At 71.1% G+C, this 55,245-nt stretch carries 55 protein-coding genes and 1 tRNA gene; 20 read left to right on the plus strand and 36 right to left on the minus strand.

The window, feature by feature from the left end:
* The 5 genes from odhB to mdh form a co-directional block, all read right to left on the minus strand.
* Complete coding sequence (odhB, locus tag VGO20_RS07130) at positions 1–1,260, minus strand: 2-oxoglutarate dehydrogenase complex dihydrolipoyllysine-residue succinyltransferase (RefSeq protein WP_327501620.1); 1,260 nt, start codon at positions 1,258–1,260, stop codon at positions 1–3.
* A 56-nt stretch (positions 1,261–1,316) separates the two neighbouring features.
* Positions 1,317–4,217, minus strand: a complete 2,901-nt coding sequence (locus VGO20_RS07135) for a 2-oxoglutarate dehydrogenase E1 component (protein ID WP_327501621.1) — start codon at positions 4,215–4,217, stop codon at positions 1,317–1,319.
* A gap of 75 nt (positions 4,218–4,292) precedes the next feature.
* Positions 4,293–5,168, minus strand: coding sequence for a succinate--CoA ligase subunit alpha (sucD, locus tag VGO20_RS07140; protein ID WP_327501622.1), 876 nt, complete (start codon positions 5,166–5,168; stop codon positions 4,293–4,295).
* 1 nt (position 5,169) lies between these two features.
* Positions 5,170–6,366, minus strand: a complete 1,197-nt coding sequence (gene sucC / locus VGO20_RS07145) for an ADP-forming succinate--CoA ligase subunit beta (protein ID WP_327501623.1) — start codon at positions 6,364–6,366, stop codon at positions 5,170–5,172.
* Between the two features lie 149 nt (positions 6,367–6,515).
* A complete protein-coding gene (gene mdh, locus VGO20_RS07150) occupies positions 6,516–7,484 on the minus strand; it encodes a malate dehydrogenase (protein WP_327501624.1) in 969 nt (322 codons plus the stop codon).
* A gap of 221 nt (positions 7,485–7,705) precedes the next feature.
* Between mdh and VGO20_RS07155 the strand changes: the two genes are divergently transcribed.
* A complete protein-coding gene (locus tag VGO20_RS07155) occupies positions 7,706–8,071 on the plus strand; it encodes a hypothetical protein (protein ID WP_327501625.1) in 366 nt (121 codons plus the stop codon).
* Here the strand turns inward: VGO20_RS07155 and VGO20_RS07160 are convergent.
* Positions 8,011–9,708, minus strand: a complete 1,698-nt coding sequence (locus VGO20_RS07160) for a sensor histidine kinase (protein WP_327501626.1) — start codon at positions 9,706–9,708, stop codon at positions 8,011–8,013. The two genes, VGO20_RS07155 and VGO20_RS07160, sit on opposite strands and share 61 nt — an antisense overlap.
* Positions 9,709–9,919: 211 nt before the next feature.
* Between VGO20_RS07160 and VGO20_RS07165 the strand changes: the two genes are divergently transcribed.
* The 5 genes from VGO20_RS07165 to truA all read left to right on the plus strand — a co-directional run bounded on the left by VGO20_RS07165 (position 9,920) and on the right by truA (position 14,589).
* Positions 9,920–11,422 carry a DNA recombination protein RmuC gene (locus VGO20_RS07165; protein ID WP_327501627.1) on the plus strand — a complete coding sequence of 501 codons (1,503 nt, stop codon included), beginning with the start codon at positions 9,920–9,922 and terminating at the stop codon, positions 11,420–11,422.
* Between the two features lie 117 nt (positions 11,423–11,539).
* Positions 11,540–12,052, plus strand: coding sequence for a peptide deformylase (def, locus tag VGO20_RS07170; protein ID WP_327501628.1), 513 nt, complete (start codon positions 11,540–11,542; stop codon positions 12,050–12,052).
* The gene (locus VGO20_RS07175; RefSeq protein ID WP_327501629.1) at positions 12,045–12,881 is read left to right on the plus strand and encodes a class I SAM-dependent methyltransferase; all 837 of its coding nucleotides are present in this window, start codon (positions 12,045–12,047) and stop codon (positions 12,879–12,881) included. Before def ends, VGO20_RS07175 begins: the two co-directional genes overlap by 8 nt.
* Positions 12,882–12,919: 38 nt before the next feature.
* Entirely contained in the window at positions 12,920–13,855 is a 936-nt protein-coding gene (gene fmt / locus VGO20_RS07180; RefSeq protein WP_327501630.1) for a methionyl-tRNA formyltransferase, read from the plus strand.
* Complete coding sequence (truA, locus tag VGO20_RS07185) at positions 13,852–14,589, plus strand: tRNA pseudouridine(38-40) synthase TruA (protein WP_327501631.1); 738 nt, start codon at positions 13,852–13,854, stop codon at positions 14,587–14,589. The genes fmt and truA overlap by 4 nt, the downstream gene beginning before the upstream one ends.
* Positions 14,590–14,613: 24 nt before the next feature.
* On the opposite strand, the gene VGO20_RS07190 is transcribed toward truA, so the two are convergent.
* The 4 genes from VGO20_RS07190 to VGO20_RS07205 all read right to left on the minus strand — a co-directional run bounded on the left by VGO20_RS07190 (position 14,614) and on the right by VGO20_RS07205 (position 18,002).
* A complete protein-coding gene (locus VGO20_RS07190) occupies positions 14,614–15,186 on the minus strand; it encodes a hypothetical protein (protein WP_327501632.1) in 573 nt (190 codons plus the stop codon).
* Positions 15,183–16,346, minus strand: coding sequence for a succinyl-diaminopimelate desuccinylase (dapE, locus tag VGO20_RS07195; RefSeq protein ID WP_327501633.1), 1,164 nt, complete (start codon positions 16,344–16,346; stop codon positions 15,183–15,185). Before dapE ends, VGO20_RS07190 begins: the two co-directional genes overlap by 4 nt.
* 11 nt (positions 16,347–16,357) lie before the next feature.
* A complete protein-coding gene (gene dapD, locus VGO20_RS07200; protein WP_327501634.1) occupies positions 16,358–17,212 on the minus strand; it encodes a 2,3,4,5-tetrahydropyridine-2,6-dicarboxylate N-succinyltransferase in 855 nt (284 codons plus the stop codon).
* Positions 17,213–17,276: 64 nt separating this feature from the next.
* Positions 17,277–18,002, minus strand: coding sequence for a pyrimidine 5'-nucleotidase (locus VGO20_RS07205; RefSeq protein ID WP_327501635.1), 726 nt, complete (start codon positions 18,000–18,002; stop codon positions 17,277–17,279).
* Between the two features lie 130 nt (positions 18,003–18,132).
* On the opposite strand from VGO20_RS07205, the gene VGO20_RS07210 reads away from it, so the two are divergent.
* Positions 18,133–18,768 (plus strand): hypothetical protein, encoded by a 636-nt coding sequence (locus tag VGO20_RS07210; RefSeq protein WP_327501636.1) that lies wholly within the window; start codon positions 18,133–18,135, stop codon positions 18,766–18,768.
* A 31-nt stretch (positions 18,769–18,799) separates the two neighbouring features.
* On the opposite strand, the gene argB is transcribed toward VGO20_RS07210, so the two are convergent.
* The 7 genes from argB to rpmH all read right to left on the minus strand — a co-directional run bounded on the left by argB (position 18,800) and on the right by rpmH (position 25,486).
* A complete protein-coding gene (gene argB / locus VGO20_RS07215) occupies positions 18,800–19,720 on the minus strand; it encodes an acetylglutamate kinase (protein ID WP_327501637.1) in 921 nt (306 codons plus the stop codon).
* Between the two features lie 34 nt (positions 19,721–19,754).
* The gene (locus VGO20_RS07220) at positions 19,755–21,869 is read right to left on the minus strand and encodes a PAS domain-containing protein (protein WP_327501638.1); all 2,115 of its coding nucleotides are present in this window, start codon (positions 21,867–21,869) and stop codon (positions 19,755–19,757) included.
* A 208-nt stretch (positions 21,870–22,077) separates the two neighbouring features.
* The gene (gene yihA, locus VGO20_RS07225) at positions 22,078–22,737 is read right to left on the minus strand and encodes a ribosome biogenesis GTP-binding protein YihA/YsxC (RefSeq protein WP_327501639.1); all 660 of its coding nucleotides are present in this window, start codon (positions 22,735–22,737) and stop codon (positions 22,078–22,080) included.
* A gap of 81 nt (positions 22,738–22,818) precedes the next feature.
* A complete protein-coding gene (gene yidC, locus VGO20_RS07230) occupies positions 22,819–24,549 on the minus strand; it encodes a membrane protein insertase YidC (RefSeq protein ID WP_327501640.1) in 1,731 nt (576 codons plus the stop codon).
* A gap of 110 nt (positions 24,550–24,659) precedes the next feature.
* A complete protein-coding gene (gene yidD, locus VGO20_RS07235) occupies positions 24,660–24,953 on the minus strand; it encodes a membrane protein insertion efficiency factor YidD (RefSeq protein WP_327501641.1) in 294 nt (97 codons plus the stop codon).
* Positions 24,950–25,336, minus strand: coding sequence for a ribonuclease P protein component (rnpA, locus tag VGO20_RS07240; RefSeq protein WP_327501642.1), 387 nt, complete (start codon positions 25,334–25,336; stop codon positions 24,950–24,952). The genes yidD and rnpA overlap by 4 nt, the downstream gene beginning before the upstream one ends.
* A gap of 15 nt (positions 25,337–25,351) precedes the next feature.
* Positions 25,352–25,486 (minus strand): 50S ribosomal protein L34, encoded by a 135-nt coding sequence (rpmH, locus tag VGO20_RS07245; protein ID WP_327501643.1) that lies wholly within the window; start codon positions 25,484–25,486, stop codon positions 25,352–25,354.
* A gap of 204 nt (positions 25,487–25,690) precedes the next feature.
* On the opposite strand from rpmH, the gene VGO20_RS07250 reads away from it, so the two are divergent.
* The 3 genes from VGO20_RS07250 (at position 25,691) to VGO20_RS07260 (ending at position 28,178) form a co-directional block, all read left to right on the plus strand.
* The gene (locus VGO20_RS07250) at positions 25,691–26,437 is read left to right on the plus strand and encodes a TVP38/TMEM64 family protein (RefSeq protein ID WP_327501644.1); all 747 of its coding nucleotides are present in this window, start codon (positions 25,691–25,693) and stop codon (positions 26,435–26,437) included.
* Positions 26,430–27,854 (plus strand): dihydrolipoyl dehydrogenase family protein, encoded by a 1,425-nt coding sequence (locus tag VGO20_RS07255; RefSeq protein WP_327501645.1) that lies wholly within the window; start codon positions 26,430–26,432, stop codon positions 27,852–27,854. Before VGO20_RS07250 ends, VGO20_RS07255 begins: the two co-directional genes overlap by 8 nt.
* Positions 27,855–27,962: 108 nt before the next feature.
* Positions 27,963–28,178 carry a hypothetical protein gene (locus VGO20_RS07260; RefSeq protein WP_327501646.1) on the plus strand — a complete coding sequence of 72 codons (216 nt, stop codon included), beginning with the start codon at positions 27,963–27,965 and terminating at the stop codon, positions 28,176–28,178.
* Between the two features lie 28 nt (positions 28,179–28,206).
* On the opposite strand, the gene VGO20_RS07265 is transcribed toward VGO20_RS07260, so the two are convergent.
* Positions 28,207–29,745 (minus strand): CYTH and CHAD domain-containing protein, encoded by a 1,539-nt coding sequence (locus VGO20_RS07265; RefSeq protein ID WP_327501647.1) that lies wholly within the window; start codon positions 29,743–29,745, stop codon positions 28,207–28,209.
* A gap of 86 nt (positions 29,746–29,831) precedes the next feature.
* Positions 29,832–30,878: a class I SAM-dependent methyltransferase gene (locus VGO20_RS07270; protein WP_327501648.1), complete on the minus strand. Its 1,047-nt coding sequence runs from the start codon at positions 30,876–30,878 to the stop codon at positions 29,832–29,834.
* Positions 30,879–31,088: 210 nt separating this feature from the next.
* Here VGO20_RS07270 and VGO20_RS07275 point away from each other — a divergent pair, with 210 nt between their 5' ends.
* Positions 31,089–32,285, plus strand: a complete 1,197-nt coding sequence (locus VGO20_RS07275) for a phosphoglycerate kinase (RefSeq protein WP_327501649.1) — start codon at positions 31,089–31,091, stop codon at positions 32,283–32,285.
* Between the two features lie 4 nt (positions 32,286–32,289).
* On the opposite strand, the gene VGO20_RS07280 is transcribed toward VGO20_RS07275, so the two are convergent.
* Together VGO20_RS07280 and VGO20_RS07285 are read right to left on the minus strand one after the other, a co-directional pair.
* Positions 32,290–33,309, minus strand: a complete 1,020-nt coding sequence (locus VGO20_RS07280; RefSeq protein WP_327501650.1) for a DUF2336 domain-containing protein — start codon at positions 33,307–33,309, stop codon at positions 32,290–32,292.
* A 247-nt stretch (positions 33,310–33,556) separates the two neighbouring features.
* Positions 33,557–34,384 (minus strand): hypothetical protein, encoded by an 828-nt coding sequence (locus VGO20_RS07285; protein ID WP_327501651.1) that lies wholly within the window; start codon positions 34,382–34,384, stop codon positions 33,557–33,559.
* Between the two features lie 122 nt (positions 34,385–34,506).
* On the opposite strand from VGO20_RS07285, the gene VGO20_RS07290 reads away from it, so the two are divergent.
* Both VGO20_RS07290 and VGO20_RS07295 read left to right on the plus strand, forming a co-directional pair.
* Positions 34,507–35,034, plus strand: a complete 528-nt coding sequence (locus VGO20_RS07290) for an NUDIX hydrolase (RefSeq protein WP_327501652.1) — start codon at positions 34,507–34,509, stop codon at positions 35,032–35,034.
* Positions 35,031–36,293: a DUF2336 domain-containing protein gene (locus VGO20_RS07295; protein ID WP_327501653.1), complete on the plus strand. Its 1,263-nt coding sequence runs from the start codon at positions 35,031–35,033 to the stop codon at positions 36,291–36,293. The genes VGO20_RS07290 and VGO20_RS07295 overlap by 4 nt, the downstream gene beginning before the upstream one ends.
* Before the next feature lie 87 nt (positions 36,294–36,380).
* Here the strand turns inward: VGO20_RS07295 and infC are convergent, their stop codons facing one another.
* The 5 genes from infC to VGO20_RS07320 form a co-directional block, all read right to left on the minus strand.
* Positions 36,381–36,917 (minus strand): translation initiation factor IF-3, encoded by a 537-nt coding sequence (gene infC, locus VGO20_RS07300; protein ID WP_327501700.1) that lies wholly within the window; start codon positions 36,915–36,917, stop codon positions 36,381–36,383.
* A 70-nt stretch (positions 36,918–36,987) separates the two neighbouring features.
* Positions 36,988–38,937, minus strand: a complete 1,950-nt coding sequence (thrS, locus tag VGO20_RS07305) for a threonine--tRNA ligase (RefSeq protein WP_327501654.1) — start codon at positions 38,935–38,937, stop codon at positions 36,988–36,990.
* Positions 38,938–39,109: 172 nt separating this feature from the next.
* Positions 39,110–39,529 (minus strand): type II toxin-antitoxin system VapC family toxin, encoded by a 420-nt coding sequence (locus VGO20_RS07310; protein WP_327501655.1) that lies wholly within the window; start codon positions 39,527–39,529, stop codon positions 39,110–39,112.
* Entirely contained in the window at positions 39,526–39,774 is a 249-nt protein-coding gene (locus VGO20_RS07315) for a FitA-like ribbon-helix-helix domain-containing protein (protein WP_327501656.1), read from the minus strand. Before VGO20_RS07315 ends, VGO20_RS07310 begins: the two co-directional genes overlap by 4 nt.
* An 85-nt stretch (positions 39,775–39,859) precedes the next feature.
* Complete coding sequence (locus tag VGO20_RS07320) at positions 39,860–41,101, minus strand: glycosyltransferase family 4 protein (protein WP_327501657.1); 1,242 nt, start codon at positions 41,099–41,101, stop codon at positions 39,860–39,862.
* 46 nt (positions 41,102–41,147) lie between these two features.
* On the opposite strand from VGO20_RS07320, the gene VGO20_RS07325 reads away from it, so the two are divergent.
* Together VGO20_RS07325 and VGO20_RS07330 are read left to right on the plus strand one after the other, a co-directional pair.
* Positions 41,148–41,909, plus strand: coding sequence for an alpha/beta hydrolase (locus VGO20_RS07325; RefSeq protein ID WP_327501658.1), 762 nt, complete (start codon positions 41,148–41,150; stop codon positions 41,907–41,909).
* A complete protein-coding gene (locus VGO20_RS07330) occupies positions 41,906–42,322 on the plus strand; it encodes a DUF1489 family protein (RefSeq protein WP_327501659.1) in 417 nt (138 codons plus the stop codon). Before VGO20_RS07325 ends, VGO20_RS07330 begins: the two co-directional genes overlap by 4 nt.
* Positions 42,323–42,352: 30 nt before the next feature.
* Here the strand turns inward: VGO20_RS07330 and VGO20_RS07335 are convergent, their stop codons facing one another.
* Positions 42,353–42,640: a hypothetical protein gene (locus VGO20_RS07335; protein ID WP_327501701.1), complete on the minus strand. Its 288-nt coding sequence runs from the start codon at positions 42,638–42,640 to the stop codon at positions 42,353–42,355.
* 139 nt (positions 42,641–42,779) lie between these two features.
* On the opposite strand from VGO20_RS07335, the gene VGO20_RS07340 reads away from it, so the two are divergent.
* The 4 genes from VGO20_RS07340 (at position 42,780) to VGO20_RS07355 (ending at position 46,925) form a co-directional block, all read left to right on the plus strand.
* Positions 42,780–42,872: transfer RNA gene (locus VGO20_RS07340), tRNA-Ser, on the plus strand.
* Between the two features lie 409 nt (positions 42,873–43,281).
* The gene (locus VGO20_RS07345; protein ID WP_327501660.1) at positions 43,282–44,145 is read left to right on the plus strand and encodes a hypothetical protein; all 864 of its coding nucleotides are present in this window, start codon (positions 43,282–43,284) and stop codon (positions 44,143–44,145) included.
* 96 nt (positions 44,146–44,241) lie between these two features.
* Entirely contained in the window at positions 44,242–45,912 is a 1,671-nt protein-coding gene (locus tag VGO20_RS07350; RefSeq protein ID WP_327501661.1) for an SWIM zinc finger family protein, read from the plus strand.
* A gap of 2 nt (positions 45,913–45,914) precedes the next feature.
* On the plus strand, positions 45,915–46,925 hold the full coding sequence (locus VGO20_RS07355; protein WP_327501662.1) for a GIY-YIG nuclease family protein: 1,011 nt from the start codon (positions 45,915–45,917) through the stop codon (positions 46,923–46,925).
* A gap of 22 nt (positions 46,926–46,947) precedes the next feature.
* On the opposite strand, the gene VGO20_RS07360 is transcribed toward VGO20_RS07355, so the two are convergent.
* The 5 genes from VGO20_RS07360 to modA form a co-directional block, all read right to left on the minus strand.
* Positions 46,948–47,346 (minus strand): fluoride efflux transporter FluC, encoded by a 399-nt coding sequence (locus VGO20_RS07360; protein WP_327501663.1) that lies wholly within the window; start codon positions 47,344–47,346, stop codon positions 46,948–46,950.
* Positions 47,347–47,356: 10 nt separating this feature from the next.
* The gene (gene crcB / locus VGO20_RS07365; RefSeq protein ID WP_327501664.1) at positions 47,357–47,749 is read right to left on the minus strand and encodes a fluoride efflux transporter CrcB; all 393 of its coding nucleotides are present in this window, start codon (positions 47,747–47,749) and stop codon (positions 47,357–47,359) included.
* Between the two features lie 77 nt (positions 47,750–47,826).
* Positions 47,827–48,918, minus strand: coding sequence for an ABC transporter ATP-binding protein (locus VGO20_RS07370; protein ID WP_327501665.1), 1,092 nt, complete (start codon positions 48,916–48,918; stop codon positions 47,827–47,829).
* Positions 48,915–49,592 carry a molybdate ABC transporter permease subunit gene (gene modB / locus VGO20_RS07375; RefSeq protein ID WP_327501666.1) on the minus strand — a complete coding sequence of 226 codons (678 nt, stop codon included), beginning with the start codon at positions 49,590–49,592 and terminating at the stop codon, positions 48,915–48,917. The genes VGO20_RS07370 and modB overlap by 4 nt, the downstream gene beginning before the upstream one ends.
* Before the next feature lie 20 nt (positions 49,593–49,612).
* Entirely contained in the window at positions 49,613–50,407 is a 795-nt protein-coding gene (gene modA / locus VGO20_RS07380) for a molybdate ABC transporter substrate-binding protein (protein ID WP_327501667.1), read from the minus strand.
* Between the two features lie 200 nt (positions 50,408–50,607).
* On the opposite strand from modA, the gene VGO20_RS07385 reads away from it, so the two are divergent.
* Complete coding sequence (locus VGO20_RS07385; protein WP_327501668.1) at positions 50,608–51,930, plus strand: DUF2254 domain-containing protein; 1,323 nt, start codon at positions 50,608–50,610, stop codon at positions 51,928–51,930.
* Positions 51,931–51,977: 47 nt separating this feature from the next.
* Here the strand turns inward: VGO20_RS07385 and VGO20_RS07390 are convergent, their stop codons facing one another.
* From VGO20_RS07390 to VGO20_RS07405, 4 genes are all read right to left on the minus strand, one after another.
* Positions 51,978–52,583, minus strand: coding sequence for a cysteine hydrolase family protein (locus tag VGO20_RS07390; RefSeq protein ID WP_327501669.1), 606 nt, complete (start codon positions 52,581–52,583; stop codon positions 51,978–51,980).
* A gap of 132 nt (positions 52,584–52,715) precedes the next feature.
* A complete protein-coding gene (locus VGO20_RS07395) occupies positions 52,716–53,609 on the minus strand; it encodes a LysR family transcriptional regulator (RefSeq protein ID WP_327501670.1) in 894 nt (297 codons plus the stop codon).
* Between the two features lie 13 nt (positions 53,610–53,622).
* Positions 53,623–54,324, minus strand: a complete 702-nt coding sequence (locus tag VGO20_RS07400; protein WP_327501671.1) for an O-methyltransferase — start codon at positions 54,322–54,324, stop codon at positions 53,623–53,625.
* Complete coding sequence (locus VGO20_RS07405; RefSeq protein ID WP_327501672.1) at positions 54,321–55,100, minus strand: SDR family NAD(P)-dependent oxidoreductase; 780 nt, start codon at positions 55,098–55,100, stop codon at positions 54,321–54,323. The genes VGO20_RS07400 and VGO20_RS07405 overlap by 4 nt, the downstream gene beginning before the upstream one ends.
* Positions 55,101–55,245 lie beyond the last annotated feature (145 nt).

The raw sequence follows: 55,245 nt of genomic DNA on the forward strand, positions 1-55,245 counted from the left end.
TCACATGTCCAGCAGCAGCCGGCGCGGGTCCTCGATGCCTTCCTTGACGCGGACCAGGAAGGTGACCGCCTCGCGGCCGTCGATGATGCGGTGGTCGTAGCTCAGCGCCAGGTACATCATCGGCCGGATCTCGATCTTGCCGTTGACCGCGACCGGACGGTCCTGGGTCTTGTGCATGCCGAGGATGCCGGACTGCGGCGGGTTCAGGATCGGGGTCGACATCAGCGAGCCGTAGACGCCGCCGTTCGAGATCGTGAAGGTGCCGCCGGTCAGCTCGTCCATCGACAGCTTGCCGTCGCGGGCCTTGCGGCCGAGCTCGCCGATCGTCTTCTCGATGTCGGCGAAGCCCATCTGGTCGGCGTCGCGCACGACCGGCACCACCAGCCCCTGCGGCGTGCCGACCGCGACGCCGATGTCGTAGTAGTTCTTGTAGACGAGGTCGGTGCCCTCGATCTCGGCGTTGACAGCCGGGATCTCCTGCAGCGCCTGGATGCACGCCTTCACGAAGAAGCTCATGAAGCCGAGCTTCACGCCGTGCTTCTTCTCGAACGCGTCCTTGTACTCGTTGCGCAGCGCCATGACGTTGGTCATGTCCACCTCGTTGAAGGTGGTCAGCATGGCCGCCGTGTTCTGGGCTTCCTTCAGCCGCTCGGCGATGCGCTGGCGCAGCCGCGTCATGCGCACCCGCTCCTCGCGCTCGGCCCGCTGGCGCGGGCCCGCCGGCTGCGCGGGCTTAGCCGCGGGGGCGGGCGCCGGCTTCGCCTCGGGCGCAGGGGCCGGCTTCGCCTCGGGCGCGGCGGACAGGTGCTTCAGCACGTCTTCCTTGGTCAGGCGCCCGTCCTTGCCGGTCGGGCGGATGGCCGAGGGATCGAGCCCGTTGTCGTCGACCAGCTTGCGCACCGCCGGCGACAGGACCTCGTGCCGCTGCTCGGCCGGCTGGGCCGGCGCCGGTTCGGGTGCCGGCTCGGGCTTGCGCGCCTCGGCCTTGGGACGCGGCGCCTCGCCGACATTGACCTGCGCGGCACCGTCGAAGATGCGGCCCAGCACGGCGCCGACCTCCACGTTCTCCCCCTCCTCGGCCAGGATCTCCGCGAGCGTGCCGGCCGTCGTCGCGTTCACCTCGAGCGTCACCTTGTCGGTCTCGAGCTCGACGAGCGGCTCGTCGACCTTGACGGCCTCGCCCACCTTCTTGAGCCAGCGGGCGATGGTCGCCTCGCTGACCGACTCGCCCAGGGTGGGAACCGTGATTTCCGTAGCCATGCCAGCTTGCCTTCTTCCTTAGATCGCCGGGTGGGGCGCGGGTGTTCTCTCGGGGGTCACTTGACGGTGAGCGCTTCGTCCAGGAGCTTCGCCTGCTCCTGGTTGTGGCGCTTCAGCATCCCGGTCGCGGGCGAGGCGGCCTCGGGCCGCCCGACATAGCGCGGACGCCCGGCCTTGTGCCCGATCTCGGCGAGGCAGTCCTCGATCCGGCGGTCGACGAAGAACCAGTAGCCCATGTTGTAGGGCTCCTCCTGGCACCAGACCACGTCGGCGTTCGGGTAGCGGGACAGTTGCGCGATCAGCGAGTTGCGCGGGAAGGGATAGAGCTGCTCGACCCGCACGATCGCGACGTCGTCGAGCCCGCGGCTCTCGCGCTCCTGGACGAGGTCGTAATAGACCTTGCCCGTGCACAGCACGACGCGCCGGACCGCCTCGTCGGCCGCCAGCCGCCCCGCCTCGGGAAGAACCCGGTGGAACGAGGCGTCGGGCCCGAAATCCGCGAGCGGGGACACGCACAGCTTGTGACGGAGCAGGCTCTTCGGGGTCATGACCACGAGCGGCTTGCGGAAGTTCCTGCGCACCTGGCGGCGCAGCGCGTGGAAGTAGTTCGCCGGCGTCGTGATGTTGCAGACCTGGATGTTGTCCTCGGCCGAGAGCTGCAGGAAGCGCTCCGGCCGGGCCGAGCTGTGCTCCGGCCCCTGCCCCTCGTAGCCGTGGGGCAGCAGCATCACGAGGCCCGACATGCGCAGCCACTTCGATTCGCCCGAGCTGATGAACTGGTCGATGATCACCTGGGCGCCGTTCGTGAAGTCGCCGAACTGCGCCTCCCAGATCGTCAGCATGTGCGGCTCGGCGAGCGAGATGCCGTATTCGAAGCCGAGCACCGCCGCCTCGGACAGCGGGCTGTCGTGCACCTCGTAGGTCGCCTGCTCCTCGCGGATGTGGTTGAGGGGGACCCAGCGCTCCTCGGACTCCTGGTCGATCAGCACCGAGTGGCGCTGCGAGAAGGTGCCCCGGCCGACGTCCTGGCCCGACAGGCGAACGGGCGTGCCCTCGACGCACAGCGTGCCGAAGGCCAGCGCCTCGCCGGTCGCCCAGTCGATGCCCTCCCCGGTCTCGATCATCTGCTGCTTCGCCTTGAGCTGGCGGACGATCTTGGAATTGACCTTGATGTGGCCGGGTGCCCGCGAAAGGGCGAGGCCAGCCTCCTTGAGCGTGTCGAGGGGGACCGCGGTCTTGCCGCGCCGGTCGTCGCCCTTCGCCACCTCCATGCCGGCCCACTTGCCTTCGAGCCAGTCGGCACGGTTCGGCTTGTAGCGCGTCGCCGCCTCGAACTCGCCTTCGAGCTTGCGCTGGAAGTCCGCGACCACCTTCTCCGCCTCGGCGGCGGTGACGACGTCCTCGGAGACGAGCTGCCTGGCGTAGATCTCGCGCGTGGTCGGGTGGTTGCGGATCGCCTTGTACATCAGCGGCTGGGTGAAGCCCGGCTCGTCGCCCTCGTTGTGGCCGTGGCGGCGATAGCAGACGAGGTCGACGACCACGTCCTTCTTGAACTTCTGCCGGAACTCGATCGCGATCCGGGCGACGTGGACGACCGCCTCGGGATCGTCGCCGTTCACGTGGAAGATCGGCGCCTGGACCATCTTCGCGACATCGGACGAATACTGGCCCGAGCGCGAGAAGGCCGGCATCGTCGTGAAGCCGATCTGGTTGTTGATGATGAAATGGATCGTGCCGCCGGTCCGGTAGCCCTTCAGCTCGGACAGCAGCAGCGTCTCGGCGACCAGGCCCTGGCCGGCGAAGGCGGCGTCGCCGTGCAGCAGGATGCCCAGCACCTCCTCCCGGCTCTCGTCGGTCGGCGGCGTCTGGCGGCAGCGCTGGATCTGCTTGGCGCGGACCTTGCCGAGCACGACGGGGTTCACGGCCTCGAGATGCGAGGGGTTCGCGGTCAGCGACAGATGCACGACCCGGTCGTCGAACTCGCGGTCCGATGAGGTGCCGAGATGGTACTTCACGTCGCCCGAGCCCTGGACGTCCTCGGGATGGGCGACGTTGCCCTGGAACTCCGAGAAGATCGCCGAGAACGGCTTGCCGATGAAGTTCGCGAGCACGTTGAGGCGGCCGCGATGCGCCATGCCGAGCACGACGTCGCGCAGGCCGAGCTGGCTGCCGCGCTTGAGGACCTGCTCCATCGCCGGCAGCAGCGCCTCGCCGCCGTCCAGGCCGAAGCGCTTGGTGCCGGTGTACTTCTTGTCGAGGAAGCGCTCGAAGACCTCGGCGGCGGTCAGCCGCTCCAGGATCGCCTTCTTGCCGTTGACCGTGAAGTCGGTGTGGTTGCGCGGCCCTTCGATGCGCTCCTGGATCCAGGCCTTCTGGTCCGGGTCCTGGATGTGCATGAACTCGACGCCGATGTTCCCGCAATAGGTCTTCCTCAGCACGTCCATGATCTGGCGGAGCGTGGCGAACTCCATGCCGAGGACGTGGTTGATGAAGATCGGGCGGTCCCAGTCGGCGTCGGTGAAGCCGTAGGTCTTCGGGTCGAGCTCGGGGTGGTAGGTGCGCTTCTCGAGCCCGAGGGGGTCGATGCTCGCCATCAGGTGCCCGCGCACCCTGAAGACCCGGATCAGCATCAGCGCCCGGATGCTGTCGAGCGTCGCCCGGCGGACCTGCTCCTCGCCCAGCCCGTTCAGGGCCTGGTGGCCGGCGGCGGACCCGTTGCCCCGCGTCGCGGCCGGCATCTCCGCCCCGTCGCCGATCACGTTGGACGTGCTCGGCGCCCAGCTCGCCCCGCGCAGCTCGCCCAGAACGGCGCGGGCGTCGTCGTCGAGTTCGGCGAAGAAATCCGCCCAGCTCGGGTCGACGGAGGCGGGATCTTCGAGGTAGCGGGCGTGGAGTTCGGCGATGAAGGTGGCGTTGGGGCCGAAAAGGAAGGAGGTCCGCTCAGACGTGACTGGCATGATTTCGACGCGGGCGTTGTCGCCCGCGCCCTCTCGGTGCGTATGGGGTTGACGTCCTCAGGTGGAAAGCCGGCATCACCCCTTCAAGGTTTTCAGCATCGTGCTGCCCAGGCTGGCCGGGCTGTCCGCCACGACGATGCCCGCGGCCTTCAGCGCCTCGACCTTGAAGTCGGCGGTGTCGTTGCCGCCCGAGATCACCGCGCCCGCGTGACCCATGCGGCGGCCCGGCGGGGCCGTGCGGCCGGCGATGAAGCCGACGACCGGCTTCTTCGTGCGCGACGCCTTCAGGAACTCCGCCCCGCGCACCTCGGCGTCGCCGCCGATCTCGCCGATCATGATGATGCCCTCGGTCTCGGGGTCGTCGAGGAACATCTCCAGGCAGTCGACGAAGTTGGTGCCGTTGACGGGATCGCCGCCGATGCCGATGCAGGTCGACTGGCCGAGGCCCGCCGCCGTGGTCTGGGCCACGGCCTCATAGGTCAGCGTGCCCGAGCGCGAGACGATGCCGATCTTGCCGCGCCGGTGGATGTGGCCGGGCATGATGCCGATCTTGCACGCGTCCGGCGTGATGACGCCGGGGCAGTTCGGGCCGATCAGCCGCGTGCTCGAACCCAGCAGCGCGCGCCTGACCCGGACCATGTCCAGCACCGGGATGCCCTCGGTGATGCACACCACCAGCGGGATCTCGGCGTCGACCGCCTCCAGGATCGCGTCGGCCGCGAACGGCGGCGGGACGTAGATCACGCTGGCGTCGGCCCCGGTGCGCTCGACCGCCTCGGCGACGGTGTCGAACACCGGCAGGTCGAGATGGGTCGTGCCGCCCTTCCCGGGGGTCACGCCGCCGACCATCTTCGTTCCGTAGGCGATCGCCTGCTCGGAATGGAAGGTCCCCTGGGCGCCCGTGAAGCCCTGGCAGATGACTTTGGTTTCGGAATTGACCAGGACCGCCATTTTACGCCGCCTCCTCGACTGCCTTCACGACCTTCTCCGCCGCATCCGCGAGATTGTCCGCGGACAGGATCGGCAGGCCGGACTCCGCCAGTATCTTCTTGCCGAACTCGACGTTCGTCCCTTCGAGCCGGACGACGAGCGGCACGTGCAGCGACACCTCGCGCGCGGCCGCGACGACGCCCTCGGCGATGACGTCGCACCGCATGATGCCGCCGAAGATGTTGACCAGGATGCCCTCGACGTTCGGATCCGACAGGATCAGCTTGAACGCGGTGGTGACGCGGTCGCGCGTGGCGCCGCCGCCGACGTCGAGGAAGTTGGCGGGCGAGCCGCCGTACAGCTTGATGATGTCCATCGTCGCCATGGCGAGGCCGGCGCCGTTGACCATGCAGCCGATGTTGCCGTCGAGCTTGATGTAGTTGAGGCCGTGGCGGGTGGCCTCCAGCTCGGACGCCTCCTCCTCGTCGTGGTCGCGCAGCTCCTCGATGTCCTTGTGGCGGAAGAGCGCGTTGTCGTCGAAGTTCATCTTGGCGTCGAGCGCCAGGATATCGCCGGCGCCGGTCACGACCAGCGGGTTGATCTCGACGATCGAGGCGTCGAGGTCGGCGAAGGCCTGGTACATCGCCAGCATGAACTTCACCGCCGCGCCGACCTGCTTGCCTTCCAGCCCGAGGCCGAAGGCGAGCTGGCGGGCATGGAAGGGCATCATGCCGACGGCGGGGTCGATCGCGACCTTGAGGATCTTCTCGGGGTGCTCGGCGGCCACCTCCTCGATCTCCATGCCGCCCTCCGTCGAGGCCATCACGGTGACGCGCGAGGTGGCGCGGTCGATCAGCAGGCCGAGATAGAGCTCGCGCTTGATGTCGCAGCCCTCCTCGACGTAGATGCGCTTGACCTCCTTGCCGGCGGGGCCCGTCTGCTTGGTCACCAGGACGTGGCCGAGCATCTCGCCCGCGTTCTTCTCGACGTCCTCGACGGACTTGACGACGCGCACGCCGCCCTTGCCCCCGGGATCGTTCCGGAACCGGCCGGCGCCGCGGCCGCCGGCATGGATCTGCGACTTCACGACCCAGACGGGTCCCCCCAGGTCCTTCGCCACCTGCGCTGCCTCGGAGGGCGTATAGGCCACTCCGCCGCGCGGCACGGCGACGCCGTATTTCTTGAGGAGAGTCTTGGCCTGATACTCATGAATGTTCATGGGGCATCCGTCTTTTCTGATGACCTTCGTCCGGTGGGCCGCCCGGCGGGTGGTCCGCGATGGGTCCCCGCGCGCGCCGCTACTGTAGCACCCCGGGGACCGCTATCAACCGGCGTGGCTCGGCCGGCCCTGGCCCGGCCGGCCGCGCGTCAGCCGGCAGCCTTGTCCGCGTCCATCTTCTTGACGACGTCGACGAGGGTCCGGACGGCGTTGACCGAGTGGTCGAACATCTTCTTCTCCTCGGCGTCCATCTCGATCTCGATGATCCGCTCGACGCCGCCGGCGCCGATCACGACCGGCACGCCGACATAGAGGCCGTCGACCCCGTACTGGCCGGTCAGGAAGGCCGCGCAGGGCAGGACGCGCTTCTTGTCCTTGAGATAGCTCTCGGCCATCGAGATCGCCGAGGACGCGGGGGCGTAGAAGGCCGAGCCGGTCTTCAGCAGCTTCACGATCTCCGCGCCGCCGTCGCGGGTGCGCTGCACGATCGCGTCGAGCCGCTCCTGCGTGGTCCAGCCCATCTTCACGAGATCGGGCAGCGGGATGCCGGCGACCGTCGAGTAGCGCACCAGCGGCACCATGGTGTCGCCGTGCCCGCCGAGCACGAAGGCGGTCACGTCCTCGACCGAAACCTTGAACTCGTCGGCCAGGAAATGGCGGAAGCGCGCGCTGTCGAGCACGCCGGCCATGCCGACCACGCGTTCCGCCGGCAGGCCCGAGGCCTCCTGCATCACCCACACCATCACGTCGAGCGGGTTGGTGATCACGATCACGAAGGCGTTCGGGCAGTACTTGCGGATGTTCTCGCCGACCGAGCGGACGACGCCGGTGTTGATGCCGATCAGGTCGTCGCGGCTCATGCCGGGCTTGCGCGGCACGCCGGCCGTCACGATCACGACGTCGGCGCCCTCGATCACGGAGTAGTCGCTGCCGCCCTTCAGCACGGCGTCGAAGCCCTCGACCGGGGCGGCCTGCGCGATGTCGAGCGCCTTGCCCTCCGGGATGCCCTCGGCGATGTCGAACAGGACGATGTCGCCCAGCTCCCTCAAGCCTGCGAGCAGGGCCAGCGTGCCACCGATCTGGCCGGCGCCGACGAGCGCGATTTTCTTGCGTGCCATGAACGTTCCCCAGGTATTGCCGAGCTGATTGACGAGGGGTGAAGGGCCGGCGCCGAGGTCGGGCCGGACGGCCCCCAATCCGCGCGGGTTCGTACCCCGAATCGTATGCGAGGGCAAGGGGAACCGGGCGCCCGCCACCCCCGCGGCACCTCCGGCGGGGGAACGAGGCCGCCATCCGCGACGTTGTCGGTGCACCCGAACCCATTCCGGAGGCGGAAAGAATGAAGCCCGTCACCCTGCTGGCCCTCCTGCTGGCGATGCTGCTGGTGCCGGTGTTGCCGGCCGGCCCCGCGGCCGCACAATCGAGTATGCAGACGGCGAGTATGCAGACGGCGAGTATGCAGACAGCGAGTATGCAGACCGGCGCGCCGGCCGCGGCTCCGACCGGCGCCGCCCGCCTCGCCTGCTGGGCGAACCTGACCCGGCTCAAGGTCTCGATCCCGGCGTGGGAGGAGGCGGAGCCCTGGCCGATCCAGCTTCTCGGCCTCGGGACGTCGGCGACCCAGGCCGACCTTGCGGACCGCGCCTACTGCGCCGCCCTGCTCGACGAGGTCGTGGTGAGCTTCGGAGCGGCCGGAGCGGAATGATTCGCCGCCTCGTGCGGCAGGACGATCTCGAACGCCGTGCCGGGCTCCAGGCTCTCGGCCCGCAGCTTCCCGCCCAGGGCGTCGACCAGCATGCGCACGATGCGCATGCCCAGATTGCCCTCGGCATGCACATCGAAGCCGGGCGGCAACCCGGTGCCGGCATCGGCGATGCGCAGCGTCAGCCCGCCCCCCTCGTCCCGGAGCAGGACCCGGACCGGTCCCCCGGTAACTGACCCCGTGGCCGGATAAGCGTGCTTCAGGGCGTTGGTCACGAGCTCGTTCACGACCAGGCCGACGGAAAGCGCGGCGTCGTTGGACAGCCGGGCCGCCGGCGCCCCGCAGACGAACTCGACCGGCGCCCGCGTCGCCTCGGCGAGGCCGCGCACGAGATGGTCGAGATACTCCGCCAGCTCGACCCCATCCGACCCTTCTCCCCGTTGCAGGCTCCGGTGCAGGAGGGCTACCGCCTCGACCCGCCCGCGCGCCTCGGCGAGCTGGGCGCGCACGGTCGCGTTCCGGGTCAGGCCCGCCTGCAGATCCAGAAGGTTGCCGACGAGCTGGAGCGAATTCTTGACCCGATGGTCGATTTCCCGGATCAGCAGCTCCTTCTGGTCGAGCAGGGTGTCCTTCTCGGTCAGCAGAAGGGCGAGCCGTTCGCGGTAGCGGTCCTCGACCGCCGCCCAGGCGAGCCAGCGCCGCGCGCCCAGGGCGAGCGCCAGCAGCGCCACGCCACCGCCGAGGACATAGGGCAGCAGACCGTCGATCCAGGCGTCGACGACCCCGGCCACGGGCGTGCCGACGATGGCGTAGTAGGGATAGGCGCCGACCCGCCGCACCTTCACCAGGTGGCGGACGCGGTCGGGCAGGACGGCGCGCAGGCCGTAGCCGGCCGCGGCCGGTTCCAGGACCGCGACGACGTCGGGCGCCAGGGTCTCGCCGGGGTCGGGCCCACCCGGGCGGCCCGGTTCGCGCAGGATCACCCGTCCGTCGGCATGCGCCCAGATGAAGGTCGTGCCCTCGGCGAGCGCGTGCCCACTGTAGGTGCTGCCGACGATGCCGGGCTCGAACGAGACCGCCGCCACGCCGTCGAACCCCCCGGCCGCGTCCGGCACGCGCCGGCTCATCGTGAACATCGGCGTCGTATCGTGCAGGTCGCGCAACAGCCCGGAGATGTGGAGGCCGCTCTTGCCGTCCCGGTGCCGGCCGAAATAGCCCCGGCCGGCGACGTTCAGGTCGACCGGCCCCTCGATGCTGGTCGCGCGGACGTCGCCCCGCGCGTCGAAGAGATGGAGCCGGAAGCTCTCTGGCAGCAACGCGCGGAGATGCCGCAGTTCCGCGCCGGCCCCGACCCGGGCATCCGGATCGTCCCAGTCGGTTTCGCGGGCCAGATCGACCATCTGGACGAGCAACAGGTCGGCGGAGTGGACGAGCCGCTCGATGTCGCGCGCCATCAGGGCGACGTCCGCCTCCGTCCGGGCCAGGTGGCGCTCGAAGGTGAGATGATATCCGCGCCACGCCAGTACCGCCGCCAGCCCGCCCAGGACCGCGATCGAGGCGATCAGGGCCATGCGCAGATGGTCGCGCAGACGGCTCCTTCGTACCGCCCGGCCGCCACCGCCGTCCAAGGACCCAGCCATCGCGTTCGTCATCTCCGCCAGGCGGCAATCCATGGCATTCTAGAGATCCCGGCCCGCCGACCGTGAGCGCAAAAAATACCCGCGTATTCCCGATCGATTGGGATGCGGCTCCCGGCCGCGCCGCCGGGGGCCACCACCGCCGGCGGCATCGGTGCTATGATGCCCGGTGCCGTCCCGGACGGACGGCGCCCACGACGGGGAGACGGGGATCGTGCCTTTCGCGTTCGACGTGCTGCCGATGGCCTTGGGAGCGCTGCTCGGAGCGGTTGCCGTGGGGCTGGCCTGGCTGGTCGCGGGCCCGGACCGGGGCGCCGACCGCCAGCGGCTGCTGGCGGAGCTCGACTTCGCCGAGCGCCAGCTCGACGACCTGCGCGAGGAGCTCGGCGTGCGCGACCGGCTCCTGGCCGACCTGAACCGGGCGGTCACGGCCGAGACCGAGCGGCGGTCCGGCGCGGAGGAACGCGCGCGCCGCGCCGCCGAGACGGAACGCGAGCTGGAGGGTGCCCGCACGGAGACTACCCGCCTGGGCGCGCGCGTCGCGGAGATGACGGCGCTGCTCGACCGGGAACGGAGCCTGGGCGTGGAGCGCCTGGCCCTGCTCGAGCAGGCGGAGACCCGGCTGGCCGATGCCTTCAAGGCGCTTTCGGCCGAAGCGCTCCAGCGCAACAACCAGAACTTCCTGGAGCTCGCGAAGGCGACGCTCGGCACTTTCCAGGAGGGAGCCCGCGGCGACATGGACAAGCGCCAGCAGGCGATTGCGGAGATGATCGCGCCGGTGCGCCGGTCGCTGGACGAGGTCGACCGCCAGATCCAGCAGATAGAGAAGGAGCGGGCCGGCGCCTACGAGGGCCTGAAGCAGCAGGTGTCGTCGCTGATGGAGACGCAGCGGGAGCTGCGCCTGGAGACGTCCAACCTCGTGCGCGCGCTGCGCTCGCCGATCGCCCGGGGCCGGTGGGGCGAGATTCAGCTCCGCCGGGTCGTCGAGCTGGCGGGCATGCTCGACCATTGCGACTTCCGCGAACAGGCGAGCGTCGACACCGAGACCGGGCGCCTGCGGCCGGACATGATCGTCAGCCTGCCCGGCGCCAAGACGATCGTGGTCGATTCCAAGGCGCCGGTGGAGGCCTATCTGGACGCGGTCGGCGCCACGGACGACACGGTGCGGCGGGACGCCATGGTCCGCCACGCCCGCCACGTCCGCGAGCACCTGAAGCAGCTCGGCGCCAAGGCCTACTGGGACCAGTTCCGCGACAGCCCGGAGTTCGTCGTGCTGTTCCTGCCCGGCGAGAACTTCTTCAGCGCAGCGCTGGAGCACGACCCGGCGCTGATCGAGGCCGGCATCGACAACGGCGTCATCCTCGCCACGCCGACCACCCTGATCGCGCTGCTGCGCGCCGTCGCCTATGGCTGGCGCCAGGAAAAGCTCGCGCACAACGCCCACGAGATCAGCGCGCTCGGCGCCGAGCTGTACAAGCGGCTCGCGGACCTCGGCGGCCACATGGACCGCCTGGGCTCGCGCCTCGCCGAGGCGGTCGGCTCCTACAACCGCGCGGTCGGCACGCTGGAGAGCCGGGTACTGGTGAGCGCGCGGCGCTTCCGCGACCTTCACGCCACCCCTGGCGGCGCCGAGATGCCGGAACCGGCCCAGGTCGACCAGGCCCCCCGGCTGCTGCAGTCGCCGGAGCTGCGGCCCGTCCCCGAACCGGCGGATTGACCTCCCGGGTCCGGAGGTGCCGCCGGCACCCGAACGGCACCGCTTGACGGGCGGCGCCGCAATCCATATCTGGTCAGGTCCGAACAGAAACTGTCCGACCCCGGCCGACGGCATCCCATGGCGACCCTCCCGATCCTGATCGCACCCGACCCGCTCCTCAAGCGGAAGGCACAGCCCGTGGAGCGGGTGGACGAGCATGTCCGCAAGCTGATGGAGGACATGCTCGAGACGATGTACGCGGCGCCGGGGATCGGCCTCGCCGCCCCTCAGGTCGGCGTGCTCGATCGCATCATCGTCGTGGACGTCGCCGACAAGGGCGAGCCGCCGGCGCCGCTGCGCCTCGCCAACCCGGAAATCCTCTGGTTCTCGGAGGAACTGGCCCAGTCCAACGAGGGCTGCCTGTCCCTGCCCGAGCACTACGCCGACGTCGTCCGGCCGCGCGCCGTCCGCGTGCGCTATCTCGACGAGACCGGCGAGAGCCGCGAGATCGAGGCGGATGGCCTGCTCGCGACCTGCCTGCAGCACGAGATCGACCATCTCGACGGCGTGCTGTTCGTGGACCACCTGTCGATGCTCAAGCGCAACATGATCATGCGCAAGCTCCAGAAGCAGAAGAAGGTCAATGCCTGACCGCGGCGCCGGACGCCGCGTCGCCACCTCGCCGCAGCACGAGCGGATCTTCTCGGTCCCCCGCTATTACGACGTCGCCTTCGGCTACCGCGACTTCGTCGCCGAATGCGACTTCCTGTGCGAGACGGCCGCCCGCAGGCTGGGCCGCGCGCCCACCTCGGCGGTGGAACTCGCCGCCGGCCCCGCCAACCATGCGGTCGAGCTGGCGCGTCGCGGGATCGCCGCCCATGCGCTCGACCGCGAGCCGGAGATGGTCCGCTACGGCTGCGACAAGGCCGCGGCGGCCGGCGTCGCGCTCGACTACCGCCTGGGAGACATCACCGGGCTGGCGCCCTGGTCCGGGATCGACGTCGCGCTGCTGCTGCTGGGATCGGCCGGCAGCCTGCTGACGCTCGACGACGGCCTCGCCTGCCTGACGGCGACGGCCGCCTCCCTCGCTCCCGACGGCCTGCTGTTCCTGGAGCTGCCGCATCCCCGCAGCCTGTTCGGCGACGACGAGGGCACGGAAGCCGGCTGGGAAGTGACCGGAGACGGCCTGCGGGTGCGCGTGCGCTGGGGCGCCGAGGACGACCGCTTCGACCCCGTCGGCCAGGTCGGCGAGGTCACGACGACCTTGACGGTGTGGGACCAGGGCCGCAAGAAGGTGATCCGCGACCGCGCGCTGCAGCGGCGCTGGACCGCCCAGGACCTGATCGCCCTCGCCCGGCTGAGCGGACGCTTCGAGATCGTCGCCTGGTACGGCGCCCTCGACGCCGCGATCCCGATCGACGACGCGGAGCAGGCCTGGCGCATGGTCCTGGCGATGCAGCGCACCGCGCCGCCCCGATGACCGGCCCGAGATGACCTGCCCGAGATGAGCCGCCCGACATGACCCGCCTGCGCCTTGCCTATATGGGCACGCCCGACTTCGCGGTCCCCGGCCTCGCCGCCCTGGTCGAGGCGGGGCACGAGGTCGCCTGCGTCTACAGCCAGCCGCCGCGGCCGGCCGGGCGCGGCCACCGGGTCCAGCCCTCGCCGGTCCACCGCTTCGCCGAGGCCCGCGGCATTCCCGTCCGCACGCCGCGCACCCTGCGCGCGCCGGAAGAGCAGGAGGCGTTCCGCGCGCTCGGCCTCGACGTCGCGGTGGTCGCCGCCTACGGGCTGATCCTGCCGAAGCCGATCCTGGAAGCACCCCGTCTCGGCTGCGTCAACGTCCACGGCTCGCTTCTGCCCCGCTGGCGCGGCGCCGCGCCGATCCAGCGCGCGATCCTCGAAGGCGACGAGGAGACCGGGATCACGATCATGCAGATGGACGAAGGGCTAGACACCGGCGCGATGCTGCTCCGCGAAGCGGTGCCGATCGGCCCCCGGACAACGGCGTCCGACCTGCACGACGTCCTCGCCGACCTGGGAGCGGAGCTGGTGGTGCGCGCCCTCGACGGGCTCGCCGCCGGCACCCTGCCGGCGGTCCCCCAACCCGCCGACGGGGTCACCTACGCGGCCAAGCTGAACCGGGACGAAGGGCGGATCGACTGGACACGCCCCATGGCCGCGATCGACCGCCAAGTCCGCGCCCTCGACCCCTGGCCGGGCGTCTGGTTCGAGGCGGGCGGCGAGCGGGTCAAGGTCCTGGCCGTGGAGCCGGTGCCCGACGCCCCGCGCGCCCGGCCGGGCACCGTCCTCGACGACCGGCTGACGATCGCCTGCGGCGACGGCGCGGTGCGCGCGGTGCGGGTCCAGCGCGCCGGCAAGGCGCCGGTCGACGGCGCCGCGTTCCTGCGCGGCTTCCGGCTTCCGGAAGGCGGCGTGCTGGCGTCGCCATGACGCGCTGGAAGCTTCTGGTCGAATACGACGGCCGGCCCTATGTCGGATGGCAGCGGCAGGACAACGGACCGTCGGTCCAGCAGGCGATCGAGGACGCGATCGCCCGGTTCTCGGGCACGGCGGTGACGCTGCATGCGGCCGGGCGCACCGATGCCGGCGTCCACGCCTATGGCCAGACCGCTCATTTCGATATCGAAAAGGATGTGACCGCGCGCGCGGTGCGCGACGCGATCAATCAGCACCTGCGGCCGCAGCCGATCGCCGTGCTGACGGCCGAGCCGGTCGGGCCGGAGTTCCACGCGCGCCTGTCGGCCCGCCAGCGCGGCTATCTCTACCGCGTCGTCAACCGGCGGGCCCCGCTGGCGCTCGGGCAGGGGCGCGCCTGGCACATGCACCGCCCGCTCGACGCGGACGCGATGCACGCGGCGGCGCAGGTCCTGGTCGGCCATCACGACTTCACGTCGTTCCGCGCCAGCCAGTGCCAAGCGAAGTCGCCGCTGAAGACCCTGGACCGGCTGGACGTCCTGCGGGACGGAGAGGAGATCCGGATCGTCGCCCGCGCGCGCTCCTTCCTGCACCACCAGGTCCGCAACATGGTCGGCACGCTGGCCCTGGTCGGCGAGGGCAAGTGGACGGCGGACCGGCTGCGCGCCGCCCTCGACGCCCGGGACCGGTCGGCGGCCGGGCCGACCGCGCCGCCGGACGGGCTCTACTTCACCGACGTCGTGTACTGATCGCCTGCCGCGTGGAACCGCGTCTCAGAGCATGCCGCCGGCGACCGCCTGGATCGTCATCGCCATCGTGAGGGAGAAGGCGACGACCAGCGCCGCGGTGGCACCCGGGACCTCCAGCACGGTACGGGCCACGAACCACTCGTAGGCGAGGACGAACAGTCCCGAGCCGAGCAGCACGCCGCCGCCGACGGGGTCCGGGACCAGCCCGGATTCCGCGAGCGCCGACGCCGGCAGGAACACCACCGACTGGACGATCTGCGACCAGTTGTGGGCGGTGACGAAGACGAAATAGCGGTCGGCGCGCCTGATCAGCCGCGAGATGCCGTGCATCGCCAGCGGGAACACGGTCCAGGCCAGCACGTAGGCGAGACCGGTGACCACCAGGAAGCGTCCCAGGCTCGGTCCGGCCTCGTCGGCGGGGTCGAGGGCCAGCAGCGCCAGGACCAGCCACACCGGGGCGAGCAGCACCGCGACCCGGAACGACCGCAGGGCCGCCTCCGGCGTGCGCTCGAAGAAGACCACGCCTACGGGATCGAAGAGGGCCAGCCGCCACGCGCCGTAGATGGCGTTGGCGGCCTCGCGCAGGTCGATGCTCACTCCGGTCCCGCCTTCGTGCCGACGAAGACCGCGCGCAGAACCTCCGCGTAGATGTCGGCCAGCCGCTCCAGGTCCGCGACGGCCACGTGCTCGTCCACCTTGTGCATGGTCCGGCCGACCGCCCCGAACTCGACCACGGGGCAGTGGGCCCGGATGAAGCGGGCGTCGGAGGTGCCGCCGGTGGTGCTGAGCTCCGGCCGGCGTCCGGTCACGCGCTCGACCGCGCCGGCGACGACGTCGCTCAAGGGGCCGGGCTCGGTGATGAACGCCTCGCCCGAGACGCGGAAGCTCAGCTCGTGGGCGCCGCCCACCCGCTCGCACACCGCGCGGACCCAGTCCATCAGCGCCTGCGAGTCGTGGAGGTCGTTGAAGCGGATGTTGAAGCTGGCCCGGCCCACGGCCGGGATCACGTTGACGGCGGGATTGCCGACGTCGATCGTCGTGATCTGCAGCGAGGACGGGGGGAAGTGCCTGCTGCCCTCGTCGAGCGGCCGCTCGGTCAGCCCGGCCAGCATGCGCACGAGGCGCGGGAGCGGGTTGTCGGCGAGGTGGGGATAGGCGACATGGCCCTGCGCGCCGCGGACCGCGAGATGGCCGGTCAGGCTGCCCCGCCGGCCGATCTTCATCATGTCGCCCAGCACGGCCACGTTGGTCGGCTCGCCGACCAGACAGGCGTCGATCCTCTCGCCGCGTTCGGCCAGCCAGTCCAGCACCTTGCGCGTGCCGTTGATCGCCATCCCCTCCTCGTCGCCGGTGATCAGCAGGCTGATCGAGCCGGAGGGCCGGCCGTGGAGCGCCAGATGGCGGGCGATCGCCGCGACGAAGGCGGCGATCGCCCCCTTCATGTCGGTCGCGCCCCGGCCGAGCAGCAGGCCGTCCCGGACGGTCCCGGCGAAGGGATCGAAGGACCAGGCCGAGGGGTCGCCGGGCGGGACGACGTCGGTGTGGCCGGCGAAGCAGAAGTTCGGCGCGCCGCTGCCCAGCCGGGCGTAGAGGTTGTCGACCGGGTCGGTCCCCGCCTCCTCGAAGCGCAGCCGATGGCAGGCGAAGCCCAGATCCTCGAGCGCGCGGGCCAGCACGCCGATGGCCCCGGCGTCGCCCGGGGTCACGCTCGGACAGCGGATCAGCTCGCCCGCCAGCGCGACCGCGTCCGTACCCATGTCCCGAGTCCTCAATCCCGCAGCAGGTCGTTGATCGAGGTCTTGGCGCGGGTCCTCTCGTCGACGCGCTTCACGATCACGGCGCAGTAGAGCCCGGGGCCCTGGCTGCCGTCGGGCAGCGGCCGGCCGGGCATGGTCCCCGGGACCACGACCGAATAGGCCGGGACGCGCCCGATGAAGACCTCGCCGGTCATGCGGTCGACGATCTTGGTCGAGGCGCCGAGATAGACGCCCATGGAGAGCACCGAGCCCTCCTCCACGACGACCCCCTCGGCGACTTCCGAACGCGCGCCGATGAAGCAGTTGTCCTCGATGATCACGGGATTGGCCTGCAGCGGCTCCAGGACGCCGCCGATCCCGGCGCCGCCGGAGATGTGCACGTTGCGGCCGATCTGGGCGCAGGAGCCGACGGTGGCCCAGGTGTCGACCATGGTCCCCCGCTCGACCCGGGCGCCGACGTTGACGAAGCTCGGCATCAGCACGACGCCGGGGGCGATGAAGGCCGAGCGGCGGACGACGCAGTTCGGCACCGCGCGGAAGCCGGCGGCGCGAAAGCGCGCGTCGTCCCAGCCCGCGAACTTGGACGGCACCTTGTCGAACCAGGAGGCGCCGCCGAAGGCCGGGTCGTCCGGCCCGCCAGGCATCAGCGCGTTGTCGTAGAGGCGGAACGACAGCAGCACCGCCTTCTTGAGCCACTGGTGGACCCGCCAGGCGCCGTCGACCTTCTCGGCGACGCGCAGCGAGCCGTCGTCGAGACCGGCGAGCGCCTTCTCGACCGCATCGCGCACGGGGCCGGCGGTAGCCGGAGAAAGCCCGTCGCGGGCTTCCCAGGCGGCATCGATCGCGGACTGGAGGTCGGAGGTCATGGTCTGGCGCCGTCGCAGGGGGTGGCAGGAAGCCCGCCGAACATGTCGGGCCGAGGGGAGGCTGTCAACTGTCGGACTGCAACCCGCCGGCCAAGGCCGACAGCCAGGCGACGAGGTCGTCCGTGACATGGTGGATGTGCCGGCCGGCCCCCACCCCGCCACGGTCGGGGCGCGCCCAGTCGGCCTCGCTCGCGACCCACACGGTGGTCATCCCCAGCGCCGCGGCGGGCACCAGGTTGCGGGCGATGTCCTCGACCATCACCGCCTCGGCCGGGTCGACGCCGAAGCGCGCCACCATGTCGCGGTAGGGACGCGGGTCCGGCTTCGGGACGTAGCCGGCGGCGACGATGTCGAAGATCGCCTCGAAGCGGTCCCGGCAGCCCAGCCGGTCCAGCACGTTGTGCGCATGCGCGACCGAGCCGTTGGTGTAGATCAGCCTGCGGCCGGGCAGCCGCGACAGCGAAAGAGCGAGGTCCGGCGTCGGGTCGACCGGCGAGACGTCGATGTCGTGGACGTAGTCGAGGAACGCGACCGGATCGACGTCGTGCTCGGTCATCAGGCCACGCAGCGTCGTGCCGTGGCTCTGGAAGAGGTGCTTCTGCATTGCGCGCGCCTCCTCCCAGGGCAGGTCGAACCGGGCCGAGATGAACTCGGTCATGCGCCGGGACACCTGGGTGAACAGGTCGCACGCCGCGGGATAGAGCGTGTTGTCGAGGTCGAAGATCCAGACCCGGACATGCGAGAAGGCCGCCGGGTCCGGGGTTCTCGTCGAGGGGGGAAGTACCGTCATGCCGGGAAGGATGGAGCGCGCACGCGCCGGGGGCAAGGCCCGAACCGCGGGACGGGCCGCCCGCCCTGGCATCGCCGCATTCGCCTCGCCATATGGAACGGCCCACCATGTTCGGACGAGGAACGGCTTCATGCGCAACGCGCTTTTCGGATGGCTGGTCGGATTGCTGGGGCTGGCGGCCGCCGCGACCGGCGGAGCGGCGATGGCGGACCCGGCGGCCGAGGCGATGATCGGCGAGACCTTCGTCGCGGCGCGCACCGCGCTCCAGGACCGGGACGGCGCGGCGGCGGTCGCGACGCTGTCGCGCGCGACGCGCGAGCGGGTCGATGACATCCGCGCCGCGGCGCTGGCGGGGACGCGCGCCGCACTCGCTCCCCTCTCGCCGGCCGAACGGTTCGCGGCGCTCGGCCTGCGCCACCACATGACGCCGGCCGAAATCCGTGGGCGCGACGCCGCCGGTCTGGCCGAGCACGCGCTCGCCCAGGGCTGGCTCGGCCCGAACATCATCAGTCAGGCGGGGCTGGGCCGGGTCTCGGTGAGGGGCGACCGGGCAACCGGCACGCTGGTGGTCGACGGCCAGCCGGTGCTGATCCCGGCCGGCTTCGTGCGCGAGGACGGCGCGTGGAGGATCGATCTCGACCAGACGCTCGCGGTGGCCGACGCGCTGATCGGCACCACGGCGGCGCTGTCGAAGAAGACCGAGGACGAGGTCGTCTCGGAGCTGCTGCTCCGGCTGTCCGGGCGGCCGGTGGCGCCGCTGCGGTAAAGCGGGGTCGGAGCGGCCGAATCGGGAGCGGCTACTCCCGGCTGATCATCGTGCCGACGCCGCCCTCGGTGAAGATCTCGAGCAGCAGCGCGTGGGGGACGCGGCCGTCGAGGATGACGGCCGCGTCCACGCCCTGCTCGACCGAAGATATGCAGGTCTCGATCTTCGGGATCATGCCGCCGGTGATCGTGCCGTCGCCCATGCAGCGCCGGGCGTCGTCGAGCGACAGGTGCGGGATCAGCGTCTTCTGCTTGTCGAGCACGCCCGGCACGTCGGTCAGCAGGAAGAAGCGCGCGGCCCCCAGCGCCCCGGCGATGGCGCCGGCCGCCGTATCCGCGTTGATGTTGTAGGTCTCGCCGCTGCGCCCCAGCCCGATCGGGGCGATCACCGGGATCACCTCGCTGTCCTCGAACATCTCGATGATCTCGGGATTGATCTGGTAGGGCTCCCCGACGAAGCCGAGGTCCAGGATCTTCTCGATGTTGCTGTCGGGGTCGCGCGTGGTCCGGCGCAGCCGGCGGGCGATGATCAGGTGGCCGTCCTTGCCGGACAGCCCGACCGCGGTGCCGCCCTGGTTGTTGATGGCGGTCACGATCTGCTTGTTGATCGATCCCGACAGCACCATCTCGACGACCTCGACCGTGTGCTTGTCGGTGACCCTGAGGCCGTCGATGAAGCTGCTCTGGATCTTGAGCCGGTCGAGCATCTGGCCGATCTGCGGGCCGCCGCCATGCACGACGACGGGATTGATCCCGACCTGCTTCAGCAGGACGACGTCCTGCGCGAACAGGTCCGCCAGGCGCTCGTCGCCCATGGCGTGGCCGCCGTACTTCACGACGAAGGTCTTGCCGGCGTGCCGGCGCATGTAGGGCAGCGCCTCGGACAGGATCCGGGCCTTGGCCAGCAGTTCTTCCTGGGACACGGTGGGGGATTCGCCTGTGGAGTCCGACATGGGCCGGGACTCTAATCGAAAGGCAACCTGCGATCTAGTGCGTGTTGACGGGCTGCCGCCGGTCGGCCGTGACGAAACGGCCGCCCGGCACCAGCACGCGCGTCCGGTGCCCGCGCTCCGCCGGAAGCTCCTCCACCTCGGCCTCGATCTGGCTCGCCAGAGCCTGGACGAGCATGGTGCCGATGCCGCCGGTCTCCTGGCCGCCCCGCATCCCGATCCCGTCGTCCGCGACCGTGAGCGCGACCCGCCCGTCCTCCATGGGCGCCAGCCGGATCGAGAGGCGCCCGCCGCGGCCTTCGGGGAAGGCGTGCTTGAGGCTGTTGGAGATCAGCTCGTTCGCGACCAGGCCGAGCGGGATGGCGGTGTCGAGGTCGCAGGCGAGCGGCGCCACCGCCAGGTCGAGGACGATCCGCTCGGGATCGCCGTCCATCGCGAGCAGGCCCAGCGCCAGCTCGGGAAGCTGGCGGCCCAGGTCGATATGGGCGAAGTCGTTCGAGGAGTAGAGCTGCTGGTGGATGCGCCCCATCACGACGATGCGCGAGCTGATCGCCTCGATCCGGGCGCGCATCGCGGGGTCGCGCAGCTGGAGGGCTTCGAGCTGGAGCAGGCTCCACAGGCCCTGGAGATTGTTCTTCACCCGGTGGTGGACCTCGCGCAGCAGCGTCTCCTTCTCGGCCAGGGAGGCGCGCAGGCGGTCCTCGGCGAGCCTGCGGTCCGTGACGTCCATCATGGTGCCGACCAGCCGCACGGGCCGGCGCTGCCCACCCTCGCCCTCGAAGAAGGCCAGCCCCTGGGCGGCGATCCAGCGCATGCCGTCGCCCGGCAGGCGGACCCGGAACTCGACCGCGTAGTCGCCGCCGCTGCCGGGATCGGTCGCGGCCTGGATCGCGTCGTCCACGATCCCGGCGTCGTCGGGGTGCAGGCGGGACCGGAACAGCGGGTCCGTGACCTCGACGCCCGGCGGCAGCCCGAACAGCGCCTTGGCGCGCTCCGACCAGGTGACGCGCGCCGTCGTCAGGTCGATGTCCCACGTGCCGAGGCCGACCCCTTCGGTCGCGATGCGGGCCAGCTCGTTGCTGGCCGCGACCGCCCGCGTCATGCTGGCCAGCGCCAGCTCCGCCTCGCGCCGGACCGTGATGTCGAGGCAGACGCCGATCAGGCCGGCGAACCGCCCGTCGGCATCGGGATACGGCGTCGCGCGGTTCAGCGTCCAGCGCCAGGCGCCGTCGGCCCGGCGCGTCCGGTACTCGTACTCGTAGGCGGTGCGGCTCCTCACCGCCTCGGTCTCGGCCCGCAGGAGCCCGGCCCTGTCGTCGGGATGGATCGCCGACATCCACCCGCCCGAGGCCATGGCTTCCTCGGAAAGCCCCGTGAACTCCCGCGAGAGGCGGTTGGTGAATACCGTCAGCCCGCTCGCGTCGGTCATGTAGACCATGGCCGGCAGGGCGTCGGCGAGGCGCCGGAAATGACGCTCCCTCGCCTCCAGCTCCGTCTCGGCGCGCTTGCGGACGGTGATGTCGTTGAACACCGTCAGCAGCGCGACGCCGTCCCCGCACGAGATCCGGTTCGTCGAGATCAGCGCCCAGAGCGGCGTGCCGTCGGTGCGGCGCAGCAGGACCTCGTATCCCTGCACGGCTCCCCGGCTGCGGACCGCCTCCACGAAGCGGTCCCGGTCCTCGCCGTCGCGATAGAAGCGGCGCGCGTCGAGCCGGGCGAGGCCGACGTTCTCGACGCCCACCGCCGTGCGCAGCAGCCCGTTGGCATGGACGATCCTGCCGTTCTCCGGTTCCGTCAGCAGGGCGGGAAGGGGCAGCAGGTCGACGAGGGCGGCAAGCTGCCGCCGCTGGGGTGGCGGCTGCCGCCCACTGGTGGTCAGGCTGCGCACGAGCGCGGCGAAATCCCAGGGACCCGGCCGGGAACCGAGGAAGGCGTCGATGCCGGCATCGAACTCGGCCTCCCGGTCGGCCTCGACGCCGCCGACCGCGACGAGCGTGGCGCCGGCACCCAGCCGGCCGCGCAGATCCCGGACCAGGGCTGGCCGCGGCGCGCCGGGTGCCGGCCCGAGGACAACCAGATCCGGCGCGGCGGCGCCGGCCGCCTCCACCGCCTCCGGCCCGCCGGCGATCCCCGCCAGGGTCGCGCCGGGCACGCCGCCGATCGCGGCGGCGCGACCGGCGCGCTCGGGGCCGGGACATTCGAGGAGCAGGAACCTGGTCCACGACAGCCGGAAATCCGTGCGTATGCGATGAGCCAGTCGTAAACCTTTGCCCCGCCGGCCGGAAGCACCCCAAAGGAGATAGGCTCCTCAGGCCGCCAGCGCGGCCATGCTTCTCAGGCCGCTAGCGCGGCCATGCTTCTCAGGCCGCTAGCGCGGCTATGCTCGCACGCAGCTCGGCGATCCCCATCCCCTTCTCGGCGCTGGTGACGGCGACCTCGGGATGGGCGCCGGGATGCTTCTTCAGCGCGCCCATGGTGGCCTCGACGACGGCGTCGAGTTCCTCGCGCTTCATCTTGTCCGCCTTGGTCAGGACCACCTGGTAGGGCACGGCGGCCTGGTCGAGCATCTTCATCGTCTCGTCGTCGTTGGGCTTGATGCCGTGGCGCGAGTCGACCAGCAGGCACACGCGCCGGAGCGTGACCCTGCCCTTCAGGTAGCTGCGCACCAGCGCCGTCCAGGCCTCGACCTTCGTCTTGGACTCACGCGCATAGCCGTAGCCCGGCATGTCGACCAGGATCAGGCGGCCGCCGAGATTGAAGAAATTGATCTGCTGCGTCCGGCCCGGCGTGTTCGACGTGCGCGCGAGCGTCTTGCGCCCGGTCAGCGCGTTCACCAGGCTCGACTTGCCGACGTTGGAGCGCCCGGCGAAGGCGAGTTCGGGAAGGCTGGCCTCCGGAAGCTCCGACAGCTTGGACGCGCCCCAGACGAAGTCGCAGGCCTGCGCGAACAGGAGCCGCCCGGTCTCGATCGCGTCCGGGTCGGCATCGGCGAGCAGGCTCGGCCTGATCTCTCGGGTCATGGCGCTCGACTCCTGGAAAGACGAGCGCCGCCGGGGGCGTTCCCGGCGGCGAGGTCGTCGAAGAAACGGCGGGCGGCGAGGTCAGGTGACCTTGACCCCCATGCGCCGCATGATCACCCATTGCTGCAGGATCGACAGCGTGTTGTTCCACGCCCAGTAGATCACCAGCCCCGCCGGGAAGCTCGCCAGCATGAAGGTGAAGACGAAAGGCAGGGCCATGAACACGCGCGCCTGGATCGGGTCGGGCGGCGCCGGGTTCAGCTTCTGCTGCAAGTACATCGTGATGCCCATGATGATCGGCCAGACGCCGATCGTCAGCATCGCCGGCGTATCCCAGGGTATCAGCCCGAACAGGTTGAAGACCGAGGTCGGGTCGGGGGCCGACAGGTCCTGGATCCAGCCGAAGAACGGCGCGTGCCGCATCTCGATGGTGACGAACAGCACCTTGTAGAGCGCGAAGAACACCGGGATCTGGATCAAGATCGGCAGGCAGCCGCTGACGGGATTGGCCTTCTCGCGCTTGTAGAGGGCCATGATCTCCTGGCTCATGCGCTCGCGGTCGTTGCCGTAGCGCTCGCGGATCTTGACCATCTCGGGCTGGAGGGCCTTCATCTTGCTCATCGCCCGATAGCTCTTGTTGGCCAGCGGGAAGAAGACGAGCTTGACGAAGACCGTGAACACCAGGATGGCGACGCCGAAATTCCCGAACAGCCGGCCCAGGAAGTCGAGAGCGTAGAAGAACGGCTTAGTCAGGAAGTAGAACCAGCCGAAATCGATGGCACGGTCGAAGTTGGTGATGCCGTACTGCTCGGCATAGGCGTCCAGCAGCCGCACCTGCTTCGCGCCGGCGAAGAGGCGGGTCGTGTACTCGGTCGACCCTCCGGGCGCCACTTCCTTGACGGTCCCCAGCGTGTCGACCTGGTAGCGGTCCTGCCCGTCGCGCGCGCTGCGCAGGAAGCGGGTCTCCACGGCCTCGTCCTGCGGCGGCACCAGCGAGACGAGCCAGTACTTGTCCGTGATGCCGATCCAGCCGCCGACCGTATCGTTCTCGACCGGCGCACCGGTCTCGAGGTCCTCGTAGTCGATCTCCTGCAGCCGGCCGTCGACGACGCCGAGCGGGCCCTCATGCAGGATGTAGTAGCCGGACGTCTCCGGCGTGCCCTGGCGCGACACGAAGCCGTAGGGGAACAGGCGGACGGTCTCGCCGCTCCGGTTGAACACCCGCTGGGTCACCGTGAACATGAAGTTCCGGTCGACCGAGATCGTCTTCTCGAAGACCAGCCCCTGGCCGTTGTCCCAGCGCATGGTGATCGGGCTGTCGGGCGTCAGCGGGCCGCCCTCGACGTTCCAGGCCGTGTCCGGGCCGGGCAGCGGCACGGTCGTGCCCTCGCCGCCGACCCAGCCGAACTCCGCGTAGTAGGGGTTCGGGGCGCGCGGCGGCGACAGCAGGACGATCTCCGGGCTGCCGGGCTCGACCGTGACGTGGTAGTCGGCCAGCGTCAGGTCGTCGATGCGCCCGCCGGTCGCCGAGATCGACCCGTGCAGGCGCGGCGTGTCGATCCGGATCCGGTTCTCCGCGGTCGCCGAGACCACCCCCTCGCGGTCGAGCGGGGCGCCCGGGGCCGCGGCGCCGGGAACCGCGCCGGGCGCGAGCGGCGCACCCGGCTGCGGGAGCGTCTGCTCGGTCGCCTGCTGACGGGCGACCTCGGCCTGCCGCTGCTCCATGCGCGGAATTTCGTACAGGAACTGGAAGCCCAGCAGGATGGCGATCGAGAGCAGGATCGCCAGAAGGAGGTTGCGCTGGTCGGTCATGGGGGTCCCGGTCTTTTAGTCCCTGGCAGCGGGAACGGAGCGTGCGAGACGTCCCATCCCGGCCATCCTGGCGTGGAGCTGGCCGCCGCGGCGGCAATTCATGGCGACATCTAAGGTGCGGCGTCGCCGAATGCACGAAGTTCTTCGCGGCGGCCGGCAGGCCCCCGGCGGTCCCGGTCCGGCCCGGGCGGCACCGGGTCGTATCCCGACCCGCCCCAGGGATGGCACCGGGCGACCCGCGCCACCGCCAGCCCGGTTCCGCGCAGGGCGCCGTGGCGCTCCAGCGCCTCCTTGGCGTAGGCGGAGCAGGTCGGCAGGTAGCGGCAATGCCGGCCCACGAAGGGGGAGAGCGTCCACTGGTACAGCGTGACCAGGAGGTGCAGGCCACGGGCGAGAGGGCTCATGACGCGCTCCCCTCGCGTGCCGCGCCCAGGCGCCTCAGCCCGGTTTCCAGGTCCTGCCTGAGGTCGTCGAAGCCGCGCGACAGCGTCTGCGCGCGGGCGATGACGACGATGTCGTGGCCTGGTGCGGCGAGGACCGGAACGATCTCGCGCACCGCCGCCCGGAGACGCCGGCGCGCCCGGTTCCGCTCGACCGCCCCGCCGACCTTGCGGCTCGCGGTGAAGCCGACGCGAACGGACGGCTCGCCGGCGGCGGGGCGCTGGCGGTCGTCATGGCGTCGTATCTGCAGGATCAATCCGGGGGCGACCCATTTGCGCCGCGCCCCTGCGACGGCAAGGAACTCGGACCGCCGCAGGAGGCGCCCCGGACCGGGTGCACGCTCCACCGGCGGCACTCCGCCTCAGGCGCTCAGGCGCTTGCGGCCCTTCGAGCGCCGCGACGCGACGACCCGGCGCCCACCCGGGGTGGCCATACGGGCGCGGAAGCCATGCCGGCGCTTGCGGACGAGCTTGCTCGGCTGATAGGTGCGTTTCACGACACACTCCAATGGGAACTGAACTCGAATGAACGCGGGTGTATAAGCGCCGGGGCCGCCCGAGTCAATGAAAGCTTCGTCAATGAAAGCTTCGCCGATGAAAGCTTCGCCGATGAAAGCCTCGGGCCGCTTCCCGCATTGCCGCGGGCGCGCGGGGCACGTAGCCTCGCGACAGCAGCGCCCGCCCGCTCCCCGAAGGACCGCATGACACTCCGCGAGGACGACCCGGCGACCCCATCACCCGCGCGCAACCGGTGGCGCCGGTTCCTGCCGCTGCTGGCGCTCGCCGCGGGGCTGGGCCTGTTCTTCGCGCTGCGCCTCGACCGCTACGTCGCCGTCTCCGCCCTGGCCGAGCACCGCGACGCGCTGCTCGCCTTCGTCGAGGACCGGCCGGCCGCCGCGGGCGCCGCGTTCGTCGCCGTCTACGCGCTGGCGGTCGCCTGCTCGATCCCCGGCGCCGTCGTGCTGACGCTGGCGGGCGGCTTCCTGTTCGGCACCTGGCTCGCCACGCTCTACGTGGTCGTCGGCGCCACCCTGGGCGCGGTCGGCGTGTTCCTCGCCGCGCGGACGGCGCTCGGCGACGTGCTGCGCCGGCGCGCCGGGCCCCGCCTCGCCCGGCTGGAGGCGGGCTTCCGCGAGAACGCCTTCTCGTACCTGCTGTTCCTGCGGCTGCTGCCGCTGGCGCCGTTCTGGCTCGTGAACCTGGTGCCGGCCTTCCTGGGCGTGCCGCTGCGCGTCTTCGTGCCGGCGACGCTGATCGGGATCATACCCGCCAGCTTCGTCTACGCCTCGGTCGGCAACGGCCTGGGCGCCGTGTTCGCGGCCGGCGGGACGCCCGGCGCCTCCGTCCTCCTCGGCGCGGACGTGCTGTTGCCGCTGCTGGGCCTCGCGGCGCTGGCGCTGGCGCCCGTCGCGTACCGCAAGCTGAAGGGGAGACCGGCCAGTGGCTGAGATCGCGTGCGACCTCTGCGTCATCGGCGCCGGCTCGGCCGGGCTCTCGGTCGCCGCCGGGGCGGCGCAGATGGGGGCCGACGTGGTGCTGATCGAGCGCGCGGAAATGGGCGGCGACTGTCTCAACGTCGGCTGCGTGCCGTCCAAGAGCCTGCTGGCCGCCGGCCGGGCGGCCCAGGCGGCACGCGATGCCGGACGCTTCGGCGTCGACCTGCCCGAACCGGCGGTCGACTTCGCCCGGGTCCACGACCACGTCCACGCCGTGATCGCCGAGATCGCGCCGAACGATTCGGAGGAACGCTTCGCCGGCCTGGGCGTGCGCGTGCTCCGCGCCGATGCCCGCTTCACCGGGCCGCGCACCGTCGAGACCGGGAACGGGCGGGAAGGCACCACCGTCGCAGCGCGGCGCTTCGTCGTCGCGACCGGCAGCCGGCCCGCGGTCCCGCCCATCCCCGGCCTCGACGACGTCCCCTTCCACACCAACGAGACCGTGTTCGGGCGCCGGTCGGCGCCCGGCCATCTCCTGGTGATCGGCGGCGGCCCGATCGGGCTCGAGATGGCGCAGGCCCATCGGCGCCTCGGCGCCGCGGTCACGGTGGTGGAGGCGGCCACGATCCTGCCGCGCGACGACCGGGAACTGGTCGCGGTGCTGCGCGGCCGGCTGCAGGCCGAGGGCATCCGCCTGCTGGAGGGGACCGAGGTTGTCCGGGCCGAGCGGGCCGGCGGCGGGGTGGCGCTGACGCTTGGCGACGGCGAGCGCGTCGAAGGCACCGACCTGCTGGTCGCGGCCGGCCGGCGCCCCAACGTCGAGGGGCTCGGCCTCGACGAGGCGGGGATCGAGTGGTCGCCCCGCGGCATCCGGGTCGACGCGCGCCTGCGCACGACCAATCGCCGGGTCTTCGCCGCGGGCGACGTCGCCGGAGGGCCGCAGTTCACCCATGCCGCCGGCTACCAGGCGGGAATCGTGATCCGCAACGCGCTGTTCCGGATGCCGGCCCGGGCCGACTACCGGGCGCTGCCCCGGGTCACCTATTGCGACCCCGAGCTGGCCCAGGTCGGGATGACCGAGGAGCAGGCGCGCGAGGATGCCGGCGAGATACGCGTCCTGCGCTGGCCCTTCGCCGACAACGACCGGGCCCACGCCGAGCGCCTGACCGAGGGAATGGTCAAGGCCGTGGTGACGCCGCGCGGCAAGATACTGGGTGCGACCATCCTCGGCCCCCATGCGGGCGAGCTGATCCAGGTATGGTGCCTCGCGCTGTCCCAGGGCCTGAAGGTGGGCGCGCTCGCGACGATGATCGCCCCCTACCCGACCCTGGGCGAGGCGAGCAAGCGCGCGGCGGGCAGCTTCTACGCGCCGACGCTGTTCGGCCCGCGCACGCGCCGGCTCGTGCGGTTCCTGGCCCGGTTCGGCTGAGCGCCGCCCGCGGCCGGCCCTGCGCGGATTGCCGCAACGGATGCGGGAGATTGCGCGAAAGGGCGCTTTTACCTATGAATGCCCGGATCATGATCGGGGGGCGGCATCGTGGACAACCTGGGTAAGTGGATCATCGGCGGCGTGATGGGCGTCCTGGCCCTGCTCGGCCTGTACCTGGCGTCCCATGCGGTGGACCAGGTCTTCTACTGGTTCGGCCTCGGGCTCACGCTGTTCGCGCTGCTGTTCGCCTTCGGCCTGATGAAGCGGGCCTTCGACGAAGCCGACGCGAAGCGGGCCGAGGACCTGGAGCACCGGGCGGACTGACGCCGGCCCGCCTCTCCCGGGCGAGGCTTCAGCCGCGCGCCCAGAAGGGCTCGGACGCGACGAAGCTTTCCCAACGCGAGGCGATCCGCGGCTCCAGCTCGGCGACGCCGCGGCCATGCCAGCCGACGACGATGCCGGCGCCGTCCGGCGCCATGCCGCCCCCCTCCGGCGCCACGCCGTCGAGCAGGCGGGCGGCGGTCACGACGTCGTTGAGATGCCCGAGCGCGGACTGGAGCGCGGACAGCTGCTTCCAGAAGCGCGCCACGGGCTTCGGCTCGTACAGCGACTGGAAGAACTCGCAGGCGTAGCGCAACTTCTTGAGCGCGATGCGCAGCTCGTGCCGGCCTTCGGCATCGAGCTTGCGGAAGCCCCGGCCACGGCGGAGCGCCTGCCGATGCCGCTTGTCCAGGAGCGCGCCGGCGAAGTCCTCTATCGGCGCGAACAGGTCGGCCGCGGCTTCCGAGACGTCCTGGCGGCGCCATTCCCGCGCCTCGATCCAGGCTCCCATGCGCAGCGCCAGCACGGCGCGGCGGCGCGACAGGAGGGCGTCGCGCGCGCGGCGGCCGGCGGCGTCGCGCGCCTGCTCGGCGACGATGCGCAGCCCGGCCATCTTCGCGCCGCCGATGCCGGCCTCCTCGACCGGGGGCAGCAGCTCGCCCAGGAACACGTCCCAGTCCCGCACCGGCCCGAGTTCCCCGGCGAGCCACCGGACCTCGCCCACGAACCAGGCGTGCTGGTCTTCCGGCAGCAGCGAACGGAACAGCGTCAGGGCCGAACGCATGCGGCGCAGTGCTACGCGCGTCTGGTGGATGCCCTCGGGCGTCCCTTCCAGGGCGGCCCCCTCGTTGGCGCCGAGATGCTCGATGCAGCAGCGGAGGATCTCCTCCAGTGCCCGCTCGACCGTCCAGTCGCCCGAAATCCCGACCGGCGCCGCCTTGGCCGCGGCCGGCGGCGTGCGGGAAGCGAGCGCGGAGCCGCGATCGGACTTGCTGCGGGTCTCGAGGCGTACCGGCACCGACTCGGCCAACCGGAGCGCCAGCTCGAACAGCGTCCGCCGCTCGCCCCGCTTCAGCTCGAGCTCGATCTCGCATACCGGGAGCACCGCCCCCTCGGACGTCCGGATCTCGCCCCGGTCGATCGCCACCTCGATCGCCGTCCCGTCGCCGTTGCCGCCGGTCACGATCCGGACGTCGCGTTCGATGTGGCTCGCGAACAGCGGCCTCAGCTCCTCGACGGCGAGGAGGCCCAGATGGTCGCGGGCGGGCCCGTCGCCGAAGCGCGCAAGGTCCGGTTCGCCCCCGGCCACCCGGACTTCCCATTCGCCGCGGCTCAACAGCCCGCCGGCGCGCTCGCGCGCGGCCTTGACGGTCTGGACGTAGTGCGACCCCTGCCGGCGTACCCGGAGCGTGACGTCCCGGGCGCGCAGCCGCCGGTCCTCGGTGTCGAAATAGACGCTTTCGAGACGCTTGCGGGTGCTGCGGCCGCTCCCGAGTTCCGCGAGGCTTTCGATGCGGGGCAGATCCGACGGGTCGACCGCGAGCTTCAGCTCGATCTCGCTATCGGACATGTCGGGACCTCGCTCCGTCGCATTCGAGAAAAGTACAAGATGCCGCCTGCGGCCGCAACGCGATCAACCCGGTTGCAGTCGTATCGTCACACCCCTTTGCGGAAGGTCAGGATCTTCGTCATGAAGGCGAGGTCCACGCCCATGGGCTCCAGCCCGGCGTCGCCGAACACCGGGCCCAGGTCCTGGCGCAGGTAGTCGGCATAGTAGGGTTCGTGGAAGCCGAGCGGGAACAGCTCCAGCAGCCCGTCGAGATGCGGGCTGTCGCCGGGCTGGATACTGTCGGCGAACACCAGCAGGCCGCCGGGCCGCAGCACGCGCGCCATCTCCGCCGCGGCCTCGCGCCGCACGCGCCGCGGCAGCTCGTGGAACAGGTAGATGCAGGTCACGACGTCCTGGGAGGCATCCGCGACCGGCATCGCTTCCGCGGCGGCCTGAAGGAAGCGGACGCCGCGCCATGCCGCCAGGTTGCGGCGCGCCTCGGCGAGGTAGCTGCGGCTCAGGTCGAGCGCGGTCGCGTCGAGGCGGGGATAGTTGTCCTTGACGAAGGTGAGGAAGCGGCCGGTCCCGGCGCCGACGTCGAGCAGGCGCCGCCCCTTGACCCCCCTCTCGCCGAGATGGCGCCAGATCGGCACCAGCGCCTGCCGGCGCATCGCGTCGGCCCCGCCGCCGAACAGCACCTCGACCTGATGGTCGTAGAGCCGGGCCGAGCGCTCGCTGAGATAGCCGTCGGTCTGGAAGTGGAAGTTCTGGAGGTAGTAGGACGGCAGCCCCGAGGCGTCCGGCGGCAGCGACTGCCGGACCTCCGCGCCGGCACCGGTCCGGCGGCGCCGGCGGACCTCCGGCAGGTCCCCGAAGAATCGCAGGGCGTCGGCCAGCGCACGGCCGGGCGGCCCGGCCATGTCGTGCGGCAGGCGGTAGTAGCCGGCCTCGATGTTCGCGAGGTCCCGGCGCATCAGGCGGCGCAGCTCGTCGACCACGCCGCGCGTGTCGGGCAGGGACGAGCGCACCGGGCGGCGCGCCGGCGGCACCGCGGGCCCGCCGATCCTGGCCGCGAGCGCGTACTGCGCGAAGAACCAGGAAACGCGCGCCGTCTGGCTGACGGCGTAGGCGACCCGTCCGGCGGGTCCGATCATGGGCCGGTCTCCTCCTCTGCCTCCACAGAAGGCTGGGTCCGCGTTCCGGCCGGTCAAGTCCTCCTCCACCATCGCGCACCGGACGCCATGATGGCATCACCCCATGCGCCCGCAACCGCCGTTGAAAACTGCACGAACCTGTGATTGGTTGCCGCCGTCCGACTGTTGAGCCGTAGAGCTCGAGCGAGACTCACCGAAGGAACGGCGCCCATGAGCGACTTCAACACCATCGACGACCTGGACGTGGCCGACAGGACCGTGCTGGTGCGCGCGGATCTCAACGTCCCGATGCAGGATGGCCGGGTCAGCGACGCGACCCGGATAGAGCGGCTGGCGCCGACCTTGAGGGAGCTGGCGGACCGGCGGGCCAAAGTCGTGGTCCTGTCGCATTTCGGACGCCCCAAGGGCGGCCCCGATCCGAAATACTCGCTGCGCCCGGTCCTGGCGGAGCTGGCCCGCGCCGTCGGCCGGGAGGTGGGCTTCGCCGAGGACTGCGTCGGCCCGGCCGCCGCGGACGCGGTCGCGAAGCTCGCCCTCGGAGGCGTGCTGCTGCTGGAGAACCTGCGCTTCCACCCCGGGGAGGAGAAGAACGACCCCGCCTTCGCCCGTGCGCTGGCGGAGCTGGGCGACGTCTACGTCAACGACGCCTTCTCGGCGGCGCATCGCGCGCACGCCTCGACCGAGGGGCTCGCCCACCTGCTGCCCAGTGCGGCCGGCCGGCTGATGGAGACCGAGCTCAAGGCCCTGACCCGCGCGCTGGAGAAGCCGGAGCGGCCCGTGGCGGCGGTGGTCGGCGGCGCCAAGATTTCGACCAAGCTGGACCTGCTCGGCAACCTCGTGCGCCGGGTCGACATGCTGGCGCTCGGCGGCGGCATGGCCAACACCTTCCTCTATGCGAGCGGAATCGCGGTCGGGGCGTCGCTCGCCGAGAAGGACATGGCCGACCAGGCCCGGGCCATCATACAGGCGGCGGAGGACGCCGGCTGCGAACTGCTGCTGCCCCGCGACGCCACCGTCGCCAAGGAGTTCAAGGCCGACGCCGCGCACGAGACCGTAGCCGTCGACGCCGTGCCGGCGGACGGCATGATCCTGGACGTCGGCCCGGCGACCGTGGAGTACCTGACTCTCAAGCTCCAGGGCTGCCGGACGGTGGTCTGGAACGGGCCGCTCGGCGCATTCGAGCTGAAGCCGTTCGATGCCGGCACCAACGCGGTCGCCGGCACGGTCGCAGCACTCACCAAGGCCGGCCGGGTGCTGAGCGTCGCCGGCGGCGGCGACACGGTCGCGGCCCTCGCCAGCGCCGGCGTCGAGAACCAGTTCAGCTACGTCTCCACGGCCGGCGGCGCCTTCCTGGAATGGCTGGAAGGAAAGGACCTGCCGGGCGTCGCGGCGCTCAGGAAGCGGTGAGGCCCTAGCCGCCCGCGGGCGCGCGCTGGCGGGACTGGATCAGCGCCCGCGCGGCGTCCGGGGAGATCCGGTCGTAGAAGGTGAGGATCCGCGAGAGTTCGCGCGGGTCGACGATCTGCTCCCCGGGCCGTGCGCCGCGGCTCAACAGGAAGATCGAGGCGAAGTGGCCCTTGTCGATGCCGGTCGCACGGCAGGCGGCGGCCAGCGCCTCGCCCTCCCCGGCCTCGAGCATCATGGCAACCATGGGCAGCGCCAGCCCCGTCGCCCGCGCGAACAGCACCTCGAACAGCCGGATCTGGCCGCCGCGCAGGACGTTGATCAGGACCGCCGGCGTCAGCGCGCCCGCTTCGGCGAGCCGGCCCGCCACCGTCTCCGCCTCGGGCGGGACCGCGCGCCGCGCGCGGCAGGCATCGACGAGGCGCTGCATCGTCGCCTGGAGCGCACGGTCGAGCAGGTCGCGCGGCAGGGCGAAGCGCTGCGTCACGAAGCGCCGAAGCTCCAGCGACACGATCCAGTACAGCCGCGCGGCAAGGTCGGGCGTCAGCTCCGGACGGGCCGCCAGGGGCTCGCACAGGGACTGGCGGCGCATCGCGGCCTCGGCCAGGCTCCGCATCGCCTTGGCCGAGATCTGCGCCCCCGGGTTGCGCAGCAGGGCCAGGACCACCTCCTCCTCGCCCTGCTCCACGAGCACGTCCGCGAGGGTGGAACCGACCACGGGGCGCCGCGCGACCGCCGCCCGGTGCCCGGCCGCGTGCCGCCGCACGATGCCGACGAGGTCGTCGTCGGTCAGGAGCGCGCTGCGCATCAGCACGGGGCGGGCGATCTCGATCTCGTCGTCGGCCAGGGTCAGGATCAGCGTGCGCGGCACGTCCCGGTCGTCCGCGAGGCGCTCGGCCAGACCGCGGCGGACCGCCATCTCGGCATCGTGCAGGACCTGGACCAGGATCTCGAAGATGAGGGCGCGTTCCTTGGGGCCGAGCACCTCGGAGGGGCCGAGCAGCAGCGCCCCCACGCTTCCGGCCACCTCACGCCTCACCGCCTCCGTACGATCACGTGCCAGCGTGCACAGCCTGCTGAGTTCGGCGATCGTCCCGCCTCGGCTACCGCCGGCCGACTGTCCGAACCCGAGTGCCCCTGCTTCGGCCACCGTCGTCTTCCCCTGTCCGCGGATGGCGGCTCCACCGCGGTATCGAAAAATTTCCTCAAAAGTCTAGCATCCCTCCCGAAGCCCCGCCACGACCGACTGCCCTTCGTATGCTATTCCTTCGGTATTAATCCATTCTGGGCTCGATTCCGGAGGCGGCCCGGACCGGGCCGGCACCCGGCCCGCCGGCCCTCCAGACGTCGAGCGACGCGAGCCCGGCCAGCGGCCTGAACCGGCGTTCGGTCACCTGGAGGTCCTCCGCGGCGACGGGGCCCGGCGCGAAGGCGAAAAGGGGGCGCACCAGTTCGGGCCGGTCCGCCGTGCCGCCGACCCTGAACAGCCGCACGCCGGAAACCCCACCCATGAACTGGATCTGGTAGGCCTGGAGCGTGCCGTCCCCGGCCGGGCAGACGAGGCTGTGCTGGCCGACCGCCGGGGCCTGCAGCCGGGCGACGCCGTACCAGAGCGTCCACGGATTCGCCGCCTCGTCCAGCACCCGGCCGACCCCGTCGGCGTCCAGCGCCGTCTCGCTCAGGATCGCAAGGACCACCTTGCAGGCCCCGCCGCCCCCGGGCCGGCCGCGGACCTCGCCGAGCACGGCCGCGACCTCGGTCGAGCCTCCGTCCGGGTCCCGGCCGATCACCGCCGTCCCCGCCGGCGCGGCGACCGCCCGGCCGGACACCGTGCGCAGGCGGCCCGCGATCCCGCCCGACGCCTTCTCGTCGAGGAGGCGGGTGACGAGCGGGCCCCAGGGCCCGCTGGTGTCGATCGCGTTCGCGAACACGCCGATCGACCCGGCGAGCGCGAACGCGGCCTCCTCCTCGGCGGTGGCGGTGCGGGGGAAGCGGGGATGGTCGGGTGCTGCGGCCGCGGGCGGCGAGCGGCCCGGGGCCGCGCAGGCGGCGCAGAGCAGGGCCAGCGCAAGGGCCGCAGACATGAGGGCACGGTTCGGCATGGGATCGTCTCGGCAGCGGCGGACCGGAGATCCCAGCCTGCGCCCAGCCCCCTTAACGGCCGGTGTAGGGCCCGGCGAGGCCGGTGCTTGCCTGTGCCCGCGGGCTGCGCCAGACTGTGGCCATGTCCAGCACATCCGTGCCGAGCGGGCCGAGCGTCCGCACAATCCCGGAAGGCGACGACCGGCTCCGGCTGGTCTGCCAGGACTGCGGCTACATCGCGTACGAAAACCCGAAGATCGTCGTCGGATCGGTGGCGACCTGGGAGGACCGCGTGCTTTTGTGCCGGCGCGCGATCGAACCGGGGCACGGCCTGTGGACTTTGCCCGCGGGGTACATGGAGATGCACGAGACGACGGCCGAAGGAGCCGCCCGCGAGGCCTGGGAAGAAGCCCGCGCCCGGATCGAGATCGAGTGCCTGCTCGCGGTATACGAGCTTCCGCGCATCGGCCAGGTCCAGATGATCTTCAGGGCACGCCTGCTGGACCCCGCGGTCGAGGCCGGGCCCGAGAGCCTGGAGGTCGGGCTGTTCCGGTGGGACGAGATCCCCTGGGACCGGATCGCCTTCCCGACCGTCAGCTGGTCGCTGAACGAGCACCGGTCCCGCCTGGGCCAGACCGGGTTCCCTGCCGGCGGCAATCCGACGCCGTGACCCGCGACGAGAGCAACGGTCGGGGCCTCGAAGGCGCGCCCGACTACGAGGCGTCGAAGCGCCTCGCGCGCGACGGCGACCCGGAGGCGCGGCGCCGCCTGGCGGCCCGGACCGACGTCCGGCCGGAGGTGCTCTATTATCTGGCGGTCGACGAATCGGCCGCGGTGCGCGAGGCCGTCGCCGCCAACCCGGCCGCGCCGGCCCAGTCGAGCACGCTGCTCGCCCGCGACCGCGACGAGAGCGTGCGCCGCGTGCTGGCGGGCAAGCTGGCGCGACTGCTTCCCGACCTGTCCGAGGACGAGCAGGGGCGCCTGTTCCGCCTGACCGTGGAGACGATCGAGACGCTCGCCTGCGACCAGGCGCTCAGCGTGCGCGAGGCGGTCGCGACGGCGCTGAAGGACGTGGCCTGCGCCCCGCCGGACCTGTGCCGCCGGCTCGCCGGCGACGTCGCCCGCGAGGTCGCGGAGCCCATCCTGCACTACTGCGCGACCTTGACCGACCAGGACCTCCTCGCGCTGATCGCGAGCCAGCCGCAGGGCTGGGTGCTGGAGACGATCGCACGCCGGGCCAGCGTGTCCGGGCGGGTCTGCGACGCGATCCACGCCAGCGGCAACACGGACGCGACCGCGGCGCTGATCGCCAACCCGGGCGCGGACATGCCGGAAGCGACCCTGGGCCGGATCGTCGAGGAATCGGCCGAGCGGATGTCGTGGCAGTTGCCGCTCGCCCGCCGCCCCCGCCTGCCGGGGCGCATGGCGCTGAGGCTGGCCGAGTTCGTCGACGGGCACGTCCTCGCGATCCTGCGCGACCATCCCGACCTCGATCCGGCCACCGCGGCGGAGGTCGCGGCCGTCGCGCGGCGGCGGCTGGATTTCCTGGAGGCGCAGCCGTCGGTCGTGCCGGCTGAACAGCGCGTGCGGCGCCTGCTGGCGGAGAGGAGGCTGGACGAGACCGCGATCGGCGACGCGCTGTCCTGGCGGGACATGGAGTTCGTGAGGCTGGCGCTCGCCGTGCGGGCCGGCATCCGGCTGGCCATCGTCGAGGCGATCCTGGCGTCGCAGAGCCCGAAAGGCGTCACCGCGCTCGCCTGGAAGGCGGGACTCGGCATGCGGTTCGCGCTGCAGCTCCAGGCCCGCGGGGCCGGTATTCCGCCGCGCATGCTCCTGAACGCGCGCAACGGCACCGACTACCCGCTGAGCGTGGTCGAGATGGAATGGCAGCTCGAGTTCCACGGCGCCGGGCATGCGCCCGGCCCGTGAAAGGCATGCTCTTCCCGCATCAACACGCAAAGCCCGCCGGATGGCGGGCTCTCGGCGGCCGGCACGGGGAACCGGCGCGGGGCCGGTTCACCTCGGTGCCAGCACCATCACCATCTGGCGGCCTTCGAGCTTCGGCATCTGCTCGACCTTGGCCAGTTCCTGCAGATCGTCGCGGACCTTGACGAGCACGTTCATCCCGAGATCCTGGTGGGCCATCTCGCGGCCGCGAAAGCGCATGGTGACCTTGACCTTGTCGCCTTCGTCCAGGAAGCGGCGGGCGTTGCGCAGCTTCACGTCGTAGTCGTTGTCATCGATGTTCGGCCGGAGCTTGATCTCCTTGACCTCGATGATCTTCTGCTTCTTGCGCGCCTCGTTGGCGCGCTTCTGCGCTTCGTACTTGAACTTGCCGTAGTCCAGGATCTTGCAGACCGGGGGATCGGCATTGGGCGAGACCTCGACGAGGTCGAGCCCGGCGTCCTCGGCTGCCGCCAGCGCGTCGCGCAGGGTGACGACGCCGATCATCTCGCCATCCGCATCGATGAGCCTGACGGAGCGCACGTTGATCTCGCGATTGACCCGGGGTCCCTCGCGCAGCGGTGCGGCGTCGGAAGTTGGTCTGGCTATGGATGCACTCCTTCAGCTTGCCTTCGCCCCGTGGAAGTCAATGGACGGGGAACGTCGGCGGTTGGTAAATTCAGAACGGCGTGTCCGGGACGAGGTCGCCGGCCGGAGACAGCGCCTCCTTCCGGATATTATTGACCGCGTCATCGAGGGCAAGCGTTTCCTGCTGCTGTCCCCCCAGGCGCCGCAATGCGACGGTACGCTGCTCCGCCTCGCGCTTGCCGATCGCCAGGATCAGCGGCACCTTGGCGAGGCTGTGCTCGCGGACCTTGAAGTTGATCTTCTCGTTCCGGGTGTCGAGTTCCGCCCGGATGCCGGCGCGCGCCAGCGCGGCATGCACCTCGGCCGCATAGGCGTCCGCCTCGTTGGTGATGGTCGCGACGGCGACCTGGACCGGGGCGAGCCAGAGCGGGAAGCGCCCGGCATAATGCTCGATCAGCACGCCGATGAAGCGCTCCATCGATCCGAGGATCGCGCGGTGCAGCATCACCGGCCGGTGGCGCTGGCCGTCCTCGCCGACATACTCGGCATCGAGGCGCTCGGGCAGGACGAAATCGACCTGGAGCGTGCCGCACTGCCAGTCGCGCCCGATGGCGTCGCGCAGCGTGAACTCCAGCTTGGGGCCGTAGAAAGCGCCTTCGCCGGGGTTGAGCTCGTAGGGCAGCCCCGCCGCCTCCACCGCCTCCTTCAGCGCCGCCTCGGCGCGGTCCCAGACCGCGTCCGAACCGGCGCGCGTCGCCGGGCGGTCGGAGAACTTGACGTACACGTCCTCGAAGCCCAGGTCCCGGTAGACAGACATCAGCAGGCGGCAGAACCGCACGCTCTCCTCGGTGATCTGGTCGGGCGTGCAGAAGATGTGCGCGTCGTCCTGGGTGAACGCGCGTACGCGCATGATCCCGTGCAGCGCGCCCGAGGGCTCGTTGCGGTGGCACGAGCCGAACTCGGCCATGCGGATCGGCAGGTCGCGGTAGCTGGTGATGCCCTGGCGGTAGATCTGGACATGCGCCGGGCAGTTCATCGGCTTGAGCGCCAGCACCTTCTCGTCTTCGCCCGCGACCGTGAACATGTGCTCGCGGAACTTCTCCCAGTGGCCGGAGGCCTCCCACAGCGAGCGGTCGATCAGCTGCGGAGTGCGCACCTCGACATAGCCGTCGTCATGGATCCGCCGGCGGACGTAGTTCTCCAGCGTGCGCCAGAGCACGTAGCCCTTGGAATGCCAGAAGACGCTGCCGGTCGCCTCCTCCTGCAGGTGGAACAGGTCCATCTCGCGGCCGAGGCGGCGGTGGTCGCGGCGCTCCGCCTCCTCGAGCTGGCGCTGATAGGCTTCGAGCTCCTTCTCGTCGCGCCAAGCCGTGCCGTAGATGCGCTGGAGCATCTGGTTGCGGTGGTCGCCGCGCCAGTAGGCGCCCGCCACCTTCGTCAGCTTGAAGGCGTGGCCGATCCGGCCCGTGGACGGCAGGTGCGGCCCGCGGCACAGGTCGTACCAGCGCCCCTGGCGGTAGATGGTGATCGGCTCGTCCCCGGGGATCGAGGCGATCAGCTCGGCCTTGTAGCGCTCGCCCATGCCCTCGAAATGCTCGACCGCGTGCGCGCGGTCCCAGACCTCGCAGGTGAAGGGCTCGTCGCGGTTCACGATCTCGTGCATCCGGGCCTCGATCGTCTCGAGGTCGGCGGTCGTGAACGGCTCGTCGCGGGCGAAGTCGTAGTAGAAGCCGGTCGCGATCGCGGGACCGATCGTGACCTGGGTGCCGGGATACAGCTCCTGCACCGCTTCGGCGAGGATATGGGCCGCGTCGTGGCGGATCAGCTCCAGCGCGTCGGAATGGCTGCGGGTCACGATCTCGACCCGCGCGTCCCCGGCGATCGGGAGCGCGAGGTCGCGCACCGCGCCGTCGACCTTGACGGCCAGCGCGTCCTTCGCGAGCCGCTTGCCGATCGACTGCGCGATCTCGGCACCGGTCACGGGGCCGTCGTATTCGCGCACGCTGCCGTCGGGCAGCGTGATGGCGACCTTTGATCTCACCTGTTCGGTGGGTGATTTCACCTGTTCGGCGGGCTGCATCTATGAAAAATCGACCGATTCCGGGCAGAGGGCCGAATTTAGGGACATTGCCGGGCAAGTCAAGCGCGGCGGACCGCCTCAGCCGAATCGGGCCGCGGGGCCCGGGGCCTCATCGGAACCTCGTGAAGACCGGTCAATGCGACCAGGGATCGACGAGGGTAAGACCCAGGGCATCGAAATGTCTGATGTTCCGCGTGGCGAGAGTCGCCCTGCGGGCCATGGCGATCCCGGCAATCTGCACGTCGCGAATCTCGACCGGACGCCCGGCGCGGCGCTGCTCGGCCGCAATGACACCAGCCGCTTGCGCGGCCATATCGTCCAAGGGAAGCACCCGCCCCTCCAGATCCGCTTCGAGGGATCGGGTGAAAGCCTCTTCCAACAGCCTGCGCCTGCGCCCCTCGGCCAGCAGCTCGATGCCCAGGCGGATTTCGAACACGGTGACCGACGTGGTCCATACGGATTCGGACGGCAGGCCGTCCAGCCATGCTGCGACGGCTTGATCGGGGGATTCCCGCATCAACGCCGAGAGAACGTTGGTATCCAGAATCATCATGACGTGAAATCGGCAGGCCGCGGAGGCTGCCCCCGCAGTTCCGGAACGTCCTCGGCGAGACCGATCCCCGCAAATCGAGCAGCCAACCGCGAACCGAGACCGGGTCGCGGACCGTTCTCATCCTTGACCGCGTTGCGGAGTATGTCCCGGACTTCTTCCTCGGTACTGCGACCGTGACGGCGGGCTCGGCGCTGGAGCTTCGCCTTCACGTCGTCTTCGAGGTTGCGGACGAGCAACTGAGCCATGGGCGCCTCGGACGTGACATGATATGATGTGATATGATATCATGCTATCACGAAAGCCGATGCCCATCAACGTGACGGGCGGCCCCTACGCCAGCCGGTTCGGTGGTGGCGTGGCCTCGCCGGCCAGCAGCTCCGCGTAGACGGCGAGGGTGTCGCGGCACATCCGCTCGCGCGTGAAGCGCCCGGTCACGAAGGCGCGGGCCTGCGCGGCCAGCGCATCGCGCGCGCCGGCATCGAGCGACAGCGCCTCGTCCAGCGCCGCCGCGAGCGCCGCCGGGTCGCCGGGGGGCACGACCCAGCCGGTCTCGCCGGCCAGCACCGTCTCGCGCACCGCCCCGTGGTTGGAGACGATCACCGGCTTGCCCATCGCCTGGGCCTCCACGATGACGCGGCCGAACGCCTCGGGGTCGCTCGACGCGTTGACGACGACGTCGGCCAGCAGATAGGCGGCGGGCATGTCGCTGCAGTGGTCGACGATGCGCACGACGCCCCCCAGGTCGTGGCGGGCGACCGCCTCCTCGATCTCGCGCCGGTAGCCCGTGCGCCCCTGGTCGGAGCCGACCAGCAGGCAGCAGATATCGCGCCGGCCGAGGCGGGCCAGCGCCTCGACCAGGACGAGCTGTCCCTTCCAGCGCGTCAGGCGCCCCGGCAGCATCACAACGTGCCGGTCATCCGGAACGCCCCAGGCGCGGGCGAGCTGGATCAGGCGCTCCTGGCTGACGCGCTCGGGCGAGAACAGGTCGACGTCGATGCCGCGGTGGATGACGCGGATCGCGGCGGGGTCCGTGTCGTAGTTCTCCAGGATGTGGGCGCGGATGAACTCCGAGATCGCGATCACGCGCTCGCCGCGCGCCATCACCGAATTGTAGAGGCGCTTGAGGCGGCCGTCGAAATTGTAGGGCGCGTGGAAGGTCGTCATGAAGCGGGCCCCCGTGCGCCGGGCGGCGAACAGCGCGCTCCAGGCCGGCGCGCGGGAGCGGGCGTGCACGATCCGGGCGCCGGTCTCGCCGATCAGCTCGGCGAGGCGGCCGGCGTTCCGGCGCATCACCAGCGGGTTCTTGGACGCGAGCGGCAGGGCGACGTGGCGGATGCCCCAGCGGTCGAGCTCGCGCACCATCGGGCCGCCGGCCGAGGCGACGATGGGCGTGCCGCCCGCCTGCGCCAGCGCCACCGCGACGTCGATGGCGCCGCGCTCGGCGCCGCCGGTGACCAGGCTGGGCAGCACCTGGAGGACGACCGGGGAGGACTGTCGGGGGGAGGCCGAGGCGGCCGAGCCGGCCGGGTTGCCGGACGGACCCGCCGTGGTATGGTTCGCAGCCCCGTTCATGCATGCCCCGTCGATATGGATCTTGGATAGTGGAAGGTCGTCCCGAATGAGCACGGACCGGCGAAAAGCGGGCGAGAATACTCTGATCCGCGGCGACGTCACCATAGCGTTCAACCGCACCGCAGGCCGCAGCCCCGGCGTCGTCTTCCTGGGCGGCTACAAGTCCGACATGACCGGCACCAAGGCGACGGAACTCGAGCGCTTCTGCCGCGAGCGGGGCCATGCCTTCCTGCGCTTCGACTACCGCGGCCACGGCGCGTCCTCCGGCCGGTTCGAGGACGGGACGATCGGCGCCTGGGCCGAGGACGCGATCGACGCGATCGACCGGCTGACGGAAGGGCCGCAGGTGCTGGTCGGCTCGTCCATGGGCGGCTGGATCATGCTGCTGGCCGCACTCGCCCGGCCGCAGAGGGTGCATGGCCTGGTCGGCATCGCGGCGGCCCCGGACTTCACCGAGGACCTGATCTGGGCCGGGCTCGACGAGGCGCGCCGCCGCCGGATGATGGAGGACGGCGAGATCCGGGAGCCGTCCGACTACGGCGAGCCCTATGTCTACACCCGGGCGCTGATCGAGGACGGGCGCCGGCATCTGCTGCTGCGCGACACGGTCGCGCTGACCTGCCCGGTCCGGCTGCTGCAGGGCATGCGCGACCCGGACGTGCCGTGGCGAACGGCCGAACGCATCGCCGGGCGCATCGCCGCCGAGGACGTGCGCGTGACGCTGGTCAAGGACGGCGACCACCGGCTGTCGCGGCCGCAGGACCTGGAACTCCTGTTCGCGACGGTGGCGGAACTCCTGGCCTCATGAGTGCGACGATCCACCTGATCAAGCTCGCCGTCGGCGCCGAGAGCATCGACACCATGCGCGCCTACCAGGCCGCCCGCCTGGAGAAGCACGGCGAGGTGTTCCACCTGACCCGGAGCACGCCCGTGCGCGCGGCCGAACTGCTGGATGGCGGGTCGCTGTACTGGATCGTCAAGGGCGTGCTGACGGTGCGCCAGCGCCTGCTCGACATCGTCGCCGTCGAGCCGGACGAGGAGGGGCGCGGCTGCAAGCTCCTGCTCGACCCGGAGCTGGTCGAGGTCGGGCGCCGGCCCCATCGGCCGTTCCAGGGCTGGCGCTACCTCAAGGCAGAAGCGGCCCCGGCGGACCGCCGGGCCGGCGGGGACGACCTGCCGGACGCGCTTGCGGACGAGTTGCGGCGCCTCGGCATTCTCTAGGTCATCGGCGTGCAGGTCAGATGACGCGGGTCAGCGGCGGCGGCGCGCGCCGAGCAGGAACAGGACGAGGCCCAGCACGCCGAGGACCGCCGCGGCCGGCCACAGCAGGACGGTGACCAGCCCGGGGTCCCACAGCTCCGGCCAGAGATTGCGCTGGATGCCGGCCTGCACGAGGTTGAGGCTGCCGGGATGGAGCGCGTACCACAGCTCGCCCCCCGCCGACAGGCGGAACGGGCCGCCGACGGCATAGCGGTAGACGTCCCAACCGAGGGCGGCCGCAGCCAGCAGCAACAGCAGACCGCCGATCACACGGAGCACGATCAAGGGGGAGGTCCTTCCGTCGGTTCGCGCGAGCCCGAGCATGCCCGCGGACGGGACCGCGCACAAGCCCGCTCGCGGCCGCGCGAACGTCCTTGAATTGGCGCGCCCGCCTGATTATGGTGCCGCTCCTGCGCGGGGAGGGGTGGCCGAGTGGTTGAAGGCGCTCGCCTGGAAAGCGGGTATACCGTGATGAGCGGTATCGTGGGTTCGAATCCCATCCCCTCCGCCAACCACACGCACCGACTGGAAAGCGCTGCATTTCAGCGGGTTGATGCCCACCTTCCAGGCACCCCACATACGCTTTCCACGCATGTCTTTTTTCTGAAGGCACCCTGCCCAGGCTCGACGGCTCGGACAGGGAACGCCCTCTGGGTGTCTTGAATTCACGGTACGTCGTGTAACTGTCGAGCCCTGCGGCTCCGAGCTTCAAAGTCAGGTCGATGAAACCCGACCGGACGCCTTGCTGGACCGAGTTGATGCGGTCCCGGGGGTTCGCCGCACGCCCCTCCTCGCTCTGGAGTTGGTCCCGACTATTCGGTCTGCTATGGAGCGCCCATGCGGGTGTCAGCCGCCGGTCGGGACTTTACCACGCCAGCTTGTCATCGGACGGGTTGCGAAACACGGTATCCGGATGGAGAATGCGCCATGCCGGCCTGCCGAACCGAAATGCGGCCCAAAAGGATGCGCAAGCCCGCCAGATCGGGTTCCGACATGTCATGACCCACAGCGTACAACTGACCCCGCGGCAGCTGTCGGCGTTCCTGGACGACGATCTCGACGGTACCGGCCCGTGCCGCGTACGGGAAGATCTGGCCCTCGACGACCTAGCCGGCACCGACGTGCTGCCCAACGCCCGCATCCTGCTGGCGGAACTGGAACGCGGGCGCGCCAAGCTGACCGGGAAGGGCCGCCTGAACCGCGAGTTCGTGGCAATCCTGATGGAACGCTTCCAATGGCGCGACCTGGATCCCGCCGGGGTCCGCGCCGTCAGCAAAGTGGTCAACGAAGGCGACTTCCCTCCCGCCCGGTACCTCCATGCAGTGCTCAAGCTGTCCGGCCTCGTCCGCAGGGACAAGGGCTATCTCGTGACGACCAGGAAGGGCCGAGACCTTCTGGCGGAGGAACAGGCTGGCCGGTTGCAGGCGACCCTGTTCCGCACTACCTTCGTTCGCTACAATCCGGCCTATCTCGATGCCTTCGACATGCCGGAGGTCTTCGCGCCACAGATTTCCCTGATCCTGTTCCTGATCGGACAGTTCCGCGCGGAATGGCGGCCCGCCGAAGCGATCCTGCGCAGCACCACGCTGCCGATCAGGGAGTTGACGGAGCCCTCGCACCCCCGGCTGCCGCCGGCGGCTTTCAGCGCGCGGGTCCTGCGGTACCTTCACTGGTTCGGCCTGATGGAGGAAGGACAGGGGGTCGCCAACCAGGACTGGGGGCAGCCGCGGCTTTACCGCAAGACGGCGCTGTACGACCGCATGCTTCGTTTCGCGGTGCCGTGACGGCGCCGTGCAGGCTGATTGCGCCGGCCCGGGCGCTTGCCTAGTGCCCGGGCGCTTGCCTAATGTAAGTGATCGCCGCCGCAGCACGCCCCCGCCATGACCGACCGAGCACAGCCCCGCTTCGACGCCGACGCTCTGCGAGACCTGGCCGGCGACAGCATATTCGCGCGCGGCGAGGCTTATCTCCGCGATGGGCGGGTGCAACTCCTTGCCGTCGAGCAGGATCGCGTGCTGGCGAAGGTGTCCGGTTCGGAGCCCTACAGGGTCGAGCTGACCGGGTGGGGTCCCGACATCGACGGCACATGCTCCTGCCCCGCCTTCGAGGACCGGGGCTTCTGCAAACACCTGGTCGCGGCGGCCCTGGCGGCCGGCGTGCAGGAGCCGACAGCCGGGAACACGCCGGACCGGATCCGCCGCCATCTGTGCGGCAAGGGAGTCGACGCCCTGGTCGAACTGATCCTCGAACAGGCAGGGCGGGATCCGGACCTGTTCCGCAGCCTGGACATGGCCGCCGCAGCGGCCTGCGACGAGGACGACGTGCTCGAGGCCCGCTTCCTGGCCGCCATCGACGACGCCGTCCTATCCGATTACTACATCGGCTATCGCGAGGTACGGGCCTGGGCGGACAAGACGCACGCCGTGCTCGACCGGATCGCCGGGCTGGTGGACGACGGCCGGGCGGCTTCGGCGCTGCGCCTCGCGGAGCACGCCATGGCGCGGATCGAGGATATGATGGAAAGCGTCGACGGGTCCGACGGCCGGTACGGCGGCCTGCAGCTGCAGGCGCGCGACGTCCATCTCCACGCCTGCCGCGCCGCCCGTCCCGATCCGGTGGCCTTGGCCCACGACCTCTTCGCACGAGAGGTGGAGGATAGCCAGGACACCTTCCACGCCGCGGCCTTCCTATATGCCGAGGTGCTGGGCGAGGAAGGGCTTTCGGAATACCGCCGCCTCGCCGAAGCGGCCTGGAAGACCTTCCCGCCATTGGCCGCCGGCGACAAGGACGGCGGATACGGAAAGCGGTACCGGCTGTCGAGAATCCTCGACTTCTTCGCCGAGCGGGATGGCGACGTCGACGCGCGCGTCGCCATCCGCGCCAAGGACCTGTCCTCGCCGTTCAGGTACCTGGAACTGGCCGAGTTCTGCCAGTCCCAGGGGCGCGGGGAGGAAGCGCTCCGCTGGGCCGAGGAAGGGCTATGGGCGTTCGAGGACACCGTCCTCGACGCACGTCTGACGGTCTTCACTGTCGGCCTCCTGTCCGATGCAGGGCGCGGAGACGAGGCCAGGGCCCTCGCCTGGCGCCTGTTCGAGCGGCAGCCGAGCCTCGAGTCGTACCGCCTGCTGCGCCGGCTGGGCGGCGAGGCGGCCCGGGACCGCGCCGTCGCGGTGCTGAGGAAACGGCTGGACGGTGCCGGCCCGCGGACCGCCTGGCACTTTCCCGCCGACCTGCTGATCCGGGTGCTGATGGAGGAAGCGGCGTATGCCGACGCATGGGCCGTCGCGCACCGCCACGGCGCGTCGAAGGCGCTGGAGGACGCGCTCGCCGAGGCCAGCGAAGGCTCCCACCCGCGCGAGGCATTGGCGGTATACGCAGCCCGGATCGACGAGCTGGTCTCCGCGGGCGGCAACCACAAGTATCAGCAGGCCGGCCAACTGATCGTCCGCATGTCCAGGCTCCGCGAGGCGTCGGAACAGGCGGCCCACATTGCGGCACTGAGAACACGATTCAAGGCCAAGCGCAATTTCATCAAGCTTCTCGATTCCTAGGCATGCATCCCTGCGAGATCGAAGAGCAGAACCGATACCTCCTGCGACGCCAACGCGCGTTCCGTGCCGCCGCCGACGTCGTGGCCGACGCCTGGGCGACCTTCCCCGAGGTGCGGGCGATCGCCGTCATCGGCTCGGTCGCCAAGCCGCTATGGAAGGAGATCCCGCGCTTCCAGCCGTTCCGCCGTCTGCGCATCGAGCTTTGGCACGAGTGCGGCGACCTCGACCTCGCGGTGTGGATCGAGTCGCAGCACCGTCTCGGCGAGTTGCGCCGCGCCCGCGATGCCGCGCTGCGCAAGGCGGCCATGGCTGGAACCGGCAGCGGGATCGTCGGGCATCAGGTCGACACATTCCTGCTGGAGCCGGGCAGCGACCGCTATCTCGGCCGGCTCTGCTCGTACTCCCAATGCCCCAAGGGCAAGCGGGACTGCGCGACGCCCGGCTGCGGAGCGATCCGGTTCAACAAGCGGATCGCCGAGTTCAAGCCACGCGACGACCTCCTGGCGATGGTGCCGGACACGATGCTGTACGACCACGCCGCGGGGCGGCTGCGCTTCGCGGTCGACCTGCCGGAAACGGGAGACGGTAGGGCGGTGTCCGGCTGCATCGAGCAGTCCGGGAGCAATGCCGAAGCATCACGGCACCCGCTGGAACGTACAGGCGGCAGAAAGCCGAAATCCTACAAGGTCATCTATAAAATCACTTGGCCAAACGGCAAGATCTATATCGGCAGTGACCTGACCGACTCGATCACCTATTTCGGCAGTCCTGACAAAAACCTCCTGGAAGCGGATTTCGGGACGAGAGAGGCCCGAGGCGACATGACGATCCGCCGGGAGATCCTATGGGAGTCGGATACCGCGTCGGATCAGGAGGTGCGACGGAAGGAGCGAGAGTTCATCGTTGCATTGCGGGCCAATGACCCCGCGGTCGGCTACAACAAGCTTCCGAAGATCGGATCGGGCGGGGCCGGTCCGTCGGGCAACGTCCCTCGTAGACGCGACTGGAACTGAGCCGAGGCCGCGCTCGCCGCCGTTACCCGCCGGCTCGATTCACTCTCGTCCCCAGCCCGTACCCGGCCCAGACCGCGGCGAGCCATCCGGCCACGGACATGCCGACATAGGCCGCCGCCATGCCGGGCCGGCCGGCCTCCACAAGGCGGACCGTCTCCAGGCTGAAGACCGAGAATGTCGTATAGCCGCCGCAGACCCCGGCCATCATGAAATGCCGCTGCAGTGGCCCGGCGGCGAACCGCCCACCCGGGGCGGCGAGCGCTGCGTAGAGGCCGATCAGCCAGGAGCCGGTGACGTTGACGAACAAGGTCCCCAAGAGGGACCCGGTGCCCAGCCAGCCGGCCAGCAGGTCCGAGGCGAGCCAGCGCGCACCGCCGCCAAGCGCGCTGCCGAGCCCGACCGCCAGGTACAGACGCACCATTCCCGCCCCGTCACGTCCAGACCGCGAGGCCGGTCCCGGCCAGCAGGCCGAGGGCCGCGGCGGGCAGGCATAGGCCGAGGGAGAGCACCACGTTCCCAAGGGCCCGGCGACGGTCCCCCGCCTGCGCGAGCGCCAACGTCTGCAGACTGAAGGACGACACCGTCGTGTAGCTGCCGAGGAAGCCGATCACGGCGACACGCCAGACATCCGCGTCGGAGAACCAGGGATGGCCCGCGGCCGCCAGCCCGGCGACGACGCCGATCGCCAGCGCGCCGCCGGCGTTCACGGCCAGCGTACCCCAGGGGAAGTCCCCACCGGCGGCACGGCCGACCACGCCGGCCAGCCAGTGGCGCGCCATGCCGCCCGCGGCGCATCCCAGCGCGAGCCAGAAGAGGTCCCGCATCCCGCTCTCCGTGCCGCCGATCCGCCGGCAGCATTACCAGATCGCGCGCGGCAGGTGTAGGCGGCATCAGCCTGGCATCAACCCGGCATCAGGTGGATGCCGTCGGCGAGCAGGGAGACGACGGCTTCGACGCCCGGCGCGACCGCGTTGCGCCGGGCCACGTGCAGCGGCACCGAGAAATGGAGCGGCAGGCTCGGGTCGCCATGCGGCCGGAGCGTCACCTGCGCCGTCTGACCGATCGCCAGGACGGCCTCCACCCTCCCCGGGACCGGGTTCTCGTGCTCGCCGCGCGACGGCCGGTCGCGGCGGTGGAGCACGACGAAGCCATCGGGGACGACCCAGGACAGGCGGGTGCCGACGGGAATGTCGGGCCGACCGGCCGCCTCGACCGCGAGCCCCGCCCACGCGATCGTCGTCCGCCGCCCGTCGTCGTGATGGGCCGCTACCGTGCCCTCGAACACGTTGCGCAGGTCGACCAGGCGCGCGACCTCGGCCGAGGCCGGCCGGGTCGTCACCTCCTCGGGCGTGCCCGCCTGGAGCGTGCGGCCGCGGTGCAGGACCGCCATGCGGTCGGCCAGCATCATCGCCTCGTCGAGGTCGTGGGTGACCAGCACGACCGGCATGTCGAGCCCCCGGCGCAGCTCCGCGATCTCGCGGTAGAGGCGCTGGCGGGTCGCCTTGTCCACGGCCGAGAAGGGCTCGTCCAGCAGCAGCACCGCCGGCGCGCGCGCAAGCGCCCGGGCGACCGCGACGCGCTGCTGCTGCCCGCCCGACAGCTCGGCCGGGCGGCGCTCCTCCAGCCCGGCGAGATGGACCCGCTCCAGCACGGCGCGGGCCTGCGCGTCGCGCTCGCGCGGGGGTACGTGCGCCATCGCGGCGGCGACGTTCGCGAGCGCGGTCATGTGCGGGAACAGGGCATAGCTCTGGAACACCATGCCGACGGCGCGCCGGTGGGGCGGCAGATGGACGCCGCCGCCGAACCACACCTCGCCGTTCACGCGGACCCGGCCCCCGGCCGGCCGGTAGGTGCCCGCGACCGCGCGCAGGATCGTGGACTTGCCGCTGCCCGACGGGCCGACCAGCGCCAGCACCTCGCCCGGCGCGCAGGAGAACGCCGCATCGAGCGGGATCGGCCCTTCCTGCCGCAACTCGACCTCGAGGCCGCTCATCGCGGCGACCCCAGCCGCCGGCCGACCCGGCGCGAGAAGGCGTAGGTCAGCGCGATGGTCGCGAGCGACAGCGCCAGCAGCAGCGCCGACATCCGCGCCGCCGCCGCGTCGTCGAAGGCCTGCACCCGGTCGTAGATCGCGATCGCGATGGTCCGGGTCTCGCCGGGGATCGAGCCGCCGACCATCAGCACGATGCCGAACTCGCCCAGCGTATGGGCGAAGCTCAGCACCATGGCGGTCAGGATGCCCGGCCAGGCGAGCGGCAGCTCGACCTTCAGGAGTGCGCGCCAGGGCGGCATGCCGCAGCAGGCGGCGGCCTCGCGGATCTCCGGCGCGATCGCCTCGAAGCCGCGCTGCATCGGCTGGATCGCGAAGGGCAGGTTGAAGAGGACCGACGCCGCGAGCAGCCCCTCGAACGTGAAGACGAGCGGCCGCCCGAAGACCGACTGCCAGAGCTGCCCGAGCGGCGATGCGGCGCCGAAGGCGACGAGCAGGTAGTAGCCGAACACCGTCGGCGGCAGCACGAGCGGCAGCGCCACCAGCGCCTCGGCCAGCCCCTTGCCCGGGAAGTCGCGATAGGCCAGCAGCCGGCCCGCGGCGATCCCGACCGGCACCAGGAACAGCACGGTGAGGCCCGCAAGCCGCAGCGACAGCCAGAGCGCAGTCCAGTCCACGTGCCGGGCCCCCCGCCGGGTCAGCCGGCCTCGCCCGGCAGGGCGAAGCCGTACCGGCGCAGGACGGCGCGCGCCGCCGGCTGCCGGACATAGTCGAAGAACCGTTCCGCAGCATGTCCCGCGCCGTTCAGCAGCACCATGCGCTGGCGCAGCGGCGAGTGCCACGCCTGCGGGACCAGGGCGAACGTGCCGAGCGCCGAGACGGGCCGCGACAGGGCCAGGGAATAGGCGACGATGCCGCCCTGCGCGTTGCCGGAGGTCGCGAACTGCGCCGCCTGGCTGACGTTCTCGCCCAGCACCAGCCTGGACGCCACCGCCTCCCACAGGCCGCGGTGGCGCAGCGCCTCCTCCGCCCGGCGGCCGTAGGGCGCGTGCTCGGGATTGGCGATGGCGAAGCGGGACAGCCGCCCGTCGGCGAGCGCCGCCTCCAGGTCGTCGAGCGAGGCGTCCGCCTTCAGCGGCGAGCCGTGCGGCACCACCAGGGCGATCCGCCCCAGGCCGTAGAGCGCGCCCTCGTCGCGGGTGAGGCCGTCGCGGGCGAGATCGAGGACGTAATCCTCGTCCGCCGACATGAACATCTGGAACGGCGCGCCCTGGCGGATCTGCCGGGCGAAGTTCCCCGACGAGCCGAATGCCAGCTCGACCGACAGGCCCGTCTCGGCCGCGAACGCGTCCGCGATCTCCTCCAGGGCGAACTGCAGGTCGGAGGCGGCGGCGACAACCGGCCGTTCGGCGGCGCGTCCCGGACCGGCGAGACCGGCGACCAGAACCGCGCCGAGAAGAAGCGACCGCAGCACGCGGCGGCGGCCGGTCACGGCTTCTGGCATCCACTCCCCCATTCCCGGCCCAGCCTCTCGGCCCGTACCGTCGAACATATCGACGACGAGGGAGTGCCTCAACCGGCACGTCTGCGACGCGACCGCCGCGCGGTTGCAGCCGTCGCGCCCGGCAATCCGTTTGAGGACCGCGTGCCTGAAGACGTTCGAGAACCACCGCCCCGAGGAACCGGACCCGCATGTTCGACCGCGCATTCAACATCTGGGACAAGCTGCGGACGAGTCTGTGGTTCGTCCCGCTGGTCATGACCGTCCTGGCCGTCGTGCTGCGCGAAGTCGCCGTGGCGATCGACGCCTCGCTCGACGACGGCTGGGCGCTGCAGAGGTGGTGGCTGAACAGCGGCAGCGGCGACGACGCGCGCAACCTGCTCTCGACGCTCGTCGCGGCGCTGATCACGATGGCCAGCGTGATGTTCTCGATCACCATGGTCGTGCTGTCGCTGGCATCCAACCAGTACGGCTCGCGCCTGGTGCGTACGTACATGTCGGACCTGCGCACGCAGCTGGCGCTCGGCACCTTCGCGATGACGATCGTCTACTGCCTGCTGATCCTGCGCACGGTCGAGCAGGACATACCGCCAAGCGAAGTGCCCCACGTCTCGGTCACGGCGAGCCTGGTCCTGGCGCTGGTCTGCATCGTGACCCTGCTGCTGTTCCTGCACGTCGTCGCCCGGTCGACGATCGCGGAACAGATCATCCAGCGCGTGACCGACGAGCTGGAGGACAGCATCGAGAGGATGCTCCCGGCCCTGGACGGCCGGTCCTGCGAACCGGCTCCCGAAGACGTGCTGCCGTGCGACATGGCGGAATGCGCCGCCACCGTGCGCTCGCGCGAGGAGGGCTACGTGCAGGCGATCGAGTACGAGGACCTCGCCGAGCTCGCGGCCCGGCACGACGTCGTGATCCGTCTCGACTTCCGTGCGGGAACGTTCATGTGCAAGGAGGGCTGGCTGGCGAAGGTCCATCCCGCGCACGCGCTGTGCCCGGCGATCGAGGAGGCGATCCGGGAGAACATCCTGATCGGCGCCCGCCGTACACCGACGCAGGACATCGAGTTCTCGATCCGGCACCTCGTGGACGTGGCCCTGCGCGCGCTCTCGCCGGGCATCAACGACCCCAACACCGCCATCGCCGTGATCGACCGCCTGCGGGGCGCGCTGGCGCGCCTCATGGGCAAGCGCCTGCCGTCGACCACATATCGCGACGAGGAGGGGACGGTCCGCGTGGTCGGCGACTACACCGGGTTCGGCGGGATCTTCGACGCCGCCTTCCACCAGATCCGGCAGGCCGGAGCCCCCTATCCGGCGGTCGTCATCCACCTGCTGCGGGCGATCGGGCGCCTCGCCGAGCACGTGCGCGTCGAGGAGCAGCGCGACGCCCTCCTGCGCCATGCCGGAATGATCGCCGCGGCGGGGCTTCGCGGCCTGGAGGAGCCCCGGGACCGCGCGGACATCGAAGAGGTCCGGGCCGCGGTCGAGGACAAGCTGCGGCGGACGCCGTGAGTGCGGCGATCACGGCCGCGCCCCTCCCCTCCGGCCGCTGCCGGGCCTCAGGATGCTAGCGCCGCCGCGTCGGTCACGACGACCGCGAACCGGTCGGCCAGCGCGGCCAGGGTGGCGCGGTGGACCGCGTCGGCCGGAACGACGCCGCCGAGCGGGTCCGGCAGGTCGCGCGTCGCGGTCGCGCCGGCGACGACGGTGCCGCGATAGCCGAGGTCGAGCGCTGCCCGGGCGGTGGCGGCGACGCACATGTGGGTCATGAAGCCGGCAAGGATCAGATCCTTGCGGCCGGTGGCGTCGATGCGGTCGGCAAGGTCGGTTCCGGCGAAGGCGTTCGGCAGCGTCTTGCGGATCACGGCTTCGTCGCCGGCCGGCGCGAGGTCCGGGACGATGGCGCAATGCGGCCCTTCCGGATCGAACAGCGCTCCGCCGGCCCGCCCGTGGTGGACGACGTGGAACACCGGAGTCCCCGTCTCCCGGGCGAGGCGCAGAAGCTTTGCCGCCTGGGCCACCGCCGCATCGACGCCGACCAGCCTCAGCGCGCCGCCGACGTATTCCATCTGGAAATCGACGAGGACGACGACGGCGTCGCCGAGCCGACCAGGAGTGGAGGGGACACCGGCATGCTGCAGAAGGGTCTTGGGACGGTCGGACATGGTCGCGCTCCTCTCGGGTTCCGGCCTCCGCTCGGGAAAGCCGCGACCCCGATGTAAGGGCAAATGCCCGCCGATGAAAATCGCACGTTATTTCCCGGCCGCGGTGAATTTCCGCACAGGGCGGGACGACCGTCAGCGGCAGCCCAGGAGCGAGGAACGGTCGGCCTCGAACGCCTCGATCAGGTGGTCGATGACCGCGCGGATGCGCGGCGTCCTGGACAGGTCGCGGCGCACCAGCATCCAGACCTCGCGCTCGGGCGGCTGGAGATCGAGCCGCACCGGAACAAGCCCGGGACGGCCGGCGGCAAGATAATGCGGCAGGATGGCGACGCCGAAGCCCGCCTGCGCGGCGGCGAGCTGGGAGAACTGGCTGTTGCTGCGGAACGCGATACGCCGCCCCTTCACGACGCCTCGAAGCCACGCCGCCTCCGGGTTGGGGTCGTCGTCGTAGCCGACGAACGCCGGCTCCTCGCCGGCGCGCAGGCGCTCCGCGGTCTGCGGGCTGGAATAGCAGCCGAATCCCAGGACGGCGACGCGGCGGGCGACCAGGTCGCCGTCGCCGGGCCGCCTCAACCGCAGCGCGATGTCCGCCTCCCGCCAGGCGAGGCTCATGTTGCGCGAGTCGGTCAGCAGTTCCAGGTCGAGAGCGGGATGCCGGCGGTGGAGCCCCTCCAGGCGCGGGACCAGCCACATGTCGGCCAGGGTGCGCGTGGCGGTCAACCGGACGAGCCCGCCGATGCCGGCATCGTCGCCACGCCGGCTCCGGATGGTTTCGGCGGCCTCGCGCATCGCCAGGGCCTCGCCGAGGACAGCCTCGCCTTCGGCGGTCAGCACGTAGCCATGGGCGCGGCGGTCGAACAGGCTGGCGCCGAGCATGGCCTCCAGGCGTTCGAGGCGCCGCGAAACGGTGGCATGGTGGACCTTCAGCGCCCTGGCCGCCGCGGAAAGCGTCCCCGAGCGCGCCAGTTCGGTGAAATAGCGCAAGTCCTCCCAGTCCAGGGGCATCGTGCGAACGCGGTCGGCCATCGCGGGAGACTACTCAATTCTCCCGCTGGCCTCCACGAGCCTTCGGGACCGACAGCACGGAGGTCTGCGTCGGATAGGGCGCGGCCGGGGTCAGGCCGCGGAAGTGCTGGACGGCGAGGCCGCTCTCGGCGATCGGGCGCCGGTAGCGCCACCGGCCGGAATTGTCGAACAGGATGATCCCGTCCGGCGCCAGATGGGCGATCGCCTCGCGCAGGCAGGCCGCGCGGGCACGGCCGTCGATCACGACGATGTCGAACGGGCCGCCCGCCGACCGGATCGCCTCGACATAGGGCGCGTAGTCGTAGCCGCGATGGCCGAGGCGCCCCGACCGGCAGGCCTCGGCGCCGGGCACGGCGGCGACCGGCTCGACCAGCGCGCCCCGGGCGTTGGCGAGGCCGGCGGTCAGGCCGTGGATGGTGTCCCACCAGCGCGCATCGTGCTCGACGAAGGCGACGCGGGCGCAGCGGCGGGCCAACCAGACCGTGCTGGCGCCGGGTCCGTACTCGAAGGCCACGGCCGCCCCGCCGCGCCGCGCCAGGAAGGCCTCGACATGCGAGGTCGCGGCGAAGGCCCACCACGGCAGGTCGAGTGCCACCAACCCGACCGGGTCGCGCATCGAGGCGAGGCTGCGCAGATAGAGCGCCCACCGCCGCGACGCGCCGCCGGGGCGATGGCCGGCCTCCGGCCCGACGTCCTCGTCGGAAAGAGAATTCATCCGCGTCCCCCCATGCCCGCGACCCGCATCGCCAGCGCATCCGCCAGCGCGGGGGCCATTCCCAGAACCCGCGCAGCCCAGGCCAGCCGGCGCGGGAACGCAATCACCGGCCGGTCGCGCTCCAGTTCCCGGCGGATCAGCCGCGCGGCGCGGTCCGCCTCCAGCCGCAAGGGCGTCGGGAACCCCTGCCCCTCGTTCATGGGCGTGCGCACGAAGCCCGGCAGGATCACGTTGATCGACACGCCCTCGGCCCGCAGCGGCGCCCGCAACCCTTCCGCCAGGGCCTTCACGGCGGCCTTGCTGGCGCAGTAGCCGTGAGCACCCGGCATGCCGCGCAGGGCGGCGAGCGAACTCATCAGCGCCACCTGCCCGCGCCGGCGCGCCCGCATGCCGGACAGGGCCGGCTCCAGCGTGTTCAAGGTGCCGACCAGGTTCACATCGATGATCGTGCGCACGAGGTCGAAGTCCCCGGGCCCCTCGGACACGCCCCGCGCGATCCCGGCATTCGCGATCACGAGGTCGAGCGGACGCCGCCCGTCGGCCGCCGCGATCCAGCCCGCCATGGCGGCGCGGTCGGTAACGTCCACCGGACGCGCGTCGACCTGCGCTCCCTTCGCCGCGCAATCGGCGGCGACGCCCTCCAGGCGCGCGGCGTCGCGTCCGCCCAGCGCGAGGAGCACGCCCGGCCCGGCATAGGCACGGGCCAGCGCGGCGCCGATGCCGCTGCTGGCGCCCGTTATCAGGATCGTGCGGGGAGTGTTCGGCGGAAGGGACATTACCGTGCAACGAGTTATCGATCCGGTCGTTTCAAACAGGGAAAACGGCGCAAGGGCGTTGCGGAGACGGTGTTCTCCTCTGAATAACCCGTTGAATCGGCCCAAGGATTTCCGAGTGGCGCAGATCGGTACCACGAACCCTCAC

The organism is Arenibaculum sp., assembly GCF_035998295.1.
Taxonomy (GTDB): domain Bacteria; phylum Pseudomonadota; class Alphaproteobacteria; order Azospirillales; family Azospirillaceae; genus DASYHS01.

Bases quoted from the DNA above. Each gene is read 5' to 3' on its own strand.
- VGO20_RS07265 (WP_327501647.1), bottom strand. From the start codon at position 29,745: ATGTCCGATAGCGAGATCGAGCTGAAGCTCGCGGTCGACCCGTCGGAT.
- VGO20_RS07395 (WP_327501670.1), bottom strand. From the start codon at position 53,609: ATGGCCGACCGCGTTCGCACGATGCCCCTGGACTGGGAGGACTTGCGC.
- VGO20_RS07315 (WP_327501656.1), bottom strand. From the start codon at position 39,774: ATGGCTCAGTTGCTCGTCCGCAACCTCGAAGACGACGTGAAGGCGAAG.
- yidD (WP_327501641.1), bottom strand. From the start codon at position 24,953: ATGAGCCCTCTCGCCCGTGGCCTGCACCTCCTGGTCACGCTGTACCAG.
- VGO20_RS07160 (WP_327501626.1), bottom strand. From the start codon at position 9,708: ATGGCTGGGTCCTTGGACGGCGGTGGCGGCCGGGCGGTACGAAGGAGC.
- VGO20_RS07320 (WP_327501657.1), bottom strand. From the start codon at position 41,101: ATGAACGGGGCTGCGAACCATACCACGGCGGGTCCGTCCGGCAACCCG.
- mdh (WP_327501624.1), bottom strand. From the start codon at position 7,484: ATGGCACGCAAGAAAATCGCGCTCGTCGGCGCCGGCCAGATCGGTGGC.
- VGO20_RS07285 (WP_327501651.1), bottom strand. From the start codon at position 34,384: ATGCCGAACCGTGCCCTCATGTCTGCGGCCCTTGCGCTGGCCCTGCTC.
- dapE (WP_327501633.1), bottom strand. From the start codon at position 16,346: ATGGGTACGGACGCGGTCGCGCTGGCGGGCGAGCTGATCCGCTGTCCG.
- VGO20_RS07330 (WP_327501659.1), top strand. From the start codon at position 41,906: ATGAGTGCGACGATCCACCTGATCAAGCTCGCCGTCGGCGCCGAGAGC.
- VGO20_RS07210 (WP_327501636.1), top strand. From the start codon at position 18,133: ATGCGCAACGCGCTTTTCGGATGGCTGGTCGGATTGCTGGGGCTGGCG.
- yidC (WP_327501640.1), bottom strand. From the start codon at position 24,549: ATGACCGACCAGCGCAACCTCCTTCTGGCGATCCTGCTCTCGATCGCC.
- odhB (WP_327501620.1), bottom strand. From the start codon at position 1,260: ATGGCTACGGAAATCACGGTTCCCACCCTGGGCGAGTCGGTCAGCGAG.
- VGO20_RS07370 (WP_327501665.1), bottom strand. From the start codon at position 48,918: ATGAGCGGCCTCGAGGTCGAGTTGCGGCAGGAAGGGCCGATCCCGCTC.
- VGO20_RS07155 (WP_327501625.1), top strand. From the start codon at position 7,706: ATGAAGCCCGTCACCCTGCTGGCCCTCCTGCTGGCGATGCTGCTGGTG.
- VGO20_RS07275 (WP_327501649.1), top strand. From the start codon at position 31,089: ATGAGCGACTTCAACACCATCGACGACCTGGACGTGGCCGACAGGACC.
- crcB (WP_327501664.1), bottom strand. From the start codon at position 47,749: ATGCGGGACCTCTTCTGGCTCGCGCTGGGATGCGCCGCGGGCGGCATG.
- sucC (WP_327501623.1), bottom strand. From the start codon at position 6,366: ATGAACATTCATGAGTATCAGGCCAAGACTCTCCTCAAGAAATACGGC.
- VGO20_RS07355 (WP_327501662.1), top strand. From the start codon at position 45,915: ATGCATCCCTGCGAGATCGAAGAGCAGAACCGATACCTCCTGCGACGC.
- VGO20_RS07135 (WP_327501621.1), bottom strand. From the start codon at position 4,217: ATGCCAGTCACGTCTGAGCGGACCTCCTTCCTTTTCGGCCCCAACGCC.
- VGO20_RS07325 (WP_327501658.1), top strand. From the start codon at position 41,148: ATGAGCACGGACCGGCGAAAAGCGGGCGAGAATACTCTGATCCGCGGC.
- VGO20_RS07205 (WP_327501635.1), bottom strand. From the start codon at position 18,002: ATGACGGTACTTCCCCCCTCGACGAGAACCCCGGACCCGGCGGCCTTC.
- VGO20_RS07250 (WP_327501644.1), top strand. From the start codon at position 25,691: ATGACACTCCGCGAGGACGACCCGGCGACCCCATCACCCGCGCGCAAC.
- fmt (WP_327501630.1), top strand. From the start codon at position 12,920: ATGACCCGCCTGCGCCTTGCCTATATGGGCACGCCCGACTTCGCGGTC.
- VGO20_RS07390 (WP_327501669.1), bottom strand. From the start codon at position 52,583: ATGTCCGACCGTCCCAAGACCCTTCTGCAGCATGCCGGTGTCCCCTCC.
- argB (WP_327501637.1), bottom strand. From the start codon at position 19,720: ATGTCGGACTCCACAGGCGAATCCCCCACCGTGTCCCAGGAAGAACTG.
- VGO20_RS07310 (WP_327501655.1), bottom strand. From the start codon at position 39,529: ATGATGATTCTGGATACCAACGTTCTCTCGGCGTTGATGCGGGAATCC.
- VGO20_RS07290 (WP_327501652.1), top strand. From the start codon at position 34,507: ATGTCCAGCACATCCGTGCCGAGCGGGCCGAGCGTCCGCACAATCCCG.
- dapD (WP_327501634.1), bottom strand. From the start codon at position 17,212: ATGACCTCCGACCTCCAGTCCGCGATCGATGCCGCCTGGGAAGCCCGC.
- VGO20_RS07385 (WP_327501668.1), top strand. From the start codon at position 50,608: ATGTTCGACCGCGCATTCAACATCTGGGACAAGCTGCGGACGAGTCTG.
- sucD (WP_327501622.1), bottom strand. From the start codon at position 5,168: ATGGCGGTCCTGGTCAATTCCGAAACCAAAGTCATCTGCCAGGGCTTC.
- VGO20_RS07270 (WP_327501648.1), bottom strand. From the start codon at position 30,878: ATGATCGGACCCGCCGGACGGGTCGCCTACGCCGTCAGCCAGACGGCG.
- VGO20_RS07400 (WP_327501671.1), bottom strand. From the start codon at position 54,324: ATGAATTCTCTTTCCGACGAGGACGTCGGGCCGGAGGCCGGCCATCGC.
- VGO20_RS07175 (WP_327501629.1), top strand. From the start codon at position 12,045: ATGCCTGACCGCGGCGCCGGACGCCGCGTCGCCACCTCGCCGCAGCAC.
- VGO20_RS07345 (WP_327501660.1), top strand. From the start codon at position 43,282: ATGCGCCATGCCGGCCTGCCGAACCGAAATGCGGCCCAAAAGGATGCG.
- VGO20_RS07350 (WP_327501661.1), top strand. From the start codon at position 44,242: ATGACCGACCGAGCACAGCCCCGCTTCGACGCCGACGCTCTGCGAGAC.
- VGO20_RS07405 (WP_327501672.1), bottom strand. From the start codon at position 55,100: ATGTCCCTTCCGCCGAACACTCCCCGCACGATCCTGATAACGGGCGCC.
- VGO20_RS07360 (WP_327501663.1), bottom strand. From the start codon at position 47,346: ATGGTGCGTCTGTACCTGGCGGTCGGGCTCGGCAGCGCGCTTGGCGGC.
- yihA (WP_327501639.1), bottom strand. From the start codon at position 22,737: ATGACCCGAGAGATCAGGCCGAGCCTGCTCGCCGATGCCGACCCGGAC.
- def (WP_327501628.1), top strand. From the start codon at position 11,540: ATGGCGACCCTCCCGATCCTGATCGCACCCGACCCGCTCCTCAAGCGG.
- truA (WP_327501631.1), top strand. From the start codon at position 13,852: ATGACGCGCTGGAAGCTTCTGGTCGAATACGACGGCCGGCCCTATGTC.